Consider the following 57,671-nt stretch of genomic DNA (forward strand, 5'->3'; position numbering starts at 1 on the left):
TAATAAAAAGTTATTTCCGTAAAATTTTTTGAGCTATGAGGGCTCAAAATTTTCCAGAATAACTTTTTAACTTACACAGTTAGTGAAACACTACCCATTTTTAATTATGAATTTTCTAAGAATTAGAATGTTTCTCCTCCTCTGAAACTAAATAGGAAAGAGATAAAACTCTGTTATCCTGCATGTGAATTGATTAAACACTGAATAAACTTTTCCATTTTGCTACGGTATTACGGCTCAGCTTAAAATGTAAAGCAAGCCTTGTATTATTAAGGCAATTCTTTTTTTGATACTCGAGAATTTTGCAGATCGTTTCTTTATTGTAAGAACGGTGGGACTGATTGACCTTAATGTTCTGGTTATAATTAAATATGATTCCATTAATTTCTATCACATCAAACGCTGACAGGTTTTTCTTGGCCAAAATCCTTGCACATTCATGCTTCTTTTCCGGATGTTTCAGATCGACAATATCACTGTAAATTTTTTTATAATCAGGTGTCATTGAGGGAGATTTTTTGTGATGATCCATTTGTAATATAATTGTAATATAATGATGTAGATTTTATCAGTTTATAGTTCTTTTTTAATGAACTGTATTTGAATGAAAATAAATACCAGAGTTCGTAAATTAATTCAGGAACGTTTCTCAACCGATCATAAGAATGCTTTCAATGCCTGAAGATAATAAACTAAACTGCCTTTGAACTTTACAACAGCTGTATCCTTTAATACCATTTACGGCTCTAGTACTTGACTTGGTCTTAATATCAACTAAACGATTGACTAGCTAATAAAAAGTATGTAGTTTGTGTTTTCATGTAAAAGTATATTTTCTATTCTATATACTCCAATGTTTTGGATACATCATGTATACATCTTTTGTTGAATGGTAAAAAATACAGAAATCTGTTACCCGTACGGGTTAATTAGCTCCCAAAAGGCAAAACAGAGTTATTTACTTGAAAATACGTGTGTTTCATTGTGCTGTACATTTGATGTATATGTTATTGGGTGGATCGCAATGCTTATTTTTCTTTAAAATCATCTCTGATGATTGGGCGGAGAATAACAAATCAGGGTAGGTGTAATCATTTCTTTGGAATAGATATCTTCCCAACTTGGAATTAACATCTCATTTCCTATAAAAAAGGCCAAAATAGCGGATTATAGTGTTCCATAGTTTTATTTTAGCTTCTAACTAAAAATACTCTATTTTTCACATATTTATTGAATATTATTTTAAAATAGAGTATTGCACAATAAAACTAATTATAACCATACAAAATATAAATTGATACCTCATCTATTTTTATCTGTATATTTTGCTATCCATTTATAGAGTGTAGTTTTTGGGATTTTATAATCATTTATTATTTCTAGCTTCGTTTTTTTTCCGGTTTCAATTTGTTCCAGGATAAATTCTATGATTTCCTTAGTGTAGATATTTTTCCTAAACTCGGGCAAGGAAGATCTTTTTTTATGAGAAGTATTAGCGGAAATATCCTTTTTCGGAGGAGAAAAGAGTATGAGGTGCTGTGAGTAGGCTCGGAAAAAATCATATTCTAACAGTTTGCTCCACCTCAATAATTTGTCCGTTGTAAGATCTTCTTCAAGGAACATTTGTTCAATTTCAGATTCGGTACATTTCATAAAATTACATACTCTCTGCATGTCTAATGCTTCTTCCTGAAACTTAGCTTTAATAGTACTACCAATATGTATTTTTTTAAAGTTCAAAATAAAAAGTATTATATGATTAAAATTTATTCTCGCAAAAAAAAGTAAAGTCTTGAGACTTATTTTCGTTTGGTTGATGACAAAAAAGCGTCTGAATTATAGTGAATGTTTTCACTACATAGCAAACAGATGATATTAATTCCTATTTGAGAAGAAATAATAACAAATAAAATTTTTTATCATTTTTGTTCAAATTTAGCACTGATTATTTTCTTCTACTAAAATCGTCATACAACATAAGTACATCACTTTATATCATACATGTAGGATCAAAAAAAATCCCGAAAAACGGGAGCCGCAAGTTTGATCAGTAGTATAGATCTCTATAAAATCAAAAATGAAAACTGATTTTGTTATTAAAATATTAAAGGAATTTACTTTGTGGTAAGAGGTAAAGCTTAGTTAAATTCTCAATCCAATGACGTGCTTTTGTTTTTATATAGCAAATGAGTCAATAAACTTTCTTAATTTGAATTTATATCTAATATTACAACCATGTAAAATTATTTATACATCAAAAGTACATCATCGATTTTTAAATTTAATAACAGGACATCTGTGTAATGAAAATTTTTTTTGATTGAGAAACATTAGGTTTGTTAGGGTTGTATAGTACTTCAATGAATTTATTCCATATAAATGAAATTCTGTGATTTTTTAATCTGTTATTGTATTGGAAATATTATTGGTGATGTTTTAATTGATTAATTGATTATTGTATTGTGTTTTCAGTGATAATGCTTTTTAGTTTAATTGGAATTAATGAAAATTTTCAATTATATCGGTGTTTTTTTATAATTTTATGGAAACAGAATTGTAATGTGTAGTTGGTTTGAAAAATTTATTATACATATCCTGTTAAGTTGTTTTTAAGTATTGATGTCACTTTTTGTCACTTTAGAAACTTATTATAAAATTTACTATGCAAACACTAAAGCTTAATCAATTTTCGAAAATATTGCTAAGCATCCTAATATGCCTGATATACCTGTCATTTTCTAATTTACTCTATTCTCAGACATATACTCCTCAATATATAGACAGTATGCTGATAAAAGTTAATGAGGATTTAAGGGTAAGCGGTAGAAAGAAAGAATTGATTAACCTTAATAATAAATTTTGCAATATCAGTAAAAAGCAGGATTATGTAAAAGGAGAAGTACTTTCATATATTAATTTGGGTAATATTTATGCTACCGTTGGAATGTATGAGAAAGCATTCCAATATCTGAATATTGCTGAAGAAAATCTCGAAGGAGTTGATGATTATTATCTGCATACAAAATTATATCAGGAGTACGGTCAGGCCAATTATGTGATAGGTCTTTATAAAAAAGCAATTAAGTATAATTCAAAATCAATTTATTATGGTAAACAAATAAAGAATAAGCGCGATCGAGAAATTTTATCAGTGGTTTATGCAAACAGGGCTGACTTTTTAAGAGAAACCAATTCAATTGATTCTTCGTTAATCTATTTACATAAAGCTTCAGAGATAAAACCTACGCCGGTGATCAATTCCACGATTGCTAACCACTATCTGCTTTTTGCTAAAAATGAGGATTCGGCACAAATGTATTTTAACAGAGCGTTTTCTCTTTTAAAACAAAGAGAGTACTGGGATCCTCAGAGAGCTCTTACTTATTTCTATTATGGGAATTTCTTATTTGAAAAACAGGATTATACTTCGGCATTAGACTATTATATTAAATCAGTAGAAATACTCAAAAAAACCCAAAGAATTTATCAGGTTCCCGTATTATACCAAGCTATTGCTAAGACCTATAAAGAATTAAACAACAGCTCAAAAGAAAAGTATTATCTGGAGAAATATACTAAATTAAATGATAGTCTGGAAAAGGTGTGGGATGAATCAATAAATACTTCTGTTGATAAGATGACTCAGGAAAAGGAGAAAGATGATATAGAAAAACAGCATTCCATCATTATATACAATGTAATCGTTTTTGCATTATTAGGTACTCTTGTAATTGTCTATTTTTTCTATCGTAAAAGAATTGCCAAAAAACACAGAATAATAGAGGAGAAAGAATTAGAGACAGAATTCTTAATAAAAAAAATGTCTGCTAATGATGAAAGGCTGATGTCTTTAGCCAAGAAAAATGATCCTTTATTTTTTAATGAATATCAAAGTTTTTATCCTGAGTTCGTTGAAAGACTTTTTGAAATTAATTCAAATCTATCAATAAACGAACTTTCTTTTTGTGCCATGATACAATTGGGTTTATCTTCTAAAGAAATCGCTCAATATAGTTTTATGCAGCACAGATCGGTACAAACAAAGAAAAACAGATTACGAAAAAAATTAAATATTCCATCCGATGTGGATATTTACTTTTTTTTACAAGGTCTGAATTCCAAATAATATTTTGGAGATTTTGACAGGACTTTTAGACGAGACAGTTGTTTGAAAATAAAAAGCTTCCTTAAAGAGAAGCTTTTTATTTTGTAATGTCAGAAATTTGAAATTTCAGCTCTGAAAAGTTAGTAATTGTTAGTTCATACAAGGGTTTAGTGAGCTTTCCAAAACCATATTTACAGAAAATGAATGGCAGTCCATTGGAATTAGCTGAATCATAATCGGTTTGAGTATCACCAATGTATACTGAGTTTTCAGTGGATAATTGATTTCTTTCCATGAGAAGCCGTATGTTTTCAGATTTATTTTTTTGGGTTCGTCCGTGAGACTCAAAATCAACAAACAGATCATTGAATTGATAATACTCTAAAAATGATTCAATATAACCATCCTGACAGTTGCTTACGATGAAAAGGGAACAGGTGCTGGACAGACTCTTTAAAGTTTCTTCCACACCATCATATAAGATTCCGCCTTCCAGGTGAAGTGTTTTATTTTCTTCTGCTACAATTTCAGAAAGGATTTTCCTGGCTTGCAGATCCGAAATACCGGGAATAATATCTTTTACAATATCATGCGCTAATAATCCCATATACTGATTCATATCTTCGGGTTTCAGGGCTTTTTTGATCAGCTGATGTTTACCCAATATTTCATTCCATATTTTGATGATCGTAGCTCTGGAATCCCATAATGTTCCATCCAGATCGAAGATTAGATTCTTGGTTTTCAAAATGATAGTTGATTGGATTAATGTAAGTATATAAAGGTTAAAAACTATATAATCATGCTCAGCTGCACTCTTTTTCTTGCTTCATCCACTTCCGTAACCTTTACGCGAACATGCTGATGAAGTTTTACCACTTCATTGACATCGGATACAAAACCGTCTTTTAGCTGGGAAATATGAACCAGTCCGCTTTCTTTGATTCCAAGATCTACAAAGCACCCAAAAGCGGTAATATTATTGACAATTCCCGGAAGGATCATTCCTGCTTTTAGATCTTTGATGCTTTTAACATTCGGATCAAACTCAAATACTTTTGCTGCCTTTCTTGGGTCCAGTCCCGGCTTCTCAAGTTCTTTTAAAATATCTTTAATTCCTAAAATTCCGATTTCGCCTGTAATGTAGTTTTCTGGTTTTACCAAGGCTATTTTTTCTTTGTTGGCTATCAGTTCATTGGTTTTAATACCTAAATCTTTTGCCATTTTCTCAACCACTCCATAAGCCTCGGGGTGTACAGCAGAGTTGTCCAACGGGTTTTGGGCATTAGATATTCTTACAAAAGCAGCGGCTTGCTGGAAGGCTTTTTCTCCAAGTCTTGGAACTTTTTTAAGCTGTTTTCTGTCTTCAAATGCGCCGTTTTCAGTACGGTAATTCACAATGTTCTCTGCCATTTTCTCTCCGATTCCTGAAACATAGCTTAAAAGTGACTTACTGGCGGTATTTAAATTAATTCCTACTGAGTTTACACATTTCATCACCGTAGAATCCAGCTCATTTTTCAGCTGAGTCTGATCTACATCATGCTGATATTGTCCGACACCAATAGATTTGGCGTCAATCTTTACTAATTCAGCCAGAGGATCAGAAAGTCTTCTTCCGATAGAAACTGCTCCGCGTACCGTTACGTCATACGAAGGAAACTCATCTCTTGCAATTTTACTTGCAGAATAGACTGATGCTCCAGCTTCTGAGACTACAAAAACCTGCAAAGGTTTATCAAATGCAATTTTTTTGATAAAGAATTCTGTTTCTCGGCTTGCTGTTCCGTTACCAATAGAAATAGCTTCAATATTATAAGCATTGACCATGGACCGGATTTTTTTCATAGCCATTCCGCTTTCATTCTGTGGAGCGTGGGGGTAGAGGGTTTCGTTGTGCAGTAAGTCTCCCTTTTCATCCAGGCACACTACCTTACATCCGCTGCGGTAGCCGGGATCTATTGCCAGGATTCTTTTTTCTCCTAAAGGTGGGGCAAGAAGGAGCTGGCTTAAGTTCTCAGAGAAAATTTCAATCGCTTTTTTGTCTGCTTTTTCTTTGGCTTCCTGCAGGGCTTCATTGGAAATCGCAGGTTCCAGAAGTCTCTTGTAGCTGTCTTTTATTGCCAGTGCAATCTGCTCCGAACTTTCGTTATTGGATTTGATTATCGCTTTTTCAATAAAATCAATCGCCTCTTCTTTGTCTATGCCTACATTTGTTTTTACAAAACCTTCTGCTTCTGCTCTCAGCATGGCGAGAAGTCTGTGAGAGGGTGTTCTGCCAAGGCTTTCTTCCCACTCAAAATATTGGGAGAATTTCTGTGCTTCTTCCTCGTCTTTTTTAGCTTTTACCACCTTGGAGGTAATTACTGCTTTGCGCTGAAATAGTCTGCGAAGGTTCTTGCGGACATACATGTTTTCATTGATCCATTCTGCCATAATGTCTCTCGCTCCCTGTAGTGCTTCTTCTTCTGAATTAACTTCATTGTTAATATATTTTGAGGCCAAAAACTGAATGTCATTGGTTTTCTGGCTCATAATAATTTTGGCTAAAGGTTCCAGCCCTTTTTCCTTGGCAGCATCCGCTTTGGTTTTCTTACGCTTCTTGAAAGGCAGATAAAGGTCTTCCAGCTCCTGAATCTCAAAGCTTTCTTCTATTTTCTGCTGAAGTTCAGGAGTTAATGCATTCTGTTCTTCTATTGATTTTAAAATAGATTCCTTTCTCTTAATAATTTCTTCAAATTGCTTACTGATCTTTGAGATCTGTTCAATCTGTATTTCATCAAGATTTCCGGTTTTGTCTTTTCGATAACGGGAAATAAAAGGAATAGTACAGTCTTCTGCTAATAATTGTAACGTATTGTTGATGCTCTTTTCTGAAATATTCAGCTGTCTCTGTATAAATTCTACGGTCGTCATTATTCTGTTTTCGGATAGCTAAAATAAGGTTTTGGATGAAATAAAGTGGAATTTATATAATTTAATACATATGATGCTTAATTTATTATTTATTTTAACTCTGTTTACGATTCAATAACCTAATGTTGTATATATAATTAATTTATTTATATTTGCAATTAGAGTTTACATGATTCAATAACTTACTTCATTAGGTTGATTGAATCGGTTGTGACTTGCTTTCAAATTTTTAAGATTGATAACCTCCATAAGTCTGGAGATGGATAAAACGAAAAATCCCTTGATGCTGCAACATCAAAGGGATTGTAACTTAGAATTAAATGTTTAATTTTTTAATTTATTGAAATGGAATTAAAAAACCTTATTTGCTTTCGTTCATTTAGACATTGGCGAAGCAAAAGGATAGTTCATCTATCTAAGCCTTTCTGTTTTTATTGCAAAAAACGTAAATAAAAACATTTCAATTAGGCAGTTTTTAGCTGCCTAATTGTTTTGCAAATATACTAAAATTGTATGATTTGTTATAAATAAAGAAGGCGAGTTACCCCGCCTTAAATGTTTTCACAACGGAATAATCCTTATTGTGAATTGCTTTCAAAATTATTGATACAAATATAAAATAAAATTTCTTTGAATGGTTTACGGAAAACCTCATTTTTAATAATTTTTTTCTTCCTATTTTTATTTACTTCAAAAAACTGATACTTATGATTAAAAATATACTTGGACTGGACTTGGGAGTTTCATCAATTGGCTGGGCTTACGTTCAGGAGGATTCTGAAAATTCTGAAAACAATAAAATCATAAAATTAGGAGTTCGTGTAAATCCATTAACTGTTGATGAACAGTTGAATTTTGAAAAAGGAAAACCGATCACAACCAATGCCGGAAGAACTTTAGCCAGAAGTGCGAGAAGAAATCTTCAAAGATTTAAACTTAGAAGGTCAAATCTTATAGATGTTCTAAAGAAAAATAATATTCTTAAAGAATCCGACTTACTTGCCGAAGCTGGCAAAAATTCAACATTTCAAACTCAGGAACTAAGAGCAAAGGCTGCAAATGAAAAAATAGAACTTTCAGAATTTGCCAGAGTTTTGCTTCTTATTAATAAAAAAAGGGGGTATAAAAGCAGCCGTAAAGCTAAAAATGAAGACGAAGGACAGATTGTAGACGGAATGGCTGTTGCCAAAAAATTGTATGAAGAGAATTTAACACCCGGAGAATATTCACATCAACTTTTACAACAGGGTAAAAAACAACTGCCTGATTTTTACCGTTCAGATTTACAGGCAGAATTTGATAAAATCTGGTATTTTCAGAAACAATTCAATCCTGAAATTTTCACCAATGAACTTTATGAAAGGCTTCGGGGTAAGAATAGAAATGCAACCTGGAAAGAATTGGAGATTCCATTTTCTCTTGTAGGTATCAAGCAGACCGGGACGATGCAGGAGAAAAAAGCAGAAAAATACTTTTGGAGAAGCGAAGCGGTGAAAAAACAATTGGATTTTGAAAGCCTAGCTGTTGTATTTCAGGAGATTAATAGCAATTTAAATAATTCCAGCGGTTATCTTGGTGCAATAAGTGATAGAAGTAAAGAGCTTTATTTTCATAATCAAACGGTCGGAGAATATTTATTTCAGCAGTTGAAACAAAACCCTCATACAAAGCTTAAAAATCAGGTTTTCTACAGACAGGATTACTTAGATGAATTTGAGAAGATATGGGAAACTCAATCAAAATATTATAAAGAACTAACGAAAGAATTAAAGCAGGAGATTCGGGATATTATTATTTTCTATCAAAGGAAGCTCAAATCACAGAAAGGTTTAATCAGTATCTGTGAGTTTGAAAACAGGGAAATTGAAGTAAAAGAAAATGGAAAAACAAAAAAGAAAACAGTTGGGCTAAAAGTGGCACCGAAATCCTCTCCGTTGTTTCAGGAATTTAAAATCTGGCAGGTTCTGAATAATTTACAATTTCAAAATGTAGATACAAAGGAAATATTCCCAATAGATTTAGATTTCAAGCAATCTATTTTTGATGAAGTCAATATAAAAGGAAAACTTTCTGCAAAAGATGTTTTAGATCTTGTTGGATATTCAGGAAAAGAATGGAAAACTAATTTCAAAGATATTGAAGGAAATTATACTAATGAAAATTTATATACTGCTTTTCTAAAGATTATTGCCAGTGAAGGAATAGAATTCCCAAAAGAATTTAAATTGACCATTGATGACGAAATTAAAGTTTCTAAAGTAAATGCTTCTGCAGAAATTATAAAATTATTTGTCAGAGAAAAGTTTTCAGGATTAGGAATTGATACTTCTGTTCTGGATTTTAATCCGGAGTTGGAAGGAAATGATTTTGAAAAACAGGCTTCTTATCAACTGTGGCATTTACTGTATTCTTATGAAGGCGATGATTCTCCTTCAGGGAACGAAAAACTTTATGAGTTACTGCAAAAAAAATTCGGGTTCAAAAAAGAACATTCCAAAATAATAGCTGAAATTGGTTTTCCGCAGGATTATGGAAGTCTGAGTTCTAAAGCAATGCGAAAGATCTATCCATATATTAAAGAACATAAATATAGCATAGCCTGTAATTATGCGGGATACAATCACTCTAAAAATTCATTGACCAAAGAGCAACTGGAGAACCGAATTTTAAAAGAGAAATTGGATATTCTTCCCAAAAATTCTTTACGAAATCCAGTAGTCGAAAAGATTTTAAATCAAATGATTAATCTTGTGAACTCTTTAATTGATGAATATAGTGAAAAAGATAAAGAAGGACAGATTGTTAAATATTTCAAATTTGATGAAATAAGAATTGAATTGGCTCGAGAACTCAAACTTAATGCCGAAGAACGCGCTACGATGACTTCTGAGATTAACAAAGCTACCATACAACACCAGAAATATGCAGAAGTTTTGCAAAAGGAGTTTGGTATAAAAAGTCCTTCAAGAAATGATATTATCCGATATAAATTATACTTAGAATTAGCAAATAATGGTTTTAAAGATTTATATACCGATGTGAAAATTGAAAGAGAAAATTTATTTACAGATAAATACGATATCGATCACATTATTCCACAATCCCGATTTTTTGATGACAGTTTCTCCAATAAAGTTTTAGTTCCGAGAAGTGCTAATCTTAAAAAAGGAAATTTTACGGCTTTCGATTATCTTGAGATTGAAGGAAAAGAAAAATTAGAGAAATTCCTCAATATCATAAAAGATCTGTACGACAAAGGATCAATTACCAAAGCAAAATATGAGAAGTTACAGAAAAAAGGATCTGAAATAGGAGAGGGTTTTATTGAAAGGGATTTGCGAAACACACAATATATTGCGAAAAAATCTAAGGAAATACTTTTTGGAATCACAAATGCTGTAATCCCAACATCAGGTAGAATAACGGATAAACTTCGTGAGGATTGGAATCTCGTCAACACAATGAAAGAGCTTAATTTGGAAAAATACAGAAAATTAGGTCTTACAGAAATGGTTATTAATTCAAAAGGAGAGGAGAAACAGAGAATTATAGACTGGACAAAAAGAAATGACCACCGTCATCACGCAATGGATGCCTTAACGGTTGCTTTCACTACCCTTAATCACATTCAGTATTTGAATTATTTAAATGCGAGAAAAGATGAAAAGCATAAAGAGCATCAAAATATTTTTGGTATCGAAAATTTAATTACAGAAGTCATTGAAAAGAAAAACGGGTCAAAGGAAAGAAGATTCAAAGAGCCTATTAAAAATTTTAGAGCAGAAGCTAAAAAGTATTTAGATGAAATATTAATTTCACATAAGGCTAAAAATAAAGTAGTTACCAAAAACATTAATAAAATTAAGAAAAAGGGAAGTGTAGTTGCAAAAACTGAACTGACTCCAAGAGGTCAGCTACATAAAGAAACGATTTACGGAAGTTCAAAATTTCTTAAAATAAAAGAAGAAAAAATATCAGGAAAATTTGATGCAGAAACAATTCAGAAAGTTCAGAATGAGAAATACAGGAATGCTTTACTGAACAGGTTACAGGAGTTTGGCGGAGATTCTAAAAAAGCATTCACCGGAAAAAATGTTATTTCTAAAAATCCAATATTTCTTAATGCTGAAAAAACGGAGCAATTACCTGAAACGGTAACTTTAGCTTGGTATGAAACAGGTTATACGATCAGAAAAGCTGTTAATCCCGATAATTTTAAAGATTTTAAAAATATTGAAAAAGTTATTGATAAAGGAGTTCGGGATATTCTAACCGAAAGATTAAAAGAATTTAACGGAAACTCTAAAGAAGCCTTTTCTGATTTGGAAAAAAATCCGATTTGGCTTAACAAATCAAAAGGAATTTCAATAAAGACGGTTACTATTACAGGAATTAATAATGCCGAAGCTCTACATTACAAAAAAGATCACTTAGGAAAGTATATTTTAGATGAAAACGGTCAAAGGATAGCTGTTGATTTCGTCAGTACAGGAAATAATCATCACGTTGCAATTTATGAAGATGAAAATGGAAACCTACAGGAGAAAGTTGTGAGTTTTTATGAAGCCGTTGAAAGAGTGAATCAGAACTTACCTGTTATTGATAAAGAATATAATTCTGAGTTAGGTTGGAAATTTTTATTTACAATGAAGCAGAATGAAATGTTTTTATTTCCATCAGAAGATTTTGATCCTAAAGAAAATGATTTATTTGATGAAAAGAATCTGAGTTTGATTTCTAAAAATCTTTTTAGAGTACAGAAATTCACAATTAAAGATTATTTCTTTAGACATCATTTAGAAACAACAGTTGAAGATAATTCTGCATTGAAAGGCATCACTTGGAGAAGAGAAGGATTGAACGGATTAAAAGGTATTTTAAAAGTTCGTTTGAATCACTTGGGAAAAATAGTTCAGGTAGGAGAATATTAAATTCTAAGATATGATCACCCGTTCCATCTACATCGGCAATCCCGCTTACCTTAAGCTCAAAGACGAGCAGATGAAAATCCTCTGCCCGGAAACCAAAACGGAAAAGGGGAGTGTCCCTGTGGAAGATTTGGGATTATTGATGCTGGATCATTATCAGATTACTATTTCGCACCATCTGATTCAGAAAATGATGGGAAATAATGTGGTGGTGGTGAGTTGTGATGCCCATCATTTACCGCACGGAATAATGCTTCCGCTGTACGGACATACCGAACATTCCGATCGGGTAAAAGATCAGCTGGAAGCCAGTGAACCACTGAAAAAGCAGCTCTGGAAACAGACGGTGGAATGTAAAATTGAAAATCAGAAAAATGTACTGATGAAACTGGGAAATTATTACGAACCGATGATTGAATACCAAAGAAACGTAAAGTCCGGCGATATAACGAATATGGAGGGGATTGCGGCGCAGCATTACTGGAAATACCTCATCAGTCTGGACTTTTTGAGGCAGCGTTTTGGAGATTCACCCAATCAGTTCTTTAATTTCGGGTATGCGGTTCTCAGAAGCATTGTTGCAAGAGCCATCGTGGAAACAGGGTTATTGCCCGTTCTTGGTATTTTTCATAAAAATAAATACAATCCGTATTGCCTTGCAGACGATCTGATGGAACCTTACCGCCCGTTTATTGATTTACTGGTGATGCAGTGGCTGAAAATTCATCCTGATACGGAAGAATTGTCGAAAGAATTTAAGGCTCATATTCTTCAGATTGCAACCAAAGACGTGCATATTGATGACAAAACGAGACCGTTGCTGGTTGCGGTAAAAACTACGGCTTCATCGCTTTACAAATGCTATACAGGAGAAAAACGGCTGATCTCTTATCCTCAACTGTTATGAATGCCGAAAGGTTTAATGCATACCGAATTATGTGGGTTTTAGTATTATATGACCTCCCGACCGAAACGAAAGCGAATATGAAAGATGCGAACCGCTTTCGGAAGGCATTAATTGATGACGGCTTTACGTTATTTCAGTTTTCAATGTATGTACGCCACTGTCCAAGCCGTGAAAATGCTGAAGTTCATATTAAAAGGGTAAAATTTATGCTTCCAAAAGCCGGGAAAGTGGCCATCATGTGCATTACCGATAAACAGTTTGGAGACATCGAGATCTTTTTTGCCAGAAATAAAGAAGAGCCGCCACCAACTTTCCAGCAGCTTGAATTATTCTAAATTTTAATTTCTAAAATAAAAATAATCTACTGGTTTTCAGTAGATTATTTTTTGAGGCTGTGACTCATCACGAAGATAATAATTTTTGAAAGCAATTCACAACCTTCCTTTCGGGGTCGCTTATTGGTGGGTTGCTGTGACTCATCACGAAGATAATAATTTTTGAAAGCAATTCACAACTGCGATAAATGACAATAATTTTTCAGGTCTGCTGTGACTCATCACGAAGATAATAATTTTTGAAAGCAATTCACAACTCCAAAAGTTGTAAAGATATAGCTTACTCCGCTGTGACTCATCACGAAGATAATAATTTTTGAAAGCAATTCACAACACAACTTTCCGGATTGATAACTGCTTCGGTGCTGTGACTCATCACGAAGATAATAATTTTTGAAAGCAATTCACAACTTGGAGCGTTGGAAAGAAATCATGAGAAAAGCTGTGACTCATCACGAAGATAATAATTTTTGAAAGCAATTCACAACCAGTTGAAGTTGATGGAATTATCCATTTTAGCTGTGACTCATCACGAAGATAATAATTTTTGAAAGCAATTCACAACACGCCAACATCTGTTGTTGAGTCTGCCAAAGCTGTGACTCATCACGAAGATAATAATTTTTGAAAGCAATTCACAACTTCCTGCTTGAAATCAAATGACAAGGAAAAGCTGTGACTCATCACGAAGATAATAATTTTTGAAAGCAATTCACAACAATCTTATCTATACAAAAATATCTTATCAAGCTGTGACTCATCACGAAGATAATAATTTTTGAAAGCAATTCACAACTTCCTGTCTGAAATCGAAAGATAAGGAAAAGCTGTGACTCATCACGAAGATAATAATTTTTGAAAGCAATTCACAACTAGAGGTGTTTACTCAATGAAACAATGTGAGCTGTGACTCATCACGAAGATAATAATTTTTGAAAGCAATTCACAACGCAACGACATTTCTTTCCTTAGAGCATTATGCTGTGACTCATCACGAAGATAATAATTTTTGAAAGCAATTCACAACCAGAGCTACTGCCTATCGTGATTATGCCTGGCTGTGACTCATCACGAAGATAATAATTTTTGAAAGCAATTCACAACTATAATAACGTAATCATTCCCAATAGAGCGGCTGTGACTCATCACGAAGATAATAATTTTTGAAAGCAATTCACAACACTCTTTCCAGTTTGGAAGACAAAGACACAGCTGTGACTCATCACGAAGATAATAATTTTTGAAAGCAATTCACAACAGGATCCTATCCATTCCCTGGCTGGCTGATGCTGTGACTCATCACGAAGATAATAATTTTTGAAAGCAATTCACAACTGGATCTCTAACTTTCCCGCGTTTAGCTTCGCTGTGACTCATCACGAAGATAATAATTTTTGAAAGCAATTCACAACATAAATAACAACGGTCGTAAACTCATCCTGGCTGTGACTCATCACGAAGATAATAATTTTTGAAAGCAATTCACAACTTGGTTGCGAGGGCTTCGAGGGTAAGGTATGCTGTGACTCATCACGAAGATAATAATTTTTGAAAGCAATTCACAACAGCCTTATTTTGTCTTGCTGGAGGAGTATCGCTGTGACTCATCACGAAGATAATAATTTTTGAAAGCAATTCACAACTGCTGGGAGTTACGGGATTAATTTTGCTCAGCTGTGACTCATCACGAAGATAATAATTTTTGAAAGCAATTCACAACGCTGCTACCTTCGCCAATATTACTTCCTTCGCTGTGACTCATCACGAAGATAATAATTTTTGAAAGCAATTCACAACGATTCGAGCATTAGGATAATCAGCCGGATTGCTGTGACTCATCACGAAGATAATAATTTTTGAAAGCAATTCACAACGAGGTTGATTTTATCACTTTCAGAATATTTGCTGTGACTCATCACGAAGATAATAATTTTTGAAAGCAATTCACAACTAACTATGAGGCGGTGTATCCAACAGGAGAGCTGTGACTCATCACGAAGATAATAATTTTTGAAAGCAATTCACAACTATAACCGAATAGACGTTGAAAAAGGCGTTGCTGTGACTCATCACGAAGATAATAATTTTTGAAAGCAATTCACAACAGCCACTTACAACTCTATTTTTCAAGCGGGGCTGTGACTCATCACGAAGATAATAATTTTTGAAAGCAATTCACAACCTATCATAGGATTAACCATAATAAATCTAAGCTGTGACTCATCACGAAGATAATAATTTTTGAAAGCAATTCACAACATAGCAGCAGCAGCAGCAGCGGCGGCGGTCGCTGCTGTGACTCATCACGAAGATAATAATTTTTGAAAGCAATTCACAACAAATGGTTGGCAATAAAAGATGGTGTAGAAGCTGTGACTCATCACGAAGATAATAATTTTTGAAAGCAATTCACAACTTGATCTTCTGTCATACTATAATTATTTTAGCTGTGACTCATCACGAAGATAATAATTTTTGAAAGCAATTCACAACCCCGAATTGATTATGTCATTTTTAACGATTGCTGTGACTCATCACGAAGATAATAATTTTTGAAAGCAATTCACAACAAACTATTGATACAATCAGGACGAATCCCGGCTGTGACTCATCACGAAGATAATAATTTTTGAAAGCAATTCACAACGTATTCAATATGTTGATGAACTGCTGAGCGGCTGTGACTCATCACGAAGATAATAATTTTTGAAAGCAATTCACAACAATAGTAACTATTTTATTATTCTCCATCTAGCTGTGACTCATCACGAAGATAATAATTTTTGAAAGCAATTCACAACAATGAAATCAATTATCACGGGGCTTTTATCGCTGTGACTCATCACGAAGATAATAATTTTTGAAAGCAATTCACAACTACAACAGAATACATTTATGCAATATGACGGCTGTGACTCATCACGAAGATAATAATTTTTGAAAGCAATTCACAACTATATTTATGGAAAAACATCAACAAAACATGCTGTGACTCATCACGAAGATAATAATTTTTGAAAGCAATTCACAACGAGCTACTTTTTCATTGTTTGCATACTACCGCTGTGACTCATCACGAAGATAAGAATATCCGTAAATGGTTTTTATCATTGCAAATAATAAAAATACCACATTTCTTGACGTATGTTAAGGGATCTCCAATTAGGTTTTTCTATTTTTGTACCCGAAAACAACAAAATTTCAATAAACTTTTTTAAAACAGTTCAATATGAAAAAAATTAGCGTAATTGCATTAGTAGGAGTAGGATTGCTTTTAGCATCATGTAATAAAGAAAAATCAGCAGAGTCTGCAGCGACAGCTCAGGAGCAGACAGTAGCTGAAAGCAAAGGTGAAACACTGGCAGTAGATACAGTAGCTTCAGTAGTGAACTGGAAAGCTTTCCACAAAGGAGGGATGGCACCTCGTTGGGGAACACTTACGGTAAAGTCTGGAGACATCAGTGTTGATGCAGGTCAGGTTGCAGCAGGAAATTTTATTATTGATATGAATTCTATCAAAGTAGACCCGGCTTCAGTAACAGAAAAAGATAAAAAACCGGCTGATCTTGAAGCTCACCTTAAAAATCCTGATTTCTTTGATGTAGCGAAAAACCCTACTTCAGATTTCAAAATTACAAGTGTTACAGATTTGAAAGAAGCACCAAAAGACGCTGTAGCAGGAGCTAATAAAACGGTAAGTGGAAACCTTACACTATCAGGAAAGACAATGAACGTTACCTTCCCTGCGAAAGTAGAGGTAGCTGAAAATTCAGCAGCTATTCAGGCTAAGTTTACTGTGAACAGAGCAGATTGGGGACTTAAATTCGGTACTTCTGAAGCAGATCCGGCAGAATGGATGATCAGCAAAGATATCGAGATTGCGATCGACGTAAAAGCTAAAAAATAAGTTATTTAAACTTTAATAACGACAAGAGCTGTCTTCATGAAGGCGGCTCTTTTTTATTTTAGATTTTTTTGATCAAATAGATAAAAAATTAATTGATAATCTTAGAATTCTGAATTCTTACACAAAATTCACTTCCAAGATACAAAGGATTACCATGTTTCTCAGACCAGAATCCATCCAGAACGTCTTTGCTGAGGCAGCGGTAAACAGCAACTCCTTTGTAGATTTTATCATCTTCTCCTTTGTAGTTGAAATTAATCACTAAAATCTGGTCTTTGTAAAATCCTGTTCCATTTTGCTGATGGTCGCCAATCATCCATTGAGCAGTAATACGGTTATTCTCATCAATAGTTAAGGTTAATATTCCATGATAAGATGGATGGAAAGATTCTTCCTGATTACTTCCCTCAATTGAATAGCTTCCTGCAAGATCCTGTACCGTCATTGAATTGTTTTTAAGAAGGACAAATTTAAAAAATCTTATTCTGATAAAACTGCCAACATGATAAATAAGTATAAATTTAAGAGTTGCTCCATGTACAAATTAAGCTTTACTTTTGCAGTAAATTAATTTTAGAATGATTCCTTTTCTGTTGATAATGAACCTTATTACATTTGGTGTCTTTGGTTTTGATAAATGGCAGGCCCAAAAACATCAATGGAGAATTTCAGAAAATACCCTTTTATTACTCTCTATTTTAGGCGGAATTTTAGGAGCTGCTTCCGGAATGATTCTTTTTAATCACAAAGTTTCCAAAAAGTCCTTTCTAATGAAATTCATTCTTGTGGTTTTAATTGATCTGGTGTTTTTTTATCGATTGATAAGGCATTGATATTAAAAATGTTAATTGTTTTAATATTACGTTTGGTGTTATATTTTTTTAATATTTTTATCATGCTAATAACAAATAAACAAACAACATGAAAATCTCAAAAAAATCTCGAGAATTGAAATGAAATCGGTACAAGGAGGAATTATTAAAGGAATGGTAAGATATAAAGATGCCGATACATGTGCTGTAAGATGGGGTTGGGGAACCGGATTCTCCAGTAATTGCGGTGAGTTTGATATTATATGCGGAGAACCACCTGCAGTAGATCCATGTGAAGTACAGATCTGTATGTAGATAGTTTAAAGAGTGTTTTTTGAACACTCTTTTTTTATTGTCTTCTAAATAAGTATTTTGAACAAATTATTAAATATTTTGATAACTAAATATTTTTTCATTAAAAATCACTACTTTTGCACCCGTAAAAATCTTTTATGCAAAACATTAGAAATATTGCGATTATCGCACACGTTGACCACGGAAAGACGACTTTGGTTGACAAGATCATTCACGCTACCAACATTTTCAGAGAAAATCAGGAGAGTGGGGAGTTAATTATGGATAACAACGATCTTGAAAGAGAAAGAGGGATCACTATCTTATCCAAGAATATTTCTGTTACTTATAAAGACACAAAAATTAACGTAATTGATACTCCTGGTCACGCCGATTTTGGTGGAGAAGTAGAAAGAGTATTGAAAATGGCTGATGGGGTTATTTTGTTGGTGGATGCGTTCGAAGGACCAATGCCACAAACAAGATTCGTACTACAGAAAGCATTGGAATTAGGATTGAGACCATTAGTGGTTATCAATAAAGTAGATAAGCCAAACTGTCGTCCGGACGAAGTTCACGATAAAGTATTTGACCTGTTCTTCAACCTTGAAGCTACTGAAGAACAATTGGATTTTCCTACGTTCTATGGATCTTCAAAACAAGGATGGTTCAACACCTCATTAGAGCAGACTGAAGATATCTTACCATTATTAGACGGTATTTTACAATATGTTCCTGAACCGAAAGTAACAGAAGGAAATCTTCAGATGCAGATTACTTCTCTTGACTTCTCTTCTTTCTTAGGAAGAATTGCAATCGGGAAAGTAACAAGAGGTGAGATCAAAGAATCTCAATGGATTGGTCTTGCCCAGGCAGAAGGTAAAATCGTAAAAGGAAAAGTAAAAGAACTTTACGTTTTCGAAGGATTAGGAAAGAAAAAAGTAACCGAAGTAAAAGCAGGAGATATCTGTGCTGTAGTAGGTTTTGATGCATTCCAGATTGGTGATTCTTTCGTTGATCTTGAAAACCCTGAGCCATTGGAAAGAACAGCAATTGACGAGCCTACGCTGAACATGACGTTCTCTATCAACAACTCACCTTTCTTCGGTAAAGACGGAAAATATGTTACTTCCAACCACCTTAAAGAAAGATTAACAAAAGAATTAGAGAAAAACCTTGCATTAAGAGTTCAGCAGACTGACGATGCCAATACATTCCTTGTATTCGGTAGAGGTATTCTTCACTTGTCAGTTTTGATCGAAACGATGAGAAGAGAAGGATACGAAATGACAATTGGTCAGCCGCAGGTTATCTTCAGAGAAATTGATGGTGAGAAATGCGAGCCTTATGAATCTTTGGTTGTTGACGTTCCTGAAGAATTTGCTTCAAGAGTTATTGACCTGGCAACTCAGAGAAAAGGTGACCTTCACATTATGGAAACTAAAGGTGAAATGCAGCACATGGAATTCGAAATTCCTTCAAGAGGTTTGATCGGATTACGTTCTCAGATGTTGACAGCTACTGCTGGTGAAGCTATCATGGCACACCGTTTCACAGAGTACAAGCCTTTCAAAGGTGCTATTCCTGGAAGAAACAATGGAGTTCTGATCAGCAAAACTACAGGTCCTGCTACAGAATATTCTATTGCTAAACTACAGGATAGAGGTAAGTTCTTCGTGGATCCGGGTGAGGAAATCTACACAGGGATGATCATTGGTGAACAAAACAAACCTGGAGACCTGGTAGTAAACATTGTAGAAGCAAAACAGCTGAACAACATGAGAGCTTCAGGAAAAGATAAAGATACTGGTGTTGCTCCAAAAATCTTATTCTCTCTGGAAGAATGTATGGAATACATCCAGGGTGATGAAGCGATTGAGGTAACTCCGAACTTCATCAGAATGAGAAAGAAAATCCTTTCTGAAGAAGAAAGAAAAAGAGTAGAAAGATCTGCAAAAGCATAATCTAAATAATTTTTAAAGTCCTCAGTAATGAGGACTTTTTATTTTAAAAAAAACAAATGATGAATTTTATTTTTAAAATCGCCTGTAAAGATGAAAAAGGTTTAGTACATAAGATCTCGGATGTGCTGTTGAAAAACAATCTTAATATTGTAAAAAATGACGAGTTTGTGGACAGAGAAAAGTCATTGTTCTTTATGAGAACCGAAGTTTCGGGCATTGCTGATCCTCAAAAAGTGATGGATCAAATCAAAGATCAATTGGGGGATTGCAACATTGAACTAAGCAAAAATACACCCAAAAATATTGTTGTTTTGGTGACAAAAGAACATCATTGTTTGTCAGATTTGCTGATCAGAAACCATTTCAAGGATCTTAACTTTAATATTCTGGCGGTTATCGGGAATTATGAAAGTCTAAAAGATATGACAGAGAAATTCGGTGTTCCGTTTCACTATATTTCTACAGAAAATATCACAAGAGAGGAGCATGAAATTCAAATCATACAAACCCTCAAAAATTATGAATTTGATTATCTGGTTTTAGCCAAGTTCATGAGAATCCTTTCAACCAATTTTGTTGAAAAATTTAAAGGAAGAATAGTTAATATACATCATTCATTTTTACCTGCTTTTATTGGTGCAAATCCTTACAGACAGGCTTTTGAAAGAGGAGTAAAAATCATTGGAGCAACAGCACATTTTGTGACTGATGATCTGGATGAAGGCCCAATAATCTATCAGGATATTATCAAGGTGAGTCATTCCAAAACAGCAAAAGATCTTGCGAATCTGGGAAGGGATGTTGAAAGAAATGTCCTGGCAAATGCTTTGAAACTGGTTTTTGAAGATAAAGTTTTTATTGATGGAAATAAGACTATTATTTTTGAATGATGAGTTGAAAATATAATTTATTATAATAAATTTTAAAAGCTAAAAAATAATTTATTGTAGTTTTGCAGACTATGAGAATGAATAAATTAAAACTTATCGTTTTATTGGGCGTTTTTGCATCGTATACTACCTCATGTTCCGTTCAGAACAATCTTGTAAAAACACCCTCCACGAAGAATCCGACAAAACCCACCAACAATACAAATCCTCCAAAAGTAATTCCGGTAGCAACAAAATCAACAACAGGAACAGCAGCTTCAACGGAAGAAAATTTCAGAACCAATCTTCCGGAAATCAAAAGAGAATTCCGCGGAGCATGGATTGCCAGTGTAGCCAATATCAACTGGCCTTCAAGAAATGACCTTACAGTAGATCAGCAGAAGGCAGAAGCAATCAGTATGCTTGATATGCTGAAAGATAATAATTTCAATGCGGCTATTTTCCAGATCAGACCTTCTGCAGATGCACTTTATACAAGTAATATCGAACCATGGTCTTATTTCCTGACCGGAGAAACAGGAACGGCTCCTTACCCAAACTATGATCCGCTTCAGTTTTGGATCGAAGAAGCTCATAAAAGAGGCTTGGAGCTGCATGTCTGGTTAAACCCCTACCGTGCCCATCATACCAACGGAGGAGCTGTAAATAAGCTGTCAATGGCCAATAAACTGTCCGATATTGTGGTAAGACTAAAGAATGGAATGTACTGGTTTGATCCCGCTAATCCGAAAACACAAGGCCATGTGTCCAATGTGGTAAAAGATATTGTAAAAAGATATGATATTGATGCTGTGCATTTCGATGATTATTTCTATCCTTATGCTACTTACAATAAAGGAGCAGATTTTCCAGATAACGCCAGTTGGAATGCTTACTTAAGCAACGGAGGTACTTTATCCAGAGCAGATTGGAGAAGAGATAACGTGAATAAATTTGTAGAACGTATCTATAAAGAAATTCATGCAGAAAAAAATAATGTAAGATTTGGGATTAGCCCGTTTGGAATCTGGAAACCCGGATATCCTGCAGGAATTGTAGGGTCTTCTCAGTATGACGAACTGTATGCAGATGCTAAACTTTGGTTAAATAAAGGCTGGGTAGATTATTTCTCTCCACAGTTGTACTGGCCGGTAGATTCCAAAGGGCAAAGCTTTGAAGCCTTGTTAAGCTGGTGGCAGTCTGAAAATACAATGAACCGTCACTTGTGGCCGGGGCTTAATACAGTTGAGATTAAAGTTTCAGACCGTCCTGCAGAAATTAAAAATCAGATCGCTATTTCCAGAAATATTCTTAAAAATGATGCAGGAGAAATTCACTGGAGCATTGCCGGTCTTACCAAAAATCCCAATATGCTGCCTGCTTTGAAAAGCGGACCATACAATGAAAAAGCATTAGTTCCCAAATCTCCATGGATTAAAACTGTTCCGTTACAAACTCCTACCTTATTTATTGCTGATAACGGAAGCTTTGCTCAGACAAGCTGGAGTAGCAAAAATACAGCCGATGTATTTTTATGGGTACTTTTCACTCAGTACAACGGAGTGTGGCAAACAGAAATTCTGACATTGGATACGCTTTCAAAAGATATTCCCAAATCTAAAGACGGAAAAAAATTGAATGCCGTTGCCATCAAAGCCATCGACAGATTAGGAAATGAAAGTGATTATTCAGCGAGAAGAATTAAATAACCAGGCTGAAAACTGCTCCCGATACGTCATTGCAAACTTTTCGGAAACGCAATTCCAACTATAAATTTAAAACTCGGTTCTGTCTTGGAACCGGGTTTTATTTTAGAATAACTATAAATTATCAATTTAAAATACTGCAAATCAGTTATATTTTTAATTAAAACGTGTGTTTTTAAGTAAATTGAAAACTTTATCGGAATCATTTTTGCATAAGTAATCCCATAATCACCAAAATATAACATTATGAATACTAAAAGACTTTCCACCAATATGGAAAAAGCACTTAGTGACCAGATGAACAAGGAAATTCATGCATCACACATTTTTTTATCTTATGGAATCTGGGCCGATGATAAAGGCTATCAGGGGATTGCTAATTTTCTGTACCGACACGCCCAGGAAGAGAGAAATCACTCCATCAAATTCATGGAATATATTTTAAACAGAGGAGGTAAACCAAAAGTAACGGCTATTCCGGCTCCTCCAGCTGATCCTAAAACACTTACAGCATGCTTTGATGGTGTTTTTAAACATGAAGTGGATAATACCACTGCCATTTATAAAATTGTAGATCTTTCTATGGAAGAAAAGGACTGGGCTACGTGGAATTTCATGCAATGGTTTGTACAGGAACAGATTGAAGAAGAAACATTAGCACAGAATTTAATAGATAAATTAAAAATTGCAGGAGGTGACAGAGCTACCGATGAATCTTTATTTACTTTAGATAAGGCATTACAGGAAGCACCCAATGATGTTCCGCTGGCCCAGAATGCTACAGGAGCTAATCCGTAAGAATACCTGGTAAAACTAAACCTTTTGAAAATCTGTCAGAATACTGGCAGATTTTTTTATTATGAAACTCCCTCAAAAATCACTATCTTTGCACACTCGTAATTCAAGGTTCTGAGTTCAATGTTTAAAGTTGAGAATACCTTGGGTTGCTCCTAAATCTTAAACTTTGAATTTTACAATATGAAATGTGGAATCGTAGGCCTGCCGAATGTAGGTAAATCAACACTTTTTAACTGTCTGAGCAATGCAAAAGCTCAATCAGCAAACTATCCTTTCTGTACTATTGAACCGAACCTTGGAACGGTTTCTGTACCGGATCAGAGATTGTTTGAACTGGAGAAAATCGTAAAACCTGAGAGAGTTTTACCTGCTGTAGTTGAGATTGTGGATATTGCAGGTCTTGTAAAAGGAGCCAGCAAAGGAGAAGGATTGGGGAACCAGTTCTTAGCTAACATCCGTGAGTGTGAAGCGATTATTCACGTTTTAAGATGTTTTGACAATGGAAATATCGTTCACGTAGAAGGTTCTGTAGATCCGTTAAGAGATAAAGAAATTATTGATATAGAGCTTCAGCTGAAAGACCTTGAAACTGTAGGTAAAGCAGTGGAGAAAGCTAAAAAATTCATCAAATCAGGGAAGAAAGAAGATATTCTTACTTACGAAACCCTTCAGAATTTACAGAAATTTCTTGAAGATGGTAAAAATGCAAGAGAATTCGCGACTGATGATTTTACAAAATCAATCATCGGAGAAGTTCAATTGTTGACAAATAAACCGGTTCTTTACGTTTGTAACGTAGATGAAAACTCTATCAAAAACGGAAATGAATGGATCGCTAAGATTGAAGAAATGGCTAAAGGTGAAGGAGCTGAAGTAGTAGTACTGGCAGCTCAGATCGAAGCCGATATCAACGAGCTTGAGACTTTCGAAGAAAGAGAAATTTTCCTTGATGAGCTAGGGCTTACAGAACCTGGTGTTAACCGTTTGATCAGAAAAGCGTATGATCTTTTGAAACTTCAGACGTATTTTACAGCTGGGGTAAAAGAAGTAAGAGCCTGGACTATCGGACAGGGATGGACTGCTCCACAAGCTGCAGGAGTAATCCACACAGACTTTGAAAAAGGATTTATCCGTGCAGAAGTAATCAAGTATAATGATTACGTAAACTATGGTTCTGAAGTAAAAGTAAAAGAAGCCGGAAAGCTTTCTGTAGAAGGGAAAGAATATATCGTGCAGGATGGCGACATCATGCACTTCAGATTCAACGTATAAGAAAAAGTATTAAAGTTAGTTATATTAAAAAGCGCTTCCATGTATTTGGGAGCGTTTTTTGCTTTTATATACATCGGGTTGAATTTTTATTTTGTAATTAAAATTCAGAAAAATTACGCAGCAAAAAAAATGCTCCCTGAAATCAGAGAGCAGTCTTTGTTGTTTTATCTTACAATCAAATACCTGTTTCGAATCTGCATTTTGACTCCATACAAGATGGGGAGAAAACCACACAGTTGCCAACTATATCTGTACATCTTAAATCTGCCTGCCCGCTTCGACACTGTGGCTCATAGCATGAAGGATGAATTTTTGTACATATCGTTCCATTTTGTATACTACATATCATTACGCCTCCTTTAATGGTCTTCAACTCTTTTTTATTCAGTTTTTTACCATTATTTAAATGTTGATTTTTCATTCGTTAAAGTTTTTATGGTTTAGTTTCTTTTCTTTTCTTTTCTTTTACAATTCAATACCAGGCTGGCATTGAATTTCTGCACAGGTAAAAGAATATTTCTTGCAGGTAAGGTCTGGAAGCAGACACATTTCTTTTCCTCCGGTAATTACTCTTAACTGTTTTTTGTTCAGTTTTTTTCCGAGAGTTAAGTTTTTGCTTTTCATTGGTTTAATTTTTAATGGGTTAGTTTTAACGAAAATAATAAAAATAAATGATTTATATCACTGTATATAGAAAAAAATAAAAAAAATATAATACTGTATCTGTAATATCGTGATAAATTTTCAATAGAATAAGTGATTCTATTGAAAATTTCAATAAATACGCATGGTATATTTTTTTGAAATTAAAAAAAATCTTGAGATCGGACGAGCAATCTGTAATCATTTCAAAAAAGGTTGATTGATAACTTCGTATATTTGAATTTTACAAATTATCTGCCATGGAAAAAGCAGCACATACCTCACTGGAAGATTTTTATAAAGAGATGGCTGCCAAACTGGGCAAAGATCTTGAAAGTATTTTCCCAAAAGGACTTCACAAAGACATTGGTCACTTTAATGTTTTTGATATTGCCCAAACAATAGAAAGGGCAAAGACTACTTCTGAGATGCCTTATAACAGGAGGAAATACTATAAAATAAGCTTTATAAAAGGAAGAAACAGGGCAGAATATGCAGATAAAGTCATTTCAATACAACAGAACGCTCTGTTATTTGCAACCCCTAAAGTCCCTTATCACTGGGTTCCTGAAGATCCCGATCAGTCAGGAAGTTTCTGCGTGTTTACCGAAGACTTTTTCATCAAAGATAAATCGTACTACAATCTCGAAGATCTTCCTATCTTTCAGCCAGGCGGAGTTCCTGTTTTTGAAATTGATGGTGAGTTTGCAGAAGAGATTGAAAGCCTCTTTAAAAAGATAAAAAAAGAAATAGATTCAGATTATGTATTTAAATATGATCTGATCAGAAACTATGTTCTGGAGCTGATTCATTATGGGCAGAAATTACAGCCGGCATCCAAAATATCAGCATCCAATAATTCTTCTATGAGAGTGGTTTCTTTATTTATAGAGCTGCTTGAAAGACAGTTTCCTATTGAATCATGGGAACAGAGGCTGCAACTAAAAACAGCAAAAGATTATGCAGACAGGCTGGCAGTTCATGTGAATTATCTAAATAAAAGATTAAAAGAAAACACCGGAAAAACAACCACAGAGTTTATTTCTGACCGGATTATCCAGGAAGCTAAAATACTTTTAAAACAGACGAAATGGAATGTTTCAGAAATATCTTACGCTCTGGGATTTGAAGAGATAGCCCATTTTTCCAATTTCTTTAAAAGGAAAACCACTTTTACTCCGTTGGAATTTCGTTCCTGATTTGAATTTTGCAAATTTCAGATTGATTCAAGCAAATACTTCAGTCTGAAAATATCCCAACTTTGTACCATCAAAATAATCAAAATACAATGAACACAAAAACAAATACTGCACTGGTAACCGGAGGAAGCCGTGGATTAGGGAGAAATTCAGCACTTAAAATTGCTCAAAAAGGATTGGATGTAATTATTACTTACAGAAGCAACAGGGAAGAAGCAGAAGCTGTTGTCCATGAGATCAAATCACTGGGAAGGCATGCTGTTGCATTTCAGCTTGATACAAAAGACATTAAAAGCTTTGATGCATTTGTGAAAAACGTAACAGATCATTTACAGCAGAACACAGGAAGTACTCATATTGATTACCTGATCAATAATGCAGGAACAGCCTTATATTCTCCCATTACAGAAGTTACGGAGGAACAGTTAGATGACGTGGTGGATATTCACTTTAAAGGAGTGTTTTTCCTGACTCAAAAATTACTGCCATTTATTAATGACGGAGGAGGTATTATTAATATTTCTTCCGGTCTGGCAAGATTTGCAACACCGGGATCTTCTGTTTACGGATCAATCAAAGCAGGAGTAGAAATGCTTACGAAATATATGGCGAAAGAATTGGGACCAAGAAAAATCAAAGCCAATGTTGTTGCTCCGGGAGCTATTGAAACAGATTTTGGCGGCGGAAGGGTAAGGGATAATGAAGAGATCAATGCCATGGTGGCTGGTGCTACAGCGCTGGGAAGAGTAGGTCTTCCGGATGATATTGGTGGAGTAGTTGCCTTTCTGTGTACGGAAGATGCAAGATGGATCAATGGACAAAGAATTGAAGTTTCAGGAGGAATGTTTTTATAACATTTATTATAACCAAAATAACCCGGGCGGCTCAGAATGAGCCGCCCGGGTTATTGATCTTTGTTTCACCCCTAAAATTATAATTTAGATAAATTCTCAATCGCCCTTTCTAATGTCTCCTGTTTCTTGGCAAAGCAGAGCCTGATGACATTCTCGTTCAGTTTGTTTTTATAAAATGAAGAGAAAGGAACACTGGCTACCTTATGATTGATGGTAAGTTCTGAAGCAAAATCAAAATCATTTTTATCGGAAATTTTATTATATTTTACCGCCTGAAAATAAGTTCCTTCACAATCAAGGAGTTCAAATGAAGTGCCTTCAAGGCCTTTTCTCAGAAAGTCTCTTTTTTCCTGAAAAAACTGATTCAGATGAGTGTAATGTTCATCATTTTTCATGTATTCTGCCAGCGCAAGCTGAATGGGAGTATTTACACAAAAAACATTGAACTGATGCACCTTTCTGAATTCTTCCGTTAAGATTTTTGGTGCTGCACAATACCCTACTTTCCATCCGGTAACATGGAAAAGCTTCCCAAAAGAGGCCACAAGAAGGCTTCTTTCTTTCAATTCAGGATATTTACAGATACTTAAATGCCGTTTCCCATCAAAAACAATATTTTCATACACTTCATCACTCAAGATAAGGATAGAAGTTCCTTTTACCAGTTTGATAAGTTCCTGTATATCATTTTCTTTCAGGATTTTTCCTGAAGGATTATTAGGGTTGTTAAGAATGATCATTCTGGTTTTTTCACTGACAAGATTTTTTACTTCAGCCCAGTTGATTTCATAATCCGGGGCTTTCATTTCAAATCGTTTTACAATACCTCCGAAAAGTTCTACAGTAGGTTCGTAGCAATCATAGGCCGGTTCAAAAATAATCACTTCGTCATCCTTTTTAATAAAAGAGGCAATAGTGGTGAAAATTGCCTGGGTACCGCCAGCAGTAACTGTTATTTCAGAATCCGGATGGTATATTGCCTGATGGCTGTTTTCAATTTTTCGTGCAATTTCTTCCTTTAAACCAATCATTCCACCAAGAGGAGCGTACTGATTGAAGCCTTTTTTAATAAAATGATCTACATGATTTAATAATTCTGAATCAGGCATAAAATCAGGAAATCCCTGAGACAGGTTGATGGCCTCATTTTCATTGGCAAGCTGAGTCATCTGACTGAAAATAGTAGTTCCTACGTTGGAAAGTTTTGATAATGGAAGTTGTATCATAAAAGCAGTTTTGTTGACCGAATTTAATGAAATATTTACAACAGTCTGAAATTATGGTCGTAAAACTTAGAAAATAACAGATATAAAGAGAATGATGGAAAAGTGTAAGGTAAAATAGTCAGTTGAAGTGTTTGAAATTATTTAAACATTTGTTTAAATCTTTCTTTTGAATCAATGGAAAACCATTTACATTTGTCAGACAACACTTTAAAAACAATCGGGCATCGGGAAAAGAAAAAATTGTAAAATATTACTATAAAAAGACCATCCTTATAGCAGGATGGTCATTATGTTATAAGGAATAAACTTAATAAAAGCTCAATAATAAATCTATCTGTGCATTACTTACTCCTGCGGGTCTGTTTGCTTTAAGCTGAGTGCTTAAGCTGCTTAATCCATAACAATGTTTTAGAAAATTATTTTCAATATTGGCTAAGGTATAGCCGGTAACCTGGTCATTTACCGTTCCCATAGGTTGAGGACTGAATGACTGTCCCAATTCGTTGAAGTTATCCACTAAATTAATAAACAAGCTTGTATAGTCAGAACTTGTATTCAAACTCCAGAACTGATATCCGAAACGGTTAGGAAATACAGGAGGATTAGACGGATTATAATTAGGAGCTCCATAATTAGGGATTCCTCTTTCTCTGTATTCTATTCCTGTTACAAACCATTCTACAGCACATGGCCAGCTTTCCTGCAGCATAGAATTAACCTGTGAATACTGAACTACTCCGGTGTTCATTTTTATAACATGGGACGTATGGGCGAGTTCATGTACCGTGGTTGAAAAATAATCATCAGAGTTATATTCTGTAGTTGAACCAGATCGGAATCTTGCTATTTTCAGGTAAGGAAAAACAACATAATTGATTCCCTGCCAATCTTTAGCTGTATTCTTAGCTATAATGTGCGAACGGTTTCCGCTCGGTCTGATAGGTCTTTGCAAGCCTCCAATATCTTTATAAAAATAACGGTAGGCTGCTCTGAACATATGGCCCTGCATATTTTCATAGCCAGGCATGATGTCATGACTCCAATGGTTACTTTTTATATTATTTCGAACCACTTTGGAAGGGGTAACCTGATTATCTTTTATCACGAAATGCTTTCTATCCATATGCAGCTTGAAATCTACATTTCTGTTATGTTGGAAAGGCAGACCGCTTAAGCCGTATTGACCATTTGCATTGGTGATACCTTCTCTTGTTCTCAACCCCCTTTTAGCGGTAACTTTGGCACCTTCAAAAGGGATCAGTGTATTTAATCTTGTATCAAAAATTCGGATAGTACCATATATTGGAGCACCGCCTCCGCCACCTCCGGGATTCGGGTTTGGATTGGGATACCATTGCCCGGGTTCTCCTATATTATCCCAAGGTATATTATGAGCCAGTTCCCAAGGGGTGAAGCCTGACATATTTTCAGCCCTTTGTACCAGGCTATATACAAATTTGTAATTCATATTACCAGTGCCTAAGAGTTCGATATCCTCTTCGGGAAGATACACTTCCTGAAGAATCTCATAGCTAATCCCGGCAGGTAAGGCCGTCTCGTTTTTCACCGTTGCATATTGTGGGGTAGGCTGATCAGCGGGAATATCGGGATCATGATAGAATTTACCTACTACCAATACTTCTTTATCAAGCGGATAATCATAAAGAATAAGATCGGATTGCTGAAGTGCTTCCAGCTCATCTTCTGTTGTTGGATTAAATTTAATGTATTTGTGTGTAGAGCGAATATTTACAGCAGTGAATGATCTGTTGCCTTCTGCTTTTGGTTCAGCCAGTAATGATTTGTAAGCAGCCATCATGTTTTCAATCGTATAAGGAATAGGAAGCTGTTCTCCTAATACCGTAGGTTCTCCTTCCTCAGCATATTTTGTTTCATCCTCCGAAGTGAGAGTCCTGTTCATAAGTTGAGAATTGGAAGCTTCAGTGTCGAATTGCTCCATCGTATCGGAGCAGGATGCCGTTAAAAGGCAAGCCATGGCAATATAGAGGGTTATTTTTCTCATGTTTTTGATTTTTTAGTTTTTTTGCATTGTTTTCTGATCCGGTAATTGAACTACCGGATGCTTTTCTTTAAAAAGCAACATTCCAATCTGCTGACCGGAATGTATCTTTAAATTGTTATTTAGGCTCAATCCATGGTAATCCGTTCCATGGCATTGTGTAGATGAAAGGAATCCCTCCAATAGGTTGTGGATTGGGAGCAATGGGAGGCTGGGGCTGGGGAATTGCTCCGGGACCGCTAGGTGTAATAAACGCTGTTCCTCCGATAATGGAGTTCATTTGATTTCTCTTGAGTACTTTTCTAGTGATTTTCATGATAATTTTTTTTGTTTAACATGACGAAAATAGAGAAGAATTTTAGCAAAAAACAGCAGCAACTAATAAGTGCGAAGGTTGAATAAGTAAGTGCGAAAGAAAATGTTTATTCGGGTTTTCCTATGATGGAAAGAAAATCATTCTTCTTGCGGTAAGAAACATCCAGAACAGATCCGTCGCTCATCACTACCTGACCGCCTCGGCCTTTAATATACTCCTGAAGATGATCAATATTAATAAGATGCTTATGATGTATCCTGAAAAAATGGTGTTCCATCAGAATAGGTTCAAATTCATGAAGAGTTCTGGATACCATTATTTTTGATTTATCGGCAAGATAAAAAAAGGTATAGCTTGAATCTGCTTCACAGCGGATAATGTTGGATATTTCTATAAACTTAAAGCCCTGAAGAGTAGAAAGAATGATTCTGTTGTCCTTTAAATGAGTATGATGTGAAGGCTGCATTTTTTTGATATGATCCAGTGCCTTATTAACGGCAATAATAAAATCCATTTTTTTTATAGGTTTTAAAAGATAATCTGTAGCCCCATTTTTAATCGCCTGAATAGCAAAATTTTCGTAAGCTGTGATAAAAATAATCTGGGAATGAACTTCATTTAACTTTGAGAGTAAATCGAAAGTGGTTCCATCGCCCAGCTGAACATCCAGAAACAGAATGTCAGGAGAGTTTTTGATAAGGTAAATGTAAGCTTCTTCAACAGAGGAAGCCCGAAATTCTATGTTGATCTCAGGAAATTCATTTTCCATAAGTAATGCAATATAATCTCTTCCGTCTTGTTCATCATCAACAATGCATGCCTGTATTTTATTTCTCATAAGGTCTTATATAAAGTTTGATTTGTGTTCCCTGCCGATTATTTTCAGTAAGGGTATTGATTTCTAAAAATATATTGGTGTCAAAAAGCTGTTTGAAAGTCTCAATTCTTTTATGAGAAAGTTTTACCCCAAAGGAGTTGTCTTTTTTCAAAGATTCCTGATTGGAGATTCCTGGGCCATTATCTTCAATGGTAATACATAAAGAAACATTCGTATAATCAAAGCTGATGATAATTTCTCCTTTTCTGTCTTTTAATCCTGAAATACCATGTTTTATGGCATTTTCTACGAAAGGCTGTATCAGTAAAGAAGGAATAGTCCAGTTTTGATCTATCTGTCCGGAAATAATAATTTTATACTCAAAAAGATCTTTTACACGGAGCTTTTCCATATCAAGATATAAAGTGAGATATTCCACTTCATCTTTTATAGACATGAAGGTTTTTTCCGAATAATAAAGTGTTTTTCGTATCATCTTGGCGAAAATATCCAGGTAGTTTTCTGTTTTGCGGTACTCTTTTTTATATAATAAAAATTGAATGGAATTCAGACAGTTGTAAATAAAATGAGGATTGATCTGAGCTTTAATAGCCTGAAGTTCAAGTTCGGCAATCTTCTTTTCATACTCCATTTTTTCCAGCTTCTTATTCCGTTTTTTATGGAGATAAGAAAAGATAATTATCAATAAAGTTCCGATAAAGATGATCACCAATATCAGCCTGAACCACCAGGTCTGCCAGAAAAGAGGTTTTATATTAAAAGTGATGTCAGAAGAAGCATAGGATTGTTTTCCGTTATATCCTAAACCGTAAACCCGGAAGGTATACTTACCCGGGGGAATAGAGCTGAAGATAATTTTAGAAGAATTATTGATCTGCCATGAATTATTAAGGCCTTCCAGTTTGTATTTATAACTTATTTTTCCCAATGAGGTATAATCAAGAAAGCTGAGATTGAAAATAACCGTATTGTGGGCATAAGCAGTCAGGCTTTTCTGTAGGTCGTAGTGCTCATTATTTTCAATCGATACTGAGTTAATGACCACCTTTTTATGAATAAATTTTTCCTGAGTCAGTAGTTTTTTGATGGAAAATATCCCAAGCCCTTTAGATGTTCCAATGAAGATGGTGTCATTTTTTATCACACAGCCGGCTACCGCATCAGAGGGAAGACCGTCTGTCTGGGTAAAATTATTGATACGTTGATTCTTTGCTGTTAGTTCGATTCTGGATATCCCTGAATTGGTGCTTGCCCAGAACGTATTTTTATTTTCTACCTCTATTTTTTTTACCTGGTCATTGATTAATCCGTTATTCTTTCCGATTTTTCTTAAAATTCCTTTAGTATTAAAAATAATGATTCCATAGAGGTTAGTAGATCCCAGATAGGTGTGGTTATCTAATTTTTTGATATCCGTAAAATAGTATCCTTTTAAAAATAAAGTTTTTTTTCCCGTTCTGACATTATATTTGTACAGATCACTGAAGCTGCCAATAAACAGATTCTCCCTGTCATAAGGAAAAACCGTGTATACCCGCTCCTGAAAAAGAGTGGTTATTTTTTTTCTTTTTAAATTGTATATCAATAAACCGCCTGATGTACAGAAAAATAAGGAATCCGGGGTGTAGGAAACAATGTTTTTGAGAGAACAGTATATTTTTTTAGAAGTGTTATTGGACATATCATGAACAATAACCTTACCTGATAAACCGAAAATGGAAATATTGCCTTTTAAATACACAGCAATATTTTCATCTTTATCACCTTTATCAAGGGTTATATTTTGTATTTTATTGTTTTTGCTGATAAGAGCTCCGGCAGATTGATTGTAGCCGAGAAGAATATTTCCGTTATCTTTTGCAATGGCTTTTATATACTCAGAATTACTTTTTACAGGCAAATTGATATGATTGGCAAAAAGGGATTTTGATATGAAAAACACACCGTTATTACGCGAATTGAACCATACATTATCATCCTTGTCTACCAGAACATTATTGATCACATACCGCTCCAGTATCTTAACAGGAGTATCAAGAGTTTTCTTCTTTTCGGTCAGGGATTGGTTGAAATATAAAACGCCGCCGTTACTTATATTCAACCATAATTTATTGTTTTTATCAATAAGTCCGTAGAAGACATTCTCTTGTGTACTACAGTCATAAGACAGGATTTTTTTTATACCTGAGGAAGCAGAGAGCTGATAAACTTCAATGGTATTTTTATGTAAGAACACAAACAGATCACCTTTTTCACAGATCATACTTCCAATACCTCCTTTCCAATGTTGTTTTTTTCCGGTAGTGATGTTGTAGACAAGTATATCTCCCTGATGAGGATCATGTAAATAGAGATTGTAAGTGTGTGGCTCAAACCTGAGCGTTGCAAAAGATCTTTTCCCATAATCTAATGGAACAGGCATCTTTTTAACTTTTCCATTTTCATAGATGAAAATATTCTGAGGATTGAAATTTCCATAAAAATAAAGTCGGTTTCCGTCACGGGTAACTTTCGGAATTGAGCTTGAAAACTGATTTTTTACATAATCATTAATATTCAGATTGATAACACGGCCGTTTTTTAAATAAGCAAAATCATTCAGAAAGGGAAGAATGAATACCTCACCGTTGGGCAAAGGCTCACAGGATATAATATCAATATTCTTTAAACCTTCTTTCTTACCGTACTGCTTAAATTCTTTTCCATCAAATCTGAATAAGCCGTTATCGCTGCCTATCCAGATGAAGCCATTTTTATCTTGTCTCAGATGATAGGTATAGGAGCAGTTTAATCCTTCCTCATCACTGTAGTTCACCATCCCGGGGATCTGTGAAGGAAATAAGGAGGAAAAGAATAAACTTAGAGATAATGTGAGGAAAGTAAATAAATTTTTCACATGACAATGATAATTTCGTAAATATATAATTTGATTAAGAATAATACAATGTTTGTGGCAGAATATTGAAAAAAAACAAGATGAAAAAATTCGGATAATTTTGGACAATTTCGTACTTTTGTATGTTTGCTGAAATCATATATGTCACAAGAAATAAACCCAACCTACTCCGAAGATAATATCAGAACCCTTGATTGGCAGGAACACATCCGTCTGCGCCCCGGCATGTACATCGGGAAGCTTGGTGATGGTTCTTCCGCTGATGATGGTATTTATATCCTGCTAAAAGAAATTCTTGACAACTCTATTGATGAGTTCAGGATGAGATCAGGGAAAAGAATTGAAATAAAGCTGGACGATGGCAAAGTTACAATTCGTGACTTTGGACGTGGGATTCCGCTAGGGAAGGTGGTAGACGCTGTCTCAAAAATGAATACAGGCGGTAAGTACGATAGTAAAGCCTTTAAAAAATCTGTAGGATTGAACGGAGTTGGTACCAAAGCGGTAAATGCCCTTTCTGACTACTTCAGAGTTCGTTCTTTTCGTGACGGAAAAATGAAAGCTGCTGAATTCTCCCGCGGAATGATCAAAGAAAACTTTGATGAGAAAGAAACGTCGGACAGAAACGGTACTGAAATTTCCTTTATTCCTGATGGAGAAATCTTCCTGCATTTCAAATACAGAAAAGAGTATATCGAAAGAATGCTCCGCAACTATGCTTATCTGAATCCCGGATTAAAAATCCTGTTCAACGGAGAAACCTACTATTCTGAAAACGGTCTTAAAGACTTATTGGAAGAAGAGCTGGAAAGCGATATCCTTTATCCGATCATTCATCTAAAGGATGATGATATTGAGGTAGCCATTACCCATTCTGACAAATCACAGACAGAAACCTATTTCTCATTCGTGAACGGGCAGAATACAACGCAGGGAGGAACACACCTTAATGCATTCCGTGAAGCGTATGTAAAAACGGTTCGTGAATTTTTTAATAAAAGTTTTGATGCTTCTGACATCAGAAAGTCTATCATTGCTGCGATTTCCATTAATGTAGAAGAACCCGTTTTCGAATCCCAGACCAAAACAAAATTAGGATCTAATGATATGGGACCGAACGGACCCACTGTAAGAACATTTATTATTGATTTCCTTAAGAGTAAACTGGATAATTTCTTACACAAAAATCCGGAAATAGCAGAAGCAATCCAGAGAAAAATATTAATTTCAGAAAGAGAAAGAAAAGAACTTTCCGGAATTCAGAAACTGGCCAGAGAAAGAGCAAAAAAAGTATCTCTTCACAATAAAAAACTTCGTGACTGCAGACAACATTATAACGATCAGAAAGCCGAAAGAAAGGGAGATACGCAGATCTTCATTACCGAAGGAGATTCTGCATCCGGATCCATCACAAAATCCAGAGATGTAGAAACGCAGGCCGTATTTTCATTAAAGGGTAAACCGCTTAACTGCTATGGTCTTACCAAGAAAGTAGTGTATGAAAATGAAGAATTTAACCTTCTTCAGGCAGCTTTAAATATTGAAGAAAGTCTGGAAGACCTGAGATACAACCAGGTAATTATTGCTACCGATGCCGATGTTGACGGGATGCACATCCGTCTGCTGATGATTACTTTCTTCCTGCAGTTCTTTCCGGATCTGATTAAAAACGGACACCTTTATATCCTTCAGACTCCGTTATTCAGAGTAAGAAATAAAAAAGAAACAAGATATTGTTATACAGAAACAGAAAGAATAAAAGCATTAAACGAACTGGGGAAAAATCCTGAAATCACCCGATTTAAGGGATTAGGAGAAATCTCTCCGGACGAATTTAAGCATTTCATTGGTAAAGATATCCGTTTAGAACCTGTAGTAGTGGGGAAAGACCAGACGATTGATCAACTTCTGGAATTCTACATGGGAAAAAATACTCCCGACAGACAGACCTTCATTCTTGAAAACCTTGTAGTAGAAGATGATAAGGATATTGATAAAAAAGAAATGCTGGATGAATTAGAAAATTAAAAAAACTTATAACTTAAAAAGCTGGTTGTAAAAAGCATTGCAGACTGAAAAAAGCACACTTTTGGATGAAGTAGGAAATTTAAAACTTACACAGCCAATAAATTAAAATGAGACTAAGTAACCGTAATAAAGCGTCAATTTATAACTCTTTGAGTACACTGCTTGTGATGATGGCAGTATTTGGTTTAACTGTATTCGTAGCTAATGAATATAGATTTCATGCCATGGGTAAAGAAAGTTATTTATTAATTATTGTTCCTGTTTTGCTGCTGATTATCTTTTATATCAGAGGAAGACAGATTTTTGAATATGACAGTGATGGAGAAGCTTTGAATTTTAAAAACAGGAATGTCATTCCTTTTTTTAACAAACCTCTTCATGACGAATTTCCAAAATATAAACTGATAAAATATGATGTAGTTAGTATCCTGTTCTTCAAAAGATTATATATTACCGTTTCCAGTAAGAATAATGGTTCTACCATACTCAAATATCAGATCTCTTATTTAGGCGACAAAGAAGTAAACGATTTAAAACTCTCTCTGAACAAAGTAGTGAAAGCTAATAAAGAGAAAAAAGATAAAATAGATGACGACAGAAGAATATTCGTATGAGGGTGAAAGCCTAAAAAAAGTTTCCGGCCTGTACAAAGACTGGTTTCTTGATTATGCTTCCTATGTAATTCTGGATAGAGCTATCCCTTCAATATATGACGGTTTAAAACCCGTTCAAAGAAGAATTATGCACTCCATGCGGGAGCTGGAAGACGGCCGTTATAATAAAGTGGCCAATATCGTGGGAAATACCATGAAATATCACCCACATGGTGATGCTTCCATTACAGATGCCATGGTGCAGATCGGGCAGAAAGAACTTCTAATAGATACGCAGGGAAACTGGGGTAATATTTACACTGGAGACTCTGCAGCTGCCGCGAGATATATTGAAGCAAGGCTGACACCTTTTGCCCTGGAAGTAGTCTTTAATCCTAAAACTACAGATTGGACTAAGTCTTATGACGGAAGAAACAATGAACCTATCGATTTACCGGTGAAATTCCCGCTGCTTCTAGCACAGGGAGTGGAAGGTATTGGAGTAGGACTTTCTACAAAAATACTTCCTCATAACTTTAATGAACTTATTAACGCATCCGTAGCCTATTTAAAAGGTAAGAAATTTGAACTCTATCCGGACTTTTTAACGGCCGGTTATCTTGATGTTTCAGAATATAATGATGGTCACAGAGGAGGAAAGGTAAGAGCAAGAGCCAAAATTACCCAGACGGATAAACATACATTAGTAATTTCTGAACTTCCTTACTCCAAAACAACAACAGATCTTATTGACTCTATTCTAAAAGCCAACGAGAAAGGAAAGATCAAAATCAAAAAAATTGAGGACAATACTTCAGATAAAGTAGAAATCCTGATCCATATTCATAATGATGTTTCACCGGATAAGACTATTGATGCTCTGTATGCATTTACAGACTGTCAGGTAACAATTTCTCCGAATGCCTGTGTAATTGTAGGAGATAAACCTATGTTTCTGAATGTATCCGATATTCTTAAAACGAATACAGATCATACCGTTTCATTACTGAAGAAAGAATTGGAAATAGAACTTCATGAACTTCAGGAAAGCTGGCACTTCTCTTCACTGGAAAGAATTTTCATTGAAAACAGAATTTATCACGATATTGAAGAGGTAAAAACCTGGGAAGAGGTATTGAAGACCATTGATGCAGGATTAAAACCTCATACCAAACATCTTTTAAGAGCCGTTACAGAAGAGGATATCTTAAAACTGACAGAGATCAGAATCAAGAGGATTTCAAGATTCGATTTAGATAAATTTAAAGAAAATATTGCATCACTGGAAGGTAAAATAGAACAGGTGAAATACAACCTGGCCAACCTGATCGCTTATGCTATCGATTATTATTTAAATATTCAGAAAAAATACGGTAAAGACAAACAAAGAAAGACAGAGCTTAGAATCTTTGATACCATTGATGCTACGAAAGTGGCCGTAGCCAATGAAAAATTCTATGCAAATTTCGAAGAAGGCTTCATTGGAACATCTCTGAAGAAAGATCAGTATTTATTCGACTGTTCCGACATTGATGATATCATCACATTCAGAAAAGACGGAAGTATGAAGGTTGTAAAAGTGGAAGCTAAAACTTTCATTGGTAAAGATATCCTTCATGTTGCCGTATGGAAGAAAAACGATAAAAGGACAGTCTATAATATGATCTACCGGGAAGGCCGTGAAGGACCCTATTATATGAAACGCTTTTCTGTAACCGGAGTAACCCGAAATACAGATTATCCGTTAGCTTCAGATAAAAAAGGTTCTGAAACACTGTATTTCTCAGCCAATCCTAATGGTGAGGCAGAAACCGTAACCGTGCTTTTAAAGCCAAACCCAAGAATCAGAAAGAACAAAATGGAGATCAATTTCTCCGATCTGGCCATCAAAGGCCGTGATTCCAAAGGAAATCTGGTAACTAAATATGCTGTTAAGAAAGTAGATATGAAGGAAGAAGGAGTTTCTACGCTGGCACCCAGAAAAATCTGGTTTGATGATACGGTAAGAAGACTGAATGCCGATGCAAGAGGAACATTGTTGGGAAGCTTTAAAGGAGATGACAAAATTTTGACCATCAATACAAATGGTGAAGTAAAACTGGTATCTTTTGACCTTGGTAATCGTTTTGATGATGAATATCTGGTATTGGAAAAATGGAGACCTGCACAGCCAATCACCTGTATCTATTACGATGGAGAAAAAGATATTTATTTCATCAAGAGATTCCTATTGGAAAATACTGTCAATGTACAGACTTTTATGCCTTCTGAACATCCGAAATCATTCATCGAAAATGTAATTGTTGCCAACAATGTCACGGCAGAAATCATCTTCGCAAAAGATAAAGGAAAGGAACGTGAGCCGGAAACAGTAAATATTGATGAATTCATAGCCGTAAAAGGAATAAAGGCTATTGGAAACCAGTTTACCAAGTTCAAAGTGAAGGCAATCAATATTACCATCCCTGAACCGGTAGAAGAAGAGCCTGAAGTATATGAAGATCCTGAACCTGAAGGAGAAACTGATGAAGAAGGAGGAATTATAGGTGATCTGTTCCAGGGTGATGAATCTTAAAATTAAAGAGAAATGAACATTTTAATATTATTTATTGCAATTACAGCTATTATAAGCTTCATAGCTTTTAATAATCCCGCTATTACGGAAAAATATAAATTTAATGTTGGTGCTATTCTTCATAAAAAAGAATATATTCGATTGCTTTCATCAGGATTTTTACATGCTGATATCATGCACCTCGTATTCAATATGTTTACACTGTATTTCTTTGCACCTATTGTCATTCAGGGCTTCGGAAATATAGGATTTATCATTGTATACCTGGGAGCAATATTGCTGGGGAATTTTCTCTCATTATACATTTATCAAAAACAGCCCTGGTACTCTGCCGTAGGAGCGAGTGGTGGTGTTTCAGGAATTCTTTTTGCTTCCATAGCACTGATTCCTGATCTTAAGATATATCTTTTCTTTATTCCGATTGGTATTCCTGGATTTATTTTTGGGTTAGTCTATTTCGGGTATTCTGTATATATGATGCTGAATCCGAGAATACATGATAATATCGGACATGCTGCTCATTTGGGAGGAGCTTTTTTGGGATTAATATATGCTGTCATCAATGCACCGGAACATGCCATGCAAAATGGAATTTATATAGGAATCATGTCACTTCCGCTCATCTATTTGGGCTATGAAATATTTGTAAGGAAACGAATAGGATAAAAGACTATTCTTAATCAAAATATCAAAACCAATGAACACATAAGAGTTAAACAGTTTCATCATGATACTGATCTATGGTTCATTGGTTTTGCTTTTTCTGCTAAAGATGGTATTCTTTAAAAGCCGATTTCTGGTTCGGGGTATTTTTCTATCTGTTTCTACCTTTTGGTTGTATGAAGCAGGCTTTCAATATCAGCCTATTGATAAAGCGATCGAAGATGCTGTTCAGTATTTTATTGAAAATCCTGTTAAAAATAAAAAAACCAGCTCCTAAAAGCTGGTTTTATCCAATTATCTTGTGATTTTCTGAGTTACATTTTTATTGGAAATAACACAGGCTTTGCTGCAGTTATTGGCATTTGAAATATTAACCTGTACCAATGCAGGCAATGACCTGTACTCTTCCTTGTTGTAAGGCGCTTCAGTGCCATTACTTCCACCTCCTTTAATATCATATTGTACCTGGGCTACTCCTGTGAATCCTGCCGCAGGTTTGAATGAAAGCGCTCCGGTAGTTGGGAAATACGTCCATGTTCCCTGACTGTTGGTATAGACACCATTTGTTATATTGGGAATCACCGCTCCGTTATTATCCAAAAAACGGAATGAATTAAAATCAAGATTGTTATACGAAAGGGTTGGAGGGTTTTGGCCATTTGCCGACGAATAAGCCGCATCATTAAGCAAAGGGTAATAGATTGACTTTATCCCCGGGCATCCGGCAAACAAATCATCGGTTACTTCAGCAGCATAAGGTCTTGTAACCCCTAAGTTTTTCAATAAATGAATATTTTTGGCAGCTCCGGTAGAAGCGGCAAATCCGATTCTGAAAGTAGAAGGCGCTGAAGTATCCAGCGTTCTTACTGTACTGTTGGAAATGGTGGTCTCAGTATATTTCAGAGAAGTGGGGTAGTAATAATTATCAATCACTTTTTCTTTTACCGTTCCGTGCTGTATTTCCAGGGTTATATTGTAACCGCCTGCCGGATTGGGAACAAGGGTAACATATGCTTTACGAAACCTTGCATCATTTTCATTTTGAGGAATTGTTGTTCCGCCACTTTCAATGCTGAATTGTTGAAGAGTCGTATTTTTAATGCCAATGTATTTTCCTGTAGCCGTATCGAGGTAAGCAGATCTGTTGCTGCTTGAAGGGGATGCATTAGTGGCAATACTATAAAGCAACGGATACCCATTATATCCGGCAGGTTCAGCAGAAGACAGGTATTGGTTTCCACGCTTTCCTCTTAATGAAACATTACTTCGTCCATCAGCAAGTCCCACTCCAAATATTCCATTTCTAACCCTTTCGCCCTGGTTAAAGCTTGTTTTAAAGTTTCCGAATTCATCCAGACCTATTCCCAGATAGGCCCCTCTCAGTCCTTCTGTAGATTCTCCTCCGCGTACAAAGCTATATCCTAGTCCTCCACCAAAGTATCCGAGATTAAGCTGGTTTTTAGGGATAGATCCATCCAATAAGAAGATAGAAATCCCATCTCCTCCGTTGGTATTCCCCCCATAAATAGCGAATTCAAACTCGAACTTGATTCCCTGGTCACTCTTGAATATTTTATCAGCAAGTATCACTCCTCCCGAAATATTATTGACACTTCGGGTAAGTCTTAGTCCATCCGTAGTAAAGGTTGCATCATTCTGAACGCCGCTGGTAACTACCTTATAAGCTTCCTGAGGCTGCAGACCCTGGGTGAAATTTACAAAATACGGATAGCCGGTTCCCTGTTCGTTCTGTGCCTGAATATTCTGAGAAAAAATAAACAAGGAAAACGTAAACAAGAATCTTTTGTATCGTAAAATTGAGCTGCTTTTTATCATAACTCAATTATTTAACAACGAAAACAATATTAATAAAAGAACAGTCTGTTGCTGCTGCTTTTACATTATAGGTCATTACTCCATCATCAGAAATAGAAATGTTACTGAATACATTAGGATCAGCATCCGTTACATAATAGTAAAGGTCTTTACTTGACGGAAAAAAAGGAATTGCAGCAGGAGCACTGGTACTTTTTGCTTTTGGAGATCCAAACTGAGTTTTATACAAGGTATATAAATCTTTAGTTCTACCATTAGCTGTGGTGGAAGTGTCAAAAGAAACACTTGGCATGTAAAACATTTTTACAGCATTACTGCTGATACAAAGCCAATCAGGTTTAATTGGAGTTCCGATATTCTGACTTAAACATTTTTTGTCGGTATCATAGATAAGAAGCGAGTTAGCCGGATTTACGATCGCATCTCTTTTTGCTGTGGTAAGTCTGGGTATCAGCATTCCTTTATTTTGGCTATAAACATCCAGAATAGCACTTTCTTCAGGTGTGGATGTGTTAATCCCAACTTGTGCGAAAGAAAGTGAGCTTGCTAAAACGATTGGTAGAAATAATTTTTTAATCATGATGTCTTAATAATTTTTTATCTGTGTATTGTATGTTTTTTTGAAGAAATATTCATCAGGCTTAATTCTTTAGGGAAATAACTATCATCAGCAAGTTCATTGAAATAATGAATTGTTCGGCTTAAAACATGGTATAATAAGATCCGTTCTTTCAAAAGCTCACCATAGATATAGCAAGTATGATTCATCAGGAAACGTTCTAAGTCTAACCTTGATAGTCGAAAAAGTAAATTGAATTATGTAGCCGTATAAGCTTTTAAATAAGTAAGATTCATATTCCTCGTGTTTTTTGCAAATATACAAAGAAATATTCAAGTGTTTGTGTTTATAGAATTAATTCTAAATTTCTCTCAATAATTAACGTATTTTATTTTAAATTTTTAAATAATTTATAAATCAATGAGATTTTTTTTATTATGCAAATCTTTCTATTGTATTAAGAAATCTTAAAAAACTGATGATATTGATACTTGAAAATGAAGAAAAAAATTACCTTTTTAATACAAAGACTGAACAAGAATCTATTTTGAAAAATTATTCAACGCATCATTCAAAGTGCTTAGAAAATTAATATGCTTTGTTTTATTACTTTCAAAAATAAAATCCTTCATGCTTTTGCTTTTATATTGGCTAAAATCACCTATAATAGCCAATCCTATGCGATAGTTTGAGAACTTCTGAAGAATCTCTCCGGCAATTTTTGTTTTTAAATCAAAGAACGCAGGACTTATATTTTTTTCGTGAAGAATAACTTTATCAAAGCCCTGATAATAGATATTTCCCATAAGATCCAGCCCGCCCTGAGCAGACTGGATAATGAGGTCATCAGAAATAATTTCTGCAATTTTCAGGGTATTGATTTCGTGTGATTTGATGAACATGATGTAAATAATAATTATTTCCTTCCGTAAATAAACCTGTCGTTTTCAGATAAATCCTTCAATAATCGAACATTAGAAAAATCCTGATACAATTCCAGCGTTTCAGAACCCAGTTTCTGATTGATTTCTAAAAACAAAAGTCCGTCTTCATTCAAATGCTTTTTAGCATCTTCAGAAATTTTTCTGTAAAAGATCAGCGCATCTGAAGTAGGGGAGAAAAGTGCCATTTTTGGTTCAAATTCTTTTACTGAATCAGCAATTTCTATTTCTTCTTCAATCCCGATGTAAGGCGGATTTGAAATAATGATGTCATAGTTTTCAGCCAGTTCGAAATTGAGATAGTCCGCATGGATGAACCGGATTTCCAATTGATGATATTCTGCATTTCTTTTTGCGGTCTTCAATGCGTTTTCGGAAAAATCAACAGATGAAACGTTCGCTTCCGGAAAATATTTCTTTAAAACCAGAGGGATAACTCCGCTTCCGGTTCCTATATCGAGAATCTTTAAATTCTGAATTTTAGACTTAGAACCTTGTATTTCTCTGATAGCAATTTCCAACAGCTCCTCCGTTTCAGGGCGGGGAATTAATACATTTTCGTCTACAAAGAATTTCATTCCGTAAAATTCTGTTTCTCCCAATATCTGCTGATAAGGCCTTCCGGTTTTAAGTTCTGAAATAAGATGACACAACTTTTCTTTATCATCAGTCAGAAGTTCCTGTTCAGAGAATCTTCTCTGTTGAAATGCATCGAAACCTGCGATTTGATGAATGAATAAAGACGATAAAAACACAGCTTCCGACTCCGTGTAAAGGCCGGAAAGTTCTGTCCTGAAATATTTTTTAAATGCTGAAATTGTCATTTATTTTGTAAAAACCAGTTTTGTATCCGTAGACTTCTCTTCATCAATTCTGTATCCTTCATAGTTGAATGCTTTTACATCCTCCAGTGTTTTGGCATTGGTTTCTGCACAGAATCTTACCACAAGACCTCTTGCATGCTTTGTATACACCACAATGGTCTTCAGTTTTCCATCTTTTAATTCATAAAAATCAAAATCGATTACTTTGTGGTTCAGTTTCTTTCTGTCAATTACTTTTCCATATTCATTGCTGGCAAGTTGAAGTAGGATTTCTCCTTTTTTCATTTCAGAATTCAACTGTTCTGTAATCTTTTCTCTCCAGAATTCATACAGATTTTTGTATTGTTCAAATTCAAAAGGACGGCCCATTTCAAGTCTGTAAAGCATCACTTTATCCGAAGGTTTCAGTAACCCGTAAAGCCCGGAAAGTATTCTGTAGTTTTTTTGCAGGTAATCTACGGCATTTTTATCCAATGTTTTGGCATCCAGACCTCTATAAACCTCTCCTGTAAAGGCAAACATTGCAGGAGCAGATTCTTTTGCTGTAGGTTTGGATTTCCATTTTTGATTTCTTTCCCAGTTTTCATCAGCAAGCTTAGGCGATATTTCCATAAGGTCGGAAAGATATTTTGGCGATTTTTCTTTTAAATAAGACTGTATCAATGCTGCATCTTCAATGAATCTCGGAGTAGAAGATTTCAAAAAATCTGTTGAATTTTCCACGTTCATTAATTTTGCAGGTGATGTTATAATTTTCATAATGTTAAAATACAGATAAGTGTTTAATATCAATAAAATTCATCATCATCATTGCGATAAAATCAATCATAAAATGACAGATGATCAGAATTTTAATATTTGAATAGCGTTTATAAAATACAGCAAACACGATCCCGATAAAGAAAGGTCCGAGAACCTGGCTTACGGTACCGTAAGTACTATGTAAAATTCCAAATAAGACCGATGAAATAACAATTGCAACGGTGGGATTGTTATAAATTTTTTCCAGCCTGGGCTGTACATAACCCCGCATCAGGAATTCCTCTACAATAGCAGCGGTAAGGCATGTAAAAATAACTAAAAAATAATTATTTCTAAAAATAGGAGCAAGGTTGAGAAGCTTATCACTTATTTTTTCCTGCATAAAAAATTGGATCGCTGCATTCAGAATGCCTCCGCCAATCAAACAGATAAAATATAGGCTCACCACAGCTCTGATATAAAATGCAGCAGGGTATTTTTTCTCTTCCTTAAGTAAAAAAGTTTTTTTTTCAATAAAGATGCTGTACAGAAATACAATGATAAGAATGATCCATAGCACAATTCTGTTGAGAAAAAAATTGACTTCTGTGATTCCTTTTGTTCCCGTTACCATTGTAACAGCTGGAAAACCATACAGCATTGCAGCTGCCAAAATAATAAAGGTGAGCAAAATTCCGGCAGAATATTTCCCGCTAAGACTCATAATTCGGTACCTAAACCTAGAACTTAAACGATCCCTTTTCCCTGACGGATGATTTCCGGTTCTCCCGAAGTGAGGTCTACAATGGTGGAAGCCACATTATCTCCATACCCTGAATCAATCACAATATCTACCAGATGATCATATTTTTCTGCAATAAGCTCAGGATCGGTAGAATATTCTATGATTTCATCATCATCTTTAATGGAAGTAGAGGCAATGGGGTGGCCCAGTTTTTCAACAATAAGTTGCGGAATCGGATGATCAGGAACACGAATACCAATTGTTTTGTGACCTTTGTAAGCTAAAGGTAAACTCTTATTGGCTTCAAGAATGAAAGTAAACGGTCCCGGAAGATGACTTTTCAGAAACCGGAAAATTGAAGTGTCAATCGGTTTGGTAAAGTCGGAAAGATGGCTGAGATCATTACAGATAATGGAGAATTTAGACTTCTCAAGTTTCATTTTTTTGAGCTGAGCCAGTTTTTCCATGGCTTTTATATCAAAAATATTACAGCCCAGAGCATAGATTGTATCAGATGGATAGATAATCAGCCCGCCATTATTTAATGTTTTAATAACCTCATTCACAAGATTTTCCTGTGGGTTGTCCGGATAAATTTTTAATATTTTTGCCATAAAACAAAGATACAAATAATAAAATAGTTTTCATAAAAGTCCTTTATTTAAAAGAAAAATTAGGATTTTTGAAAAATATTCGTACCTTTGCAATCCAATATCGCGGGATGGAGCAGTAGGTAGCTCGTCGGGCTCATAACCCGAAGGTCATCGGTTCGAGTCCGGTTCCCGCTACTAAGCAAGTGCTTTCGGTAAGCACTCTAAAAATACACCGCGGGATGGAGCAGTAGGTAGCTCGTCGGGCTCATAACCCGAAGGTCATCGGTTCGAGTCCGGTTCCCGCTACTAAGCAAGTGTTTTCGGTAAACACTCTAAAAATATACCGCGGGATGGAGCAGTAGGTAGCTCGTCGGGCTCATAACCCGAAGGTCATCGGTTCGAGTCCGGTTCCCGCTACTAAGCAAGTGTTTTCGGTAAACACTCTAAAAATATACCGCGGGATGGAGCAGTAGGTAGCTCGTCGGGCTCATAACCCGAAGGTCATCGGTTCGAGTCCGGTTCCCGCTACTAAGCAAGTGTTTTCGGTAAACACTCTAAAAATATACCGCGGGATGGAGCAGTAGGTAGCTCGTCGGGCTCATAACCCGAAGGTCATCGGTTCGAGTCCGGTTCCCGCTACTAAACGAAAGAGAAGCAATCATATTGCTTCTCTTTTTTATTTTCTGGTCATTGCAGACAAAACGATGTTGATAGTAAATTTGAATCAAAACCTATTCAATTTCCTTCCATTTTTTATAAGCTTCTTTCATACAATGCCCGCATGGACGGTAATTATTTTGTAATGCTTCTTTTTCATCTGCAAAGAAAACTCTGTTTTCCATCTTCATTCTTTTTCCTGACCGGCAGCTGAGTAATCCGTAGATTTTTAATTTTTTATTTCCTCCAAATCGAACTTCTCTGCTGTGGATTTTACTTCTCAGATTTTCAGATGATAGTTGTGAATGTTGAATCATGGTTCATCTATTTATAGCGTTTAATCATTAACTGGCTGCATCATGAAAAATAATGCCCAAAGCATAGCGGTTTCCTTCTTTAACTTCACTTACACCATGTTTCATATGGACTCTGTAATAGCCCTTGTTTCCTTTTTCCGGTTTGAACTGAGTGGTAAAAATTAGAACGTCCCCTTTTTTAGGTTGTAGAACAATGGCTTTTGACTGTGCTCTCGGAATCTGCTGGGTAAGCACAAATTCACCGCCCGTAAAATCCTTTTCTGGTTCGCTGAGCATTAATACAATTTGGATAGGAAAGTATAGGTCTCCATATAGATCCTGGTGCAGCGTATTGAATCCGCCTTTTCCATATTTCAAAATTAAAACCGTCGCTTTTTGCTGACCATTAAGGTGGCATTGGTCTAAGAATTCCTGATGATCTGAAGGAAATTGAGTGTCTATATGTAAAGCTTTACACCATGCATTAGCAACAGGAGCCAGATAAGGGTAAATATTTGTTCGTATGGTTTGAATGATTTCAGGTAATGGATAGGTAAAATATTTATATTCACCCAGTCCGAAACGATGTCTGGCCATGATGACTGTTTTACGATAGAGAGAAGAATGATGATAATTTGATTTCAATAGTTCACATTCTTCCTCAGACAACAGATCAGGAATGATAGCATATCCGTTTTGATGCATTGTTTCCGTAATACTCTGCCAGTCTGTATTCTTGATTGTATGAATAATATCTTTCATTGTTTTTGAATTTATTCTGCAAAAATCTATAGTTCTTCAGAACAATACAATCCAAAACATGCGGTATTTTATACATGAATAAAGAGTTATAAAGCATCTGGACTATTGATTTAATGTATTTCTGGATGATACCACTGGTCCTGTTTAAGGCTACCTTTGCCCTGTTAATAAAAATAGATATAACGATGAATTACATTATTAAAAAGGCAAGTCTTGAGGATCTTGATGAAACAGCTGAATTGTTCAATCTTTATCGTGTTTTTTACAGACAGGAATCAGATGTTGAAAAAGGTAAGGCTTTTCTCAAAGAACGTTTTATAAACCGTGAGTCCGATATTTTTCTTGTGATGGTAAATGAGAAAGCAGTAGGTTTTGTACAGCTTTACAAATTATTTCATTATACCAAATTACAAAGGCAATGGCTGCTAAGTGATTTGTTTGTGCATCCGGATTATAGAGGAAAAGGTCTTTCCGTAGCATTAATTGACCGTAGCAAAGAATGGTGTGAAGAGACAGGAGCGTGCGGGCTGATGCTTGAAACCGAAAAAACAAATGACATAGGAAACACATTATATCCACGCTGCGGGTTTGAATATGACGGATTGCATAATTATTACCACTGGTGGAAATAAAATAAAGCTGTTTAACCCTAATCATAACCACCTTTTTTTGAGCTGGTTTACTTCTATAATGATAAGTAGTATTAGTTCTACAGTTTTGAACATTTAATTCTACAGGTATTTTCAGCCAGCAGAAGGGTATAGTCCTATTTTTGTAAAGCTCTTACAGATCATGGGTAGGACAGTTGATCTGTAGAGCGTATGCAAAAAAATCTCTGCCTAATTTTCTACTTTTTCCCCAAGGTTTTATGATTAGTACCACAAAACTGCTTTTTCCGGCGGAGATTTTTTGCTTTTGAACAAAAAAGAGAATGGCACTGCCATTCTCTTTTTTATTTTTTTTAATATGATTTAAATATTATTGTGCCAGTTGAGCGTAAGGAGTAAGTTTGTTGTCATCAGACATTGTCTGTCCTAAAAAATCTCTTTTCTGATCAGCTTTCATTCTGCCGGCAGCAGCACTTGCATTGAAATAAGCTTCACTTAGTTTTGTAGCGATATCAGAAGGTTTGAATTCGAATTTTGTATCTCCTTCAACTCCTAAATAACCGTTCTTTCTTGTAAGGTTGGTAATATAATTGTTGTAATTGATCATTGTCCCTCTCATCATATTGTTATGATATTCCATACATTTCTTGGCTTTTTTGGATGAGTTGTTCAGGATACAGTTTTTCATGTTGTTTCTGTATAAAAACCATTCAGACTCTACAATACCATATTCTCTGCCTAAAGCAATTTTTCCGTTATTCACAATATTATTATCACCTTCTTTTGTAGCGATCGTCTGAAGATGCTGAATCACCAATGGAACGGTGGCTTCAATTTTTGATTTTGTATCTTTCAGTATGCTAAGATCGGCAGCAGGAGAACCTTTCTTTTGTGCTGTAGTAACATTAAAAATAAGCAGTAATAGTACAATCAGTAAATTATATCTTTTCATGAGAAATTTTTAAAGCACTAAAATAAATATAATTTCCCGGTTAAAACAAATACATTTTAATATTTATTTAATAAAATTTAACAATTCTATAATGTATATTATTCATTGTTATAAAAATGATGTGTTTAAGGTCTTTATTGAAGTGATTTTTGTAATCTAAATTGTTAATACAGCTCAATGTGTGTATTTGAGTCCTAATCAATGTAAAATGTTTTACGCAAGGATAAAAAAACACTACTCATAATGATGGTAGTGTTTTGTAAAAATCATTTATTTGAAATAATGGGTGATTTTTTCACTTTCAGGGACAACTTTAGAGTCAAAATGTTCCAGTAATTTTCCCTCCGGGCTGATCAGAAACTTATTGAAATTCCAGCTTATGGTGGCATCCATTACTCCATTTTGAGATTTGTGGGTAAGATAATCGAATACAGGAGTGATTTTTGAACCTTTTACATCCACTGAGGTGGTAAGCGGAAAGGTTACCCCATAATTCTTTTCACAGAAAGACTTGATTTCCACATTATCATGAAACTCCTGATCTGCAAAATTATCAGAAGGAAAGCCTACCACAACCAGTTTATCACCATAATCTTTGTAAAGCTGCTCCAATCCTTTGTATTGAGGAGTGTATCCGCACTTGGATGCCGTGTTTACAATAAGAATATATTTCCCTTTGTATTCAGAAAAATCAATTTTTCCGCCGTCTATGGATTCAATCTTAAAATCATAAATTGATTTTGCAGGTTTTGGACCGTTGGAATCATCCGATTTAATAAATGATGAAAGGCCTATGATTCCTATAAGCACCATTCCGATAAAAAGTATTTTTTTCATTTAAAAAGATTTTACTATTGTTTTATGTATTAGATTATTGATCATTTTTGCTGCACTTTTGTTTTTTTCGGTTTTATTTCTAGTTAAAATCCATTCTTCCAGAAATATCAAATTTAGGGTTATTAAATCCTTATGCAATAGTATTTTTTATTGTTTTGAATTTTTTAACTGATTTATCAATTCTTATCAAGATATAAAACCCTGGCAGAGATTATCCCGACAAACCAAATGAAACATTTCTTCAAGGTTAGTTGAAATCCCGGATTTAATGTAGAGGTTTTGGTATAAAAGATCAGTTTTGTTGAAGAGTTTTTCGTGAAATTAGAATTGAAAATTAATTTAATTAAAATTTAATCAAATTTATTTATTGATTATTAATATCTTACATTTTAAAACCTTTTATCACTAAAAAAATAGTTGTTAGATTCAAATTTATTTCTACATTTGTATAACTAATTTCTTAGTGATATAGAATTGAAAACTTTTATATCAATATAACTGATAAATGAACAGGATATGAAAATTCAGACTTTAACAAAAGCAGAAGAACAGGTAATGCAGTATGTATGGAAAATAGAAAAAGGATTTCTTAAGGATGTTCTGGATCTTTTTCCGGAACCAAAACCACACACCAATACAGTCTCTACTATTTTAAAAGTATTGAAAGACAAAGAATTTGTAGACTATCGTGTACATGGAAGACAGCATGAGTATTTTCCGCTTGTTTCAAAAGAACAATATTCCGGAAAGACCATGAAAAGTCTTGTGAAAAACTATTTCAAAGGCTCTTACAAGAGTGCCGTTTCATTTTTGGTAGAAAAAAATGAAATGACAGTAGAAGATCTTGAGATGTTATTAGATGAACTCAAAAACAAAGATTAGTACTTATGGAAGCAATACTTTTATACTTTGGGAAAACTATTTTATGTTCGGGTGTAACGTTTTTGTACTATCAGTTGTCATTAAAAGACAAGACATTCCATCATTATAACAGATTTTATCTGCTGGGAGCGATTGTGATATCACTTTTGTTGCCGCTCATTAAAGTAGATGATTTTACGATAGAGGTAAATAATGATGTATATATGCTTCTTGATAAGATTCAGAATTTTAATACAGAAAAAAATATAAACAATGGTAACCTTTATTTTAACATTACTTTTTCAGCTCTGGGACTGGTTTCTTTCTATTTTCTAGGGAAACTTATGTATGGGATTTTTAAAATCCAGCAGTTTAAGAAACAGTTTAATAAAGAAAGTTTTGACGGGATCAACTTTTACCGTACAGACCTTAATGAAGCTCCTTTTTCCTACTTTAAAAATCTTTTCTGGAAGAACGCCATTACTTTGCATTCTGATATTGGAAAACAGATTTTAAAGCATGAAATGGTACATATTGAGCAGAAACATTCCTTTGATAAGATCTTTATTGAGATTATTACCTCAGTTTTCTGGTTCAATCCGTTTTTTCATGTCATCAAAAAAGAAATTAATTTAATTCACGAATATCTGGCTGATAAAAAAGCCGTAAAACAATCGGACACCAAAGCATTTGCGCAGATGCTTTTAGCAAGCCACTTTTCCGGAACACAGTTGCCTGTTACCAGTCCGTTTCTAAGTTCAAACCTTAAAAAAAGACTTAAGATGTTACAAAAACCAAAAACCAAATTCGGATATGCGCGAAGAATTTTTGCCTTGCCGGTTGTTTTCTCACTGACCTTTGCTTATCTGGTAAATGCTAAAAACAGAGAAATTGAAGAAACCAATCTTTCCATCAAAAAAGTAGTTTCAGAAATCAAGAAAGATACGATAAGACCTGTAAGACCTGAAGGATCGGGTCAGGAAAAAATGGCAGAATTGAAAGCCGTGTCACCGGATGATCAGAAAAAAATAACCAATCTTGAAAAGAAGATAAAAGAAAAAGAGAAAGAGCTGGAAGGTTTGGATCCCGAAAGTGATCTCTTCAGTGATAAAATAGAAGAAATAAGCAATCTGGCATCAGAGATAGGAGAGATTGCCTCAAAAGTTGAAGTTGATCAGTATTTCAATTCTGCGGAATGGAAGAATCAGATGAAGGAGCTTGAGAATATGGAACCTCTTAGTAAAAAGGAGCTTCGAAAGATTGAAAGAGCTGCCAAAAAAGTGGAAAGAGAAGCTGCCAAAATAGGCGAACTGCCCATTCCTCCGGTACCACCTAAAGCACCAAGAGAGCCGAAAATAACCTATTTTAAAACAAACAAAATTGTTAATTATAAAGATCTGAGCGCTCAGGAAAAAGAAGAAGTACGTAAAGCAATGGCGGAAGCTAAAAAAGCACTGAAAGAAGCGGGAAAAGCCAGAATTGAGGGTGAAAAAGCAAGAATAGAAGGTGCAAAAGCCCAACTGGAGGGAAATAGAATAAGATTAGAAGGAGAGAGAATCCGGATTGATGGAGACAAAATCCGAAGAGACGTTGAAAAGGCCCGCACGGAAGCCGAAAAAAGATCAGCAAGCTTCAGAGACGGTACTTTTATTAAAGTGATCAGCGGTTCACCCGGTGTTATTGTAATGAATGCTGACTTTATTAAAAAAGACAGCAACGGAAACATCGCAATGAATGGGGTGAAAAAATTTAAAATAAGCGGTACTGATGATGTAAAATATAAGTATTACATTGACGGGAGAGAAGTTTCACAGGATGATATGAACTCATTAGATACCAATAATATATCGAGAGTTAACGTCAACACTCAGAAGAATGGAGAAGTAAAGCAGGGGGAAGTAAGAATTGAGACAAAGAAGTAAATTTCTGCAAAGCTTTGTCAGTTTTAAAAATGGCAAAGCTTTTTTTATGAATAGATAAATACATAGAATATGAAAAAAAATTATTTGCTTTTATTAGCTTTTTTAAGTGTTTTTGTGAATGCACAGGTAAACAGATTTTTCTATGACTATAAATATATTTCAGATTCTACCAATAGAGCAGAAGTGAAAAGCGATGTAATGCTTTTGGATATTGATAAAAATGGATCTAAATATTACAGCCGTGAGAAATTTGTTGCAGACTCCACAACCAAAGCAGATATTGCCAGACAGATGAAAGGAGGATTCGGAGGCAGTATTAATATTAAAAGAAATATAAAACAGGGAACTATTAATAGCACGGTCACAAAAAAATATCCGGATTATAGTGTTTCATTCTCTGAAAATATAGGGAATACTGCTTATAAGATGCCGGAAGATCAAAAGCCTGAATGGAAGATTTTACCTGAGAAACAGAAAATTGGAGAGTATAATACTCAGAAAGCAACTACAAATTATGGAGGCAGAAGCTGGATCGCCTGGTTTTCTACTGACATCCCATTTCAGGACGGACCTTATAAATTCTACGGATTGCCAGGACTTATTGTTAAAATTGAGGATAAAACAGGTTCTCATATTATGACTTTAATTGGTAACAAAAAAACCGAAGCCACATCAGAAGAAGCTCTCCAGATACCTGGTCTCACTACAATTGGCTTTGGAGGTAAAGAGATAGAAATCAATAAAAAGCAGTTCAAAAAAGCCTGGAAAGATTATCTTGCTGACCCTACAAAAGACATGAAACAAACCATGAGTACCCTTCCTGCCGGAGCTGTTGTACAAATGAGAAATCAGGATGGGAAAAATATTGATGTAAATGAAATGTATAGAAATATTGAAAAAAGAGCAAAAGAAGACCAACTAAAGAATAACAATAAAATAGAACCGGAACTATATCGATAAAATATACAGTTCCCATATGATTCAGATACTATACATTAGTTAAATCCGGAAAAAATAATACAGTACGAAAAATCCCGGAACGAAAAGTTCCGGGATTTTTATATTTGAAAAGGATCAATGATTATGCTAATTTCTGAGAATCTGCAATAAACTGAGCCAGTCCGCTGTCTGTTAACGGGTGCTTCAATAAACTCAAGATCGGAGGAAGTGGTGAAGTGATAACATCTGCTCCAATTTTAGCACAGTCGATGATATGCATTGAGTGACGGATAGAAGCCGCTAAGATTTCAGTTTCGAACATGTAGTTATCGAAAATTAATCTGATTTCCTGGATAAGGTTCAGACCGTCTGTAGAAATATCATCTAATCTTCCTAAGAACGGAGAAACGTAAGTTGCTCCTGCTTTTGCTGCCAGCAGAGCCTGTCCTGGAGAGAAGATCAAAGTACAGTTTGTTCTGATTCCTTTATCAGAAAAATATTTTAAAGCTTTGATTCCGTCTTTGATCATCGGAATTTTTACAACAATATTCGGGTGAATAGCAGCCAATTCGTCTCCTTCCTTAATCATTTCCTCATACGTTGTAGAAAGAACTTCCGCAGAAATATCCCCATCTACAAGTTCGCAGATCGTTTTATAATGGTTTCTGATTGCTTCAGCTCCCTGAATACCTTCTTTAGCCATTAATGAAGGATTGGTAGTTACCCCGTCTAAAATCCCAAGATCTCTGGCTTCCTTGATTTGCTCTAAATTAGCTGTGTCAATAAAAAATTTCATTTTGATAAATAGATTTATTGATACAAAGATAGGGAATTAATTGGGTTCTGAGGTATGAATTTTGAGTTACGGAATTCGGAGTTTTAGGGTAAATGGGTTTGGATGCAGGAGAGTTTGAGAGTGGGAGAGTGAGAGATCAGGATGGTTATAGATGATAAAAAATAATTTTGTGCTGATCTTAAATCAAAGAGTTATTTTTGCTTCTAGCTTCTAGCTTCTAGCTTCTAGCTTCTAGCTTCTAGCTTCTAGCTTCTAGCTTCTAGCTTCTAGCTTCTAGCTTCTAGCTTCTAGCTTCCAACTTCCAGCCAGACCAATTTAAATTACTACCCATGAAAAATAACCGTTTCACCGCCATATTGGAAATCATCGGAATTAATCCTTTTGTATTTGTTCCGGAAGAAATACTGGACACGATTTTTGAAAAATCAGGGAGAAATAAAAGTCCCATTGCTGTAAAAGGAATGGTGAATGGAAAAGAATTTAAGCAAAACCTTATGAAATATCTGGGGGAGTGGAGGCTGTATGTGAATCTGACCATGCTGAAAAATTCTCCAAAAAGAATCGGAGAAATCATCGAAATTGTGTTGGAATACGACGATTCTGATCGAAGTATTCCCATTCATCCTCAATTAGAAAAGGCAATCAAAGAAAGTGCTCTGGCAACAGAAAATTTCGAAAATCTGATTCCATCAAGAAGAAATGAGCTGATCCGGTATATCAATAATTTAAAAACCGAAGCCAGTATTCAGAGAAATATCGAGAAAATCATCAGACATCTGCATGGTGAAACAGATTTTTTCGGAAAAAAGATTGAATAGGATAGCCAAAAATTAAAGGTCAGAGTTTTAAAAACGAAAAGATTAAATTGAATATTGATAATTATTAAGCAAGAGAAGAAAGCAATAAAGATTGGAGTATGTACTGGATCTCTGCGTTAAATTTAAGTTAGACATAATAAAAAATGCCGGAAAAAACTTTCCGGCATTTCATTTTTACTAAGAATTTAATGCTTTGCTAAGCTTTACAGCATCCTGGTTGGTAGGATCATACTGTATGGATTTTGCAATATGTTCTTTTGCTTTATTAGGATCAGTTTGCTGCTCTGTAAAGGCAAGATAGAAATAAGCGTATGCCAGATTCTTCTTATTTTGCTCTACTTCTTCAGGTTTTACTGCTGCAATATACTTTTCATAAGCAATTTTTGCATTGGCATCATCTTTTGCAGACTGATAGGAATAAGCCTGGCTGTAATAAGCCGGAGCCCAGTCCGGTAATAAAACTGATATTTTTTTCCAGGTATCAATAGCGTTTGGCCAGTCTGAAGCCTCCTGATAAGCATTAGCCAGTTTTGCTAATGATTCTGCATCCTTTGGATTGGCTGCGATCTGTTTTTTAAGATCTTCGATAGTTGGATTGGTGGTTTGACTCGTTGTCGCCGATGTTTCAGGCTGAGTTGTTTGTGCATTTACAAAACTTACACTTCCTGCTAGTATTAAACCTAAAAATAGACTTCTACTATTAATTTTACTCATTTTCATAATCTTATATTTTAAATTCATAATCTAAAATTCAATAATAATTCCATAAAACCGTAAAATTTAGAGGCTTTAAGTTTTTTTAGAAAATATTAACGGGAAACAGGATTTTTTTAGTTTAATTTTTGATTCGTTCATCTTTGAAACTATCTTTGTGATTTATTTTTATTATTAATACCGATAATTTCATCATATGAACATTATATTAGCTTCAACCTCCACACTTTTTGGCGGAGAATATCTGGAATATTTAAGAGAAGAATTAATCCAACTCTATAAAGGAATCGACGAAATTGTGTTTATCCCTTTCGCTAGACCAGGTGGAATTTCTCATGATGATTATACGGCAAAAGCACGTTCTTTCTTTGAAACCATTCATATAAAAGTGAAAGGACTTCATGAATTTGAAGATAAAAAGGAAGCCATTCATCAGGCAAAAGGTTTCTTTACCGGAGGCGGAAACACTTTTTTATTGGTTAAAACATTACACGAAGAAGGGCTGATGTCTGTCCTGAAAGAAAATGTATCTGGAGGAAAAGCTTATCTCGGATGCAGCGCAGGAAGCAATATCGGAGGCCAGAATATGAAGACAACGAACGATATG

50 protein-coding genes, 5 tRNA genes and 1 CRISPR repeat array (1 of these 56 running past the window's edge) are annotated in these 57,671 nt (G+C 34.9%); of the genes, 30 read left to right on the plus strand and 25 right to left on the minus strand.

Annotated features, from left to right (window positions below; genetic code table 11):
- Nucleotides 1-193 precede the first annotated feature (193 nt).
- Both BW946_RS18140 and BW946_RS18145 read right to left on the minus strand, forming a co-directional pair.
- The gene (locus tag BW946_RS18140) at nt 194-532 is read right to left on the minus strand and encodes a hypothetical protein (protein ID WP_076597510.1); all 339 of its coding nucleotides are present in this window, start codon (nt 530-532) and stop codon (nt 194-196) included.
- 770 nt (nt 533-1,302) lie between these two features.
- Entirely contained in the window at nt 1,303-1,740 is a 438-nt protein-coding gene (locus BW946_RS18145) for a transposase (RefSeq protein ID WP_076597511.1), read from the minus strand.
- A 1,045-nt stretch (nt 1,741-2,785) separates the two neighbouring features.
- Here BW946_RS18145 and BW946_RS18150 point away from each other — a divergent pair.
- Nucleotides 2,786-4,126: a LuxR C-terminal-related transcriptional regulator gene (locus BW946_RS18150; protein WP_076597512.1), complete on the plus strand. Its 1,341-nt coding sequence runs from the start codon at nt 2,786-2,788 to the stop codon at nt 4,124-4,126.
- Between the two features lie 76 nt (nt 4,127-4,202).
- Here the strand turns inward: BW946_RS18150 and BW946_RS18155 are convergent, their stop codons facing one another.
- Together BW946_RS18155 and BW946_RS18160 are read right to left on the minus strand one after the other, a co-directional pair.
- Nucleotides 4,203-4,853: an HAD family hydrolase gene (locus BW946_RS18155; RefSeq protein WP_076597513.1), complete on the minus strand. Its 651-nt coding sequence runs from the start codon at nt 4,851-4,853 to the stop codon at nt 4,203-4,205.
- 44 nt (nt 4,854-4,897) lie between these two features.
- On the minus strand, nt 4,898-7,021 hold the full coding sequence (locus BW946_RS18160) for a Tex family protein (protein ID WP_076597514.1): 2,124 nt from the start codon (nt 7,019-7,021) through the stop codon (nt 4,898-4,900).
- A gap of 710 nt (nt 7,022-7,731) precedes the next feature.
- On the opposite strand from BW946_RS18160, the gene cas9 reads away from it, so the two are divergent.
- From cas9 to BW946_RS18180, 4 genes are all read left to right on the plus strand, one after another.
- The gene (gene cas9 / locus BW946_RS18165; protein WP_076597553.1) at nt 7,732-11,952 is read left to right on the plus strand and encodes a type II CRISPR RNA-guided endonuclease Cas9; all 4,221 of its coding nucleotides are present in this window, start codon (nt 7,732-7,734) and stop codon (nt 11,950-11,952) included.
- 10 nt (nt 11,953-11,962) lie between these two features.
- The gene (gene cas1, locus BW946_RS18170) at nt 11,963-12,856 is read left to right on the plus strand and encodes a type II CRISPR-associated endonuclease Cas1 (protein ID WP_076597515.1); all 894 of its coding nucleotides are present in this window, start codon (nt 11,963-11,965) and stop codon (nt 12,854-12,856) included.
- Nucleotides 12,853-13,191, plus strand: a complete 339-nt coding sequence (gene cas2 / locus BW946_RS18175) for a CRISPR-associated endonuclease Cas2 (protein WP_007842732.1) — start codon at nt 12,853-12,855, stop codon at nt 13,189-13,191. The genes cas1 and cas2 overlap by 4 nt, the downstream gene beginning before the upstream one ends.
- 56 nt (nt 13,192-13,247) lie before the next feature.
- Nucleotides 13,248-16,223: a CRISPR direct-repeat array (repeat unit 47 nt; unit sequence GCTGTGACTCATCACGAAGATAATAATTTTTGAAAGCAATTCACAAC).
- 197 nt (nt 16,224-16,420) lie between these two features.
- Nucleotides 16,421-17,098, plus strand: coding sequence for a YceI family protein (locus BW946_RS18180; RefSeq protein WP_076597516.1), 678 nt, complete (start codon nt 16,421-16,423; stop codon nt 17,096-17,098).
- Nucleotides 17,099-17,186: 88 nt separating this feature from the next.
- Here BW946_RS18180 and BW946_RS18185 read toward each other — a convergent pair whose 3' ends face one another.
- The gene (locus tag BW946_RS18185; RefSeq protein WP_076597517.1) at nt 17,187-17,543 is read right to left on the minus strand and encodes a hypothetical protein; all 357 of its coding nucleotides are present in this window, start codon (nt 17,541-17,543) and stop codon (nt 17,187-17,189) included.
- 133 nt (nt 17,544-17,676) lie between these two features.
- On the opposite strand from BW946_RS18185, the gene BW946_RS18190 reads away from it, so the two are divergent.
- From BW946_RS18190 to ychF, 7 genes are all read left to right on the plus strand, one after another.
- Entirely contained in the window at nt 17,677-17,931 is a 255-nt protein-coding gene (locus tag BW946_RS18190; protein ID WP_076597518.1) for a DUF1294 domain-containing protein, read from the plus strand.
- 75 nt (nt 17,932-18,006) lie between these two features.
- Nucleotides 18,007-18,225 carry a bacteriocin-like protein gene (locus tag BW946_RS21510; protein ID WP_410493471.1) on the plus strand — a complete coding sequence of 73 codons (219 nt, stop codon included), beginning with the start codon at nt 18,007-18,009 and terminating at the stop codon, nt 18,223-18,225.
- 137 nt (nt 18,226-18,362) lie between these two features.
- The gene (typA, locus tag BW946_RS18195; RefSeq protein ID WP_076597519.1) at nt 18,363-20,168 is read left to right on the plus strand and encodes a translational GTPase TypA; all 1,806 of its coding nucleotides are present in this window, start codon (nt 18,363-18,365) and stop codon (nt 20,166-20,168) included.
- 56 nt (nt 20,169-20,224) lie between these two features.
- Nucleotides 20,225-21,058 (plus strand): formyltetrahydrofolate deformylase, encoded by an 834-nt coding sequence (gene purU, locus BW946_RS18200; RefSeq protein ID WP_228402644.1) that lies wholly within the window; start codon nt 20,225-20,227, stop codon nt 21,056-21,058.
- A gap of 71 nt (nt 21,059-21,129) precedes the next feature.
- Nucleotides 21,130-22,746: a glycoside hydrolase family 10-like protein gene (locus BW946_RS18205; RefSeq protein WP_076597521.1), complete on the plus strand. Its 1,617-nt coding sequence runs from the start codon at nt 21,130-21,132 to the stop codon at nt 22,744-22,746.
- A 243-nt stretch (nt 22,747-22,989) separates the two neighbouring features.
- Nucleotides 22,990-23,541 (plus strand): ferritin, encoded by a 552-nt coding sequence (locus tag BW946_RS18215; protein WP_076597523.1) that lies wholly within the window; start codon nt 22,990-22,992, stop codon nt 23,539-23,541.
- Between the two features lie 180 nt (nt 23,542-23,721).
- The gene (gene ychF, locus BW946_RS18220; RefSeq protein WP_062675159.1) at nt 23,722-24,813 is read left to right on the plus strand and encodes a redox-regulated ATPase YchF; all 1,092 of its coding nucleotides are present in this window, start codon (nt 23,722-23,724) and stop codon (nt 24,811-24,813) included.
- A gap of 175 nt (nt 24,814-24,988) precedes the next feature.
- Here the strand turns inward: ychF and BW946_RS21225 are convergent, their stop codons facing one another.
- Together BW946_RS21225 and BW946_RS21515 are read right to left on the minus strand one after the other, a co-directional pair.
- Nucleotides 24,989-25,234, minus strand: a complete 246-nt coding sequence (locus tag BW946_RS21225; RefSeq protein WP_139326030.1) for a ComC/BlpC family leader-containing pheromone/bacteriocin — start codon at nt 25,232-25,234, stop codon at nt 24,989-24,991.
- 44 nt (nt 25,235-25,278) lie between these two features.
- Complete coding sequence (locus tag BW946_RS21515; RefSeq protein WP_170872100.1) at nt 25,279-25,437, minus strand: hypothetical protein; 159 nt, start codon at nt 25,435-25,437, stop codon at nt 25,279-25,281.
- A gap of 278 nt (nt 25,438-25,715) precedes the next feature.
- Here BW946_RS21515 and BW946_RS18225 point away from each other — a divergent pair, with 278 nt between their 5' ends.
- Entirely contained in the window at nt 25,716-26,654 is a 939-nt protein-coding gene (locus tag BW946_RS18225) for a helix-turn-helix domain-containing protein (RefSeq protein ID WP_076597524.1), read from the plus strand.
- Between the two features lie 89 nt (nt 26,655-26,743).
- Nucleotides 26,744-27,508: an SDR family NAD(P)-dependent oxidoreductase gene (locus BW946_RS18230; protein ID WP_076597525.1), complete on the plus strand. Its 765-nt coding sequence runs from the start codon at nt 26,744-26,746 to the stop codon at nt 27,506-27,508.
- Between the two features lie 77 nt (nt 27,509-27,585).
- Here the strand turns inward: BW946_RS18230 and BW946_RS18235 are convergent, their stop codons facing one another.
- From BW946_RS18235 to BW946_RS18255, 5 genes are all read right to left on the minus strand, one after another.
- Nucleotides 27,586-28,734, minus strand: a complete 1,149-nt coding sequence (locus BW946_RS18235) for a methionine aminotransferase (protein WP_076597526.1) — start codon at nt 28,732-28,734, stop codon at nt 27,586-27,588.
- Nucleotides 28,735-29,041: 307 nt separating this feature from the next.
- On the minus strand, nt 29,042-30,757 hold the full coding sequence (locus BW946_RS18240; RefSeq protein WP_139326031.1) for a hypothetical protein: 1,716 nt from the start codon (nt 30,755-30,757) through the stop codon (nt 29,042-29,044).
- Between the two features lie 115 nt (nt 30,758-30,872).
- Nucleotides 30,873-31,070: a hypothetical protein gene (locus BW946_RS18245; RefSeq protein ID WP_076597528.1), complete on the minus strand. Its 198-nt coding sequence runs from the start codon at nt 31,068-31,070 to the stop codon at nt 30,873-30,875.
- 106 nt (nt 31,071-31,176) lie between these two features.
- Nucleotides 31,177-31,908, minus strand: coding sequence for a LytR/AlgR family response regulator transcription factor (locus BW946_RS18250; RefSeq protein ID WP_076597529.1), 732 nt, complete (start codon nt 31,906-31,908; stop codon nt 31,177-31,179).
- A complete protein-coding gene (locus BW946_RS18255) occupies nt 31,898-34,804 on the minus strand; it encodes a sensor histidine kinase (protein ID WP_139326032.1) in 2,907 nt (968 codons plus the stop codon). The genes BW946_RS18250 and BW946_RS18255 overlap by 11 nt, the downstream gene beginning before the upstream one ends.
- 141 nt (nt 34,805-34,945) lie before the next feature.
- On the opposite strand from BW946_RS18255, the gene BW946_RS18260 reads away from it, so the two are divergent.
- From BW946_RS18260 to BW946_RS21230, 5 genes are all read left to right on the plus strand, one after another.
- Nucleotides 34,946-36,832, plus strand: a complete 1,887-nt coding sequence (locus BW946_RS18260; RefSeq protein WP_076597531.1) for a DNA topoisomerase IV subunit B — start codon at nt 34,946-34,948, stop codon at nt 36,830-36,832.
- A gap of 107 nt (nt 36,833-36,939) precedes the next feature.
- On the plus strand, nt 36,940-37,446 hold the full coding sequence (locus BW946_RS18265; RefSeq protein WP_076597532.1) for a hypothetical protein: 507 nt from the start codon (nt 36,940-36,942) through the stop codon (nt 37,444-37,446).
- Nucleotides 37,421-40,000, plus strand: a complete 2,580-nt coding sequence (locus BW946_RS18270; protein WP_076597533.1) for a DNA gyrase/topoisomerase IV subunit A — start codon at nt 37,421-37,423, stop codon at nt 39,998-40,000. Before BW946_RS18265 ends, BW946_RS18270 begins: the two co-directional genes overlap by 26 nt.
- Nucleotides 40,001-40,012: 12 nt before the next feature.
- Nucleotides 40,013-40,666: a rhomboid family intramembrane serine protease gene (locus BW946_RS18275; protein WP_076597534.1), complete on the plus strand. Its 654-nt coding sequence runs from the start codon at nt 40,013-40,015 to the stop codon at nt 40,664-40,666.
- A 61-nt stretch (nt 40,667-40,727) separates the two neighbouring features.
- Nucleotides 40,728-40,940: a hypothetical protein gene (locus BW946_RS21230; protein WP_139326033.1), complete on the plus strand. Its 213-nt coding sequence runs from the start codon at nt 40,728-40,730 to the stop codon at nt 40,938-40,940.
- A gap of 17 nt (nt 40,941-40,957) precedes the next feature.
- On the opposite strand, the gene BW946_RS18280 is transcribed toward BW946_RS21230, so the two are convergent.
- The 7 genes from BW946_RS18280 to BW946_RS18310 form a co-directional block, all read right to left on the minus strand.
- Entirely contained in the window at nt 40,958-42,499 is a 1,542-nt protein-coding gene (locus BW946_RS18280) for a lectin-like domain-containing protein (RefSeq protein ID WP_076597535.1), read from the minus strand.
- A gap of 7 nt (nt 42,500-42,506) precedes the next feature.
- Nucleotides 42,507-43,079: a hypothetical protein gene (locus BW946_RS18285; protein WP_083688917.1), complete on the minus strand. Its 573-nt coding sequence runs from the start codon at nt 43,077-43,079 to the stop codon at nt 42,507-42,509.
- Nucleotides 43,080-43,600: 521 nt separating this feature from the next.
- Complete coding sequence (locus tag BW946_RS18290) at nt 43,601-43,960, minus strand: DUF4180 domain-containing protein (protein ID WP_076597536.1); 360 nt, start codon at nt 43,958-43,960, stop codon at nt 43,601-43,603.
- A gap of 14 nt (nt 43,961-43,974) precedes the next feature.
- Nucleotides 43,975-44,823: a peptide chain release factor N(5)-glutamine methyltransferase gene (gene prmC, locus BW946_RS18295; protein ID WP_076597537.1), complete on the minus strand. Its 849-nt coding sequence runs from the start codon at nt 44,821-44,823 to the stop codon at nt 43,975-43,977.
- On the minus strand, nt 44,824-45,582 hold the full coding sequence (gene yaaA, locus BW946_RS18300) for a peroxide stress protein YaaA (RefSeq protein ID WP_076597538.1): 759 nt from the start codon (nt 45,580-45,582) through the stop codon (nt 44,824-44,826).
- A gap of 4 nt (nt 45,583-45,586) precedes the next feature.
- Entirely contained in the window at nt 45,587-46,288 is a 702-nt protein-coding gene (locus tag BW946_RS18305; protein WP_076597539.1) for a CPBP family intramembrane glutamic endopeptidase, read from the minus strand.
- Nucleotides 46,289-46,311: 23 nt separating this feature from the next.
- The gene (locus BW946_RS18310; RefSeq protein ID WP_076597540.1) at nt 46,312-46,923 is read right to left on the minus strand and encodes an L-threonylcarbamoyladenylate synthase; all 612 of its coding nucleotides are present in this window, start codon (nt 46,921-46,923) and stop codon (nt 46,312-46,314) included.
- A 101-nt stretch (nt 46,924-47,024) separates the two neighbouring features.
- Between BW946_RS18310 and BW946_RS18315 the strand changes: the two genes are divergently transcribed.
- From BW946_RS18315 to BW946_RS18335, 5 genes are all read left to right on the plus strand, one after another.
- A tRNA-Met gene (locus BW946_RS18315) sits at nt 47,025-47,097 on the plus strand.
- Nucleotides 47,098-47,135: 38 nt separating this feature from the next.
- Nucleotides 47,136-47,208: transfer RNA gene (locus BW946_RS18320), tRNA-Met, on the plus strand.
- 38 nt (nt 47,209-47,246) lie between these two features.
- Nucleotides 47,247-47,319: transfer RNA gene (locus BW946_RS18325), tRNA-Met, on the plus strand.
- A 38-nt stretch (nt 47,320-47,357) separates the two neighbouring features.
- Nucleotides 47,358-47,430, plus strand: a tRNA-Met gene (locus BW946_RS18330).
- 38 nt (nt 47,431-47,468) lie between these two features.
- Nucleotides 47,469-47,541: transfer RNA gene (locus BW946_RS18335), tRNA-Met, on the plus strand.
- A gap of 92 nt (nt 47,542-47,633) precedes the next feature.
- On the opposite strand, the gene BW946_RS18340 is transcribed toward BW946_RS18335, so the two are convergent.
- Both BW946_RS18340 and BW946_RS18345 read right to left on the minus strand, forming a co-directional pair.
- On the minus strand, nt 47,634-47,876 hold the full coding sequence (locus BW946_RS18340) for an Ada metal-binding domain-containing protein (RefSeq protein WP_076597541.1): 243 nt from the start codon (nt 47,874-47,876) through the stop codon (nt 47,634-47,636).
- Nucleotides 47,877-47,903: 27 nt separating this feature from the next.
- Entirely contained in the window at nt 47,904-48,617 is a 714-nt protein-coding gene (locus BW946_RS18345; RefSeq protein WP_076597542.1) for a 2OG-Fe(II) oxygenase, read from the minus strand.
- Nucleotides 48,618-48,802: 185 nt separating this feature from the next.
- On the opposite strand from BW946_RS18345, the gene BW946_RS18350 reads away from it, so the two are divergent.
- Nucleotides 48,803-49,249 carry a GNAT family N-acetyltransferase gene (locus tag BW946_RS18350; protein ID WP_076597543.1) on the plus strand — a complete coding sequence of 149 codons (447 nt, stop codon included), beginning with the start codon at nt 48,803-48,805 and terminating at the stop codon, nt 49,247-49,249.
- Between the two features lie 346 nt (nt 49,250-49,595).
- Here the strand turns inward: BW946_RS18350 and BW946_RS18355 are convergent, their stop codons facing one another.
- Nucleotides 49,596-50,177 carry a hypothetical protein gene (locus tag BW946_RS18355; RefSeq protein ID WP_076597544.1) on the minus strand — a complete coding sequence of 194 codons (582 nt, stop codon included), beginning with the start codon at nt 50,175-50,177 and terminating at the stop codon, nt 49,596-49,598.
- Between the two features lie 270 nt (nt 50,178-50,447).
- Nucleotides 50,448-51,014 (minus strand): glutathione peroxidase, encoded by a 567-nt coding sequence (locus BW946_RS18360; RefSeq protein WP_076597545.1) that lies wholly within the window; start codon nt 51,012-51,014, stop codon nt 50,448-50,450.
- Between the two features lie 516 nt (nt 51,015-51,530).
- Between BW946_RS18360 and BW946_RS18365 the strand changes: the two genes are divergently transcribed.
- The 3 genes from BW946_RS18365 to BW946_RS18375 all read left to right on the plus strand — a co-directional run bounded on the left by BW946_RS18365 (nt 51,531) and on the right by BW946_RS18375 (nt 54,757).
- Nucleotides 51,531-51,896 carry a BlaI/MecI/CopY family transcriptional regulator gene (locus tag BW946_RS18365; RefSeq protein WP_065398165.1) on the plus strand — a complete coding sequence of 122 codons (366 nt, stop codon included), beginning with the start codon at nt 51,531-51,533 and terminating at the stop codon, nt 51,894-51,896.
- A 5-nt stretch (nt 51,897-51,901) separates the two neighbouring features.
- Complete coding sequence (locus BW946_RS18370; protein ID WP_076597546.1) at nt 51,902-53,797, plus strand: M56 family metallopeptidase; 1,896 nt, start codon at nt 51,902-51,904, stop codon at nt 53,795-53,797.
- Nucleotides 53,798-53,866: 69 nt separating this feature from the next.
- Nucleotides 53,867-54,757, plus strand: a complete 891-nt coding sequence (locus BW946_RS18375; protein WP_076597547.1) for a GLPGLI family protein — start codon at nt 53,867-53,869, stop codon at nt 54,755-54,757.
- A gap of 121 nt (nt 54,758-54,878) precedes the next feature.
- Here the strand turns inward: BW946_RS18375 and fsa are convergent, their stop codons facing one another.
- Nucleotides 54,879-55,532, minus strand: a complete 654-nt coding sequence (fsa, locus tag BW946_RS18380) for a fructose-6-phosphate aldolase (protein WP_076597548.1) — start codon at nt 55,530-55,532, stop codon at nt 54,879-54,881.
- Nucleotides 55,533-55,861: 329 nt separating this feature from the next.
- Between fsa and BW946_RS18385 the strand changes: the two genes are divergently transcribed.
- The gene (locus tag BW946_RS18385; RefSeq protein WP_076597549.1) at nt 55,862-56,350 is read left to right on the plus strand and encodes a YdeI/OmpD-associated family protein; all 489 of its coding nucleotides are present in this window, start codon (nt 55,862-55,864) and stop codon (nt 56,348-56,350) included.
- Between the two features lie 177 nt (nt 56,351-56,527).
- Here the strand turns inward: BW946_RS18385 and BW946_RS18390 are convergent, their stop codons facing one another.
- Nucleotides 56,528-57,070: a tetratricopeptide repeat protein gene (locus tag BW946_RS18390; RefSeq protein WP_076597555.1), complete on the minus strand. Its 543-nt coding sequence runs from the start codon at nt 57,068-57,070 to the stop codon at nt 56,528-56,530.
- A 190-nt stretch (nt 57,071-57,260) separates the two neighbouring features.
- Here BW946_RS18390 and pepE point away from each other — a divergent pair, with 190 nt between their 5' ends.
- Nucleotides 57,261-57,671, plus strand: partial view of a dipeptidase PepE gene (gene pepE, locus BW946_RS18395; RefSeq protein WP_076597550.1) — the 5' portion only. Its footprint extends 282 nt past the window's final position; only the first 411 of its 693 coding nucleotides appear in the window; it begins with the start codon at nt 57,261-57,263; its stop codon lies beyond the right edge, outside the window.

Source organism: Chryseobacterium sp. RU33C (assembly GCF_900156015.1).
In the GTDB taxonomy this organism is placed as follows: Bacteria; Bacteroidota; Bacteroidia; order Flavobacteriales; family Weeksellaceae; genus Chryseobacterium; species Chryseobacterium candidae.

Coding starts and splice junctions, on each gene's coding strand:
- BW946_RS18350 (WP_076597543.1), top strand. CDS start 48,803: ATGAATTACATTATTAAAAAGGCAAGTCTTGAGGATCTTGATGAAACA.
- BW946_RS18280 (WP_076597535.1), bottom strand. CDS start 42,499: ATGATAAAAAGCAGCTCAATTTTACGATACAAAAGATTCTTGTTTACG.
- BW946_RS18340 (WP_076597541.1), bottom strand. CDS start 47,876: ATGATTCAACATTCACAACTATCATCTGAAAATCTGAGAAGTAAAATC.
- BW946_RS18160 (WP_076597514.1), bottom strand. CDS start 7,021: ATGACGACCGTAGAATTTATACAGAGACAGCTGAATATTTCAGAAAAG.
- BW946_RS18270 (WP_076597533.1), top strand. CDS start 37,421: ATGACGACAGAAGAATATTCGTATGAGGGTGAAAGCCTAAAAAAAGTT.
- BW946_RS18140 (WP_076597510.1), bottom strand. CDS start 532: ATGGATCATCACAAAAAATCTCCCTCAATGACACCTGATTATAAAAAA.
- BW946_RS18390 (WP_076597555.1), bottom strand. CDS start 57,070: ATGAAAATGAGTAAAATTAATAGTAGAAGTCTATTTTTAGGTTTAATA.
- yaaA (WP_076597538.1), bottom strand. CDS start 45,582: ATGAAAATTATAACATCACCTGCAAAATTAATGAACGTGGAAAATTCA.
- BW946_RS18360 (WP_076597545.1), bottom strand. CDS start 51,014: ATGAAAAAAATACTTTTTATCGGAATGGTGCTTATAGGAATCATAGGC.
- BW946_RS18235 (WP_076597526.1), bottom strand. CDS start 28,734: ATGATACAACTTCCATTATCAAAACTTTCCAACGTAGGAACTACTATT.
- cas1 (WP_076597515.1), top strand. CDS start 11,963: ATGATCACCCGTTCCATCTACATCGGCAATCCCGCTTACCTTAAGCTC.
- fsa (WP_076597548.1), bottom strand. CDS start 55,532: ATGAAATTTTTTATTGACACAGCTAATTTAGAGCAAATCAAGGAAGCC.
- BW946_RS18365 (WP_065398165.1), top strand. CDS start 51,531: ATGAAAATTCAGACTTTAACAAAAGCAGAAGAACAGGTAATGCAGTAT.
- BW946_RS18355 (WP_076597544.1), bottom strand. CDS start 50,177: ATGAAAAGATATAATTTACTGATTGTACTATTACTGCTTATTTTTAAT.
- BW946_RS18250 (WP_076597529.1), bottom strand. CDS start 31,908: ATGAGAAATAAAATACAGGCATGCATTGTTGATGATGAACAAGACGGA.
- BW946_RS18370 (WP_076597546.1), top strand. CDS start 51,902: ATGGAAGCAATACTTTTATACTTTGGGAAAACTATTTTATGTTCGGGT.
- BW946_RS18260 (WP_076597531.1), top strand. CDS start 34,946: ATGTCACAAGAAATAAACCCAACCTACTCCGAAGATAATATCAGAACC.
- BW946_RS18150 (WP_076597512.1), top strand. CDS start 2,786: ATGCTGATAAAAGTTAATGAGGATTTAAGGGTAAGCGGTAGAAAGAAA.
- BW946_RS18190 (WP_076597518.1), top strand. CDS start 17,677: ATGATTCCTTTTCTGTTGATAATGAACCTTATTACATTTGGTGTCTTT.
- BW946_RS18215 (WP_076597523.1), top strand. CDS start 22,990: ATGAATACTAAAAGACTTTCCACCAATATGGAAAAAGCACTTAGTGAC.
- BW946_RS18345 (WP_076597542.1), bottom strand. CDS start 48,617: ATGAAAGATATTATTCATACAATCAAGAATACAGACTGGCAGAGTATT.
- BW946_RS18265 (WP_076597532.1), top strand. CDS start 36,940: ATGAGACTAAGTAACCGTAATAAAGCGTCAATTTATAACTCTTTGAGT.
- BW946_RS18275 (WP_076597534.1), top strand. CDS start 40,013: ATGAACATTTTAATATTATTTATTGCAATTACAGCTATTATAAGCTTC.
- BW946_RS18240 (WP_139326031.1), bottom strand. CDS start 30,757: ATGAGAAAAATAACCCTCTATATTGCCATGGCTTGCCTTTTAACGGCA.
- BW946_RS18285 (WP_083688917.1), bottom strand. CDS start 43,079: ATGATTAAAAAATTATTTCTACCAATCGTTTTAGCAAGCTCACTTTCT.
- BW946_RS18180 (WP_076597516.1), top strand. CDS start 16,421: ATGAAAAAAATTAGCGTAATTGCATTAGTAGGAGTAGGATTGCTTTTA.
- BW946_RS18375 (WP_076597547.1), top strand. CDS start 53,867: ATGAAAAAAAATTATTTGCTTTTATTAGCTTTTTTAAGTGTTTTTGTG.
- BW946_RS18310 (WP_076597540.1), bottom strand. CDS start 46,923: ATGGCAAAAATATTAAAAATTTATCCGGACAACCCACAGGAAAATCTT.
- typA (WP_076597519.1), top strand. CDS start 18,363: ATGCAAAACATTAGAAATATTGCGATTATCGCACACGTTGACCACGGA.
- BW946_RS18245 (WP_076597528.1), bottom strand. CDS start 31,070: ATGAAAATCACTAGAAAAGTACTCAAGAGAAATCAAATGAACTCCATT.
- BW946_RS21225 (WP_139326030.1), bottom strand. CDS start 25,234: ATGAAAAATCAACATTTAAATAATGGTAAAAAACTGAATAAAAAAGAG.
- BW946_RS18230 (WP_076597525.1), top strand. CDS start 26,744: ATGAACACAAAAACAAATACTGCACTGGTAACCGGAGGAAGCCGTGGA.
- cas2 (WP_007842732.1), top strand. CDS start 12,853: ATGAATGCCGAAAGGTTTAATGCATACCGAATTATGTGGGTTTTAGTA.
- BW946_RS18225 (WP_076597524.1), top strand. CDS start 25,716: ATGGAAAAAGCAGCACATACCTCACTGGAAGATTTTTATAAAGAGATG.
- prmC (WP_076597537.1), bottom strand. CDS start 44,823: ATGACAATTTCAGCATTTAAAAAATATTTCAGGACAGAACTTTCCGGC.
- BW946_RS18305 (WP_076597539.1), bottom strand. CDS start 46,288: ATGAGTCTTAGCGGGAAATATTCTGCCGGAATTTTGCTCACCTTTATT.
- BW946_RS18290 (WP_076597536.1), bottom strand. CDS start 43,960: ATGTTCATCAAATCACACGAAATCAATACCCTGAAAATTGCAGAAATT.
- BW946_RS21515 (WP_170872100.1), bottom strand. CDS start 25,437: ATGAAAAGCAAAAACTTAACTCTCGGAAAAAAACTGAACAAAAAACAG.
- BW946_RS18185 (WP_076597517.1), bottom strand. CDS start 17,543: ATGACGGTACAGGATCTTGCAGGAAGCTATTCAATTGAGGGAAGTAAT.
- BW946_RS21230 (WP_139326033.1), top strand. CDS start 40,728: ATGATACTGATCTATGGTTCATTGGTTTTGCTTTTTCTGCTAAAGATG.
- purU (WP_228402644.1), top strand. CDS start 20,225: ATGATGAATTTTATTTTTAAAATCGCCTGTAAAGATGAAAAAGGTTTA.
- ychF (WP_062675159.1), top strand. CDS start 23,722: ATGAAATGTGGAATCGTAGGCCTGCCGAATGTAGGTAAATCAACACTT.
- BW946_RS18385 (WP_076597549.1), top strand. CDS start 55,862: ATGAAAAATAACCGTTTCACCGCCATATTGGAAATCATCGGAATTAAT.
- BW946_RS18205 (WP_076597521.1), top strand. CDS start 21,130: ATGAGAATGAATAAATTAAAACTTATCGTTTTATTGGGCGTTTTTGCA.